Annotated in this window: 88 protein-coding genes and 1 pseudogene (1 of these 89 running past the window's edge); all 89 read left to right on the top strand. The window is 66.1% G+C overall.

What is annotated here, in order from left to right:
• Positions 1 to 84, top strand: the 3' end of a protein-coding gene (locus tag WC683_01295; GenBank protein ID MFA4971216.1) for an HD domain-containing protein. It extends 360 nt beyond the left edge of the window; only the last 84 of its 444 coding nucleotides appear in the window; the start codon falls outside the window, past its left edge; the stop codon is at positions 82 to 84.
• A complete protein-coding gene (locus WC683_01290; GenBank protein MFA4971215.1) occupies positions 81 to 320 on the top strand; it encodes an SEC-C metal-binding domain-containing protein in 240 nt (79 codons plus the stop codon). Before WC683_01295 ends, WC683_01290 begins: the two co-directional genes overlap by 4 nt.
• The gene (locus tag WC683_01285) at positions 320 to 535 is read left to right on the top strand and encodes a hypothetical protein (GenBank protein MFA4971214.1); all 216 of its coding nucleotides are present in this window, start codon (positions 320 to 322) and stop codon (positions 533 to 535) included. Before WC683_01290 ends, WC683_01285 begins: the two co-directional genes overlap by 1 nt.
• Before the next feature lie 43 nt (positions 536 to 578).
• Positions 579 to 896, top strand: coding sequence for a KTSC domain-containing protein (locus WC683_01280; protein ID MFA4971213.1), 318 nt, complete (start codon positions 579 to 581; stop codon positions 894 to 896).
• A gap of 59 nt (positions 897 to 955) precedes the next feature.
• A complete protein-coding gene (locus WC683_01275; protein MFA4971212.1) occupies positions 956 to 1,162 on the top strand; it encodes a hypothetical protein in 207 nt (68 codons plus the stop codon).
• Between the two features lie 2 nt (positions 1,163 to 1,164).
• Entirely contained in the window at positions 1,165 to 1,377 is a 213-nt protein-coding gene (locus WC683_01270; GenBank protein MFA4971211.1) for a hypothetical protein, read from the top strand.
• Positions 1,370 to 1,693 (top strand): co-chaperone GroES, encoded by a 324-nt coding sequence (locus WC683_01265; protein ID MFA4971210.1) that lies wholly within the window; start codon positions 1,370 to 1,372, stop codon positions 1,691 to 1,693. The genes WC683_01270 and WC683_01265 overlap by 8 nt, the downstream gene beginning before the upstream one ends.
• A gap of 68 nt (positions 1,694 to 1,761) precedes the next feature.
• Positions 1,762 to 2,016: a hypothetical protein gene (locus WC683_01260; GenBank protein ID MFA4971209.1), complete on the top strand. Its 255-nt coding sequence runs from the start codon at positions 1,762 to 1,764 to the stop codon at positions 2,014 to 2,016.
• Positions 2,016 to 2,204 (top strand): hypothetical protein, encoded by a 189-nt coding sequence (locus tag WC683_01255; GenBank protein ID MFA4971208.1) that lies wholly within the window; start codon positions 2,016 to 2,018, stop codon positions 2,202 to 2,204. The genes WC683_01260 and WC683_01255 overlap by 1 nt, the downstream gene beginning before the upstream one ends.
• On the top strand, positions 2,201 to 3,010 hold the full coding sequence (locus tag WC683_01250; GenBank protein MFA4971207.1) for a hypothetical protein: 810 nt from the start codon (positions 2,201 to 2,203) through the stop codon (positions 3,008 to 3,010). Before WC683_01255 ends, WC683_01250 begins: the two co-directional genes overlap by 4 nt.
• Before the next feature lie 77 nt (positions 3,011 to 3,087).
• Positions 3,088 to 3,477, top strand: coding sequence for a hypothetical protein (locus tag WC683_01245; GenBank protein ID MFA4971206.1), 390 nt, complete (start codon positions 3,088 to 3,090; stop codon positions 3,475 to 3,477).
• On the top strand, positions 3,410 to 3,913 hold the full coding sequence (locus WC683_01240; GenBank protein MFA4971205.1) for a hypothetical protein: 504 nt from the start codon (positions 3,410 to 3,412) through the stop codon (positions 3,911 to 3,913). The genes WC683_01245 and WC683_01240 overlap by 68 nt, the downstream gene beginning before the upstream one ends.
• A 54-nt stretch (positions 3,914 to 3,967) precedes the next feature.
• A complete protein-coding gene (locus tag WC683_01235) occupies positions 3,968 to 5,008 on the top strand; it encodes a hypothetical protein (protein MFA4971204.1) in 1,041 nt (346 codons plus the stop codon).
• 240 nt (positions 5,009 to 5,248) lie between these two features.
• Complete coding sequence (locus WC683_01230) at positions 5,249 to 5,809, top strand: hypothetical protein (protein MFA4971203.1); 561 nt, start codon at positions 5,249 to 5,251, stop codon at positions 5,807 to 5,809.
• A 12-nt stretch (positions 5,810 to 5,821) separates the two neighbouring features.
• Positions 5,822 to 6,499: a hypothetical protein gene (locus tag WC683_01225; GenBank protein ID MFA4971202.1), complete on the top strand. Its 678-nt coding sequence runs from the start codon at positions 5,822 to 5,824 to the stop codon at positions 6,497 to 6,499.
• 11 nt (positions 6,500 to 6,510) lie between these two features.
• The gene (locus WC683_01220; protein MFA4971201.1) at positions 6,511 to 6,816 is read left to right on the top strand and encodes a hypothetical protein; all 306 of its coding nucleotides are present in this window, start codon (positions 6,511 to 6,513) and stop codon (positions 6,814 to 6,816) included.
• A 5-nt stretch (positions 6,817 to 6,821) separates the two neighbouring features.
• Positions 6,822 to 7,874: a hypothetical protein gene (locus WC683_01215; GenBank protein MFA4971200.1), complete on the top strand. Its 1,053-nt coding sequence runs from the start codon at positions 6,822 to 6,824 to the stop codon at positions 7,872 to 7,874.
• A 6-nt stretch (positions 7,875 to 7,880) separates the two neighbouring features.
• Positions 7,881 to 8,480 carry a hypothetical protein gene (locus WC683_01210; protein ID MFA4971199.1) on the top strand — a complete coding sequence of 200 codons (600 nt, stop codon included), beginning with the start codon at positions 7,881 to 7,883 and terminating at the stop codon, positions 8,478 to 8,480.
• Positions 8,481 to 8,576: 96 nt separating this feature from the next.
• Positions 8,577 to 9,695, top strand: a complete 1,119-nt coding sequence (locus tag WC683_01205) for a hypothetical protein (GenBank protein ID MFA4971198.1) — start codon at positions 8,577 to 8,579, stop codon at positions 9,693 to 9,695.
• A 126-nt stretch (positions 9,696 to 9,821) separates the two neighbouring features.
• Entirely contained in the window at positions 9,822 to 10,112 is a 291-nt protein-coding gene (locus WC683_01200; GenBank protein ID MFA4971197.1) for a hypothetical protein, read from the top strand.
• A gap of 10 nt (positions 10,113 to 10,122) precedes the next feature.
• Positions 10,123 to 10,458, top strand: coding sequence for a KH domain-containing protein (locus WC683_01195; protein ID MFA4971196.1), 336 nt, complete (start codon positions 10,123 to 10,125; stop codon positions 10,456 to 10,458).
• 32 nt (positions 10,459 to 10,490) lie between these two features.
• Positions 10,491 to 10,907 carry a hypothetical protein gene (locus WC683_01190; protein MFA4971195.1) on the top strand — a complete coding sequence of 139 codons (417 nt, stop codon included), beginning with the start codon at positions 10,491 to 10,493 and terminating at the stop codon, positions 10,905 to 10,907.
• A gap of 1 nt (position 10,908) precedes the next feature.
• A complete protein-coding gene (locus tag WC683_01185; GenBank protein ID MFA4971194.1) occupies positions 10,909 to 11,139 on the top strand; it encodes a hypothetical protein in 231 nt (76 codons plus the stop codon).
• 196 nt (positions 11,140 to 11,335) lie between these two features.
• On the top strand, positions 11,336 to 11,707 hold the full coding sequence (locus tag WC683_01180; GenBank protein ID MFA4971193.1) for a hypothetical protein: 372 nt from the start codon (positions 11,336 to 11,338) through the stop codon (positions 11,705 to 11,707).
• A 4-nt stretch (positions 11,708 to 11,711) separates the two neighbouring features.
• Complete coding sequence (locus tag WC683_01175; protein ID MFA4971192.1) at positions 11,712 to 12,356, top strand: ATP-binding protein; 645 nt, start codon at positions 11,712 to 11,714, stop codon at positions 12,354 to 12,356.
• Positions 12,357 to 12,376: 20 nt separating this feature from the next.
• A complete protein-coding gene (locus WC683_01170; protein MFA4971191.1) occupies positions 12,377 to 13,711 on the top strand; it encodes a replicative DNA helicase in 1,335 nt (444 codons plus the stop codon).
• Positions 13,712 to 13,792: 81 nt separating this feature from the next.
• Positions 13,793 to 14,752, top strand: coding sequence for a hypothetical protein (locus tag WC683_01165; protein ID MFA4971190.1), 960 nt, complete (start codon positions 13,793 to 13,795; stop codon positions 14,750 to 14,752).
• A gap of 3 nt (positions 14,753 to 14,755) precedes the next feature.
• Positions 14,756 to 16,294 carry a DEAD/DEAH box helicase family protein gene (locus WC683_01160; GenBank protein MFA4971189.1) on the top strand — a complete coding sequence of 513 codons (1,539 nt, stop codon included), beginning with the start codon at positions 14,756 to 14,758 and terminating at the stop codon, positions 16,292 to 16,294.
• A gap of 62 nt (positions 16,295 to 16,356) precedes the next feature.
• Positions 16,357 to 16,899, top strand: coding sequence for a MerR family transcriptional regulator (locus WC683_01155; protein MFA4971188.1), 543 nt, complete (start codon positions 16,357 to 16,359; stop codon positions 16,897 to 16,899).
• A 99-nt stretch (positions 16,900 to 16,998) separates the two neighbouring features.
• Entirely contained in the window at positions 16,999 to 17,562 is a 564-nt protein-coding gene (locus tag WC683_01150) for a hypothetical protein (GenBank protein ID MFA4971187.1), read from the top strand.
• Positions 17,559 to 18,551, top strand: a pseudogene (locus WC683_01145) (hypothetical protein). Before WC683_01150 ends, WC683_01145 begins: the two are co-directional and overlap by 4 nt.
• A 131-nt stretch (positions 18,552 to 18,682) precedes the next feature.
• Positions 18,683 to 20,143, top strand: coding sequence for a DNA modification methylase (locus tag WC683_01140; GenBank protein ID MFA4971186.1), 1,461 nt, complete (start codon positions 18,683 to 18,685; stop codon positions 20,141 to 20,143).
• Positions 20,136 to 20,405 (top strand): hypothetical protein, encoded by a 270-nt coding sequence (locus tag WC683_01135; GenBank protein MFA4971185.1) that lies wholly within the window; start codon positions 20,136 to 20,138, stop codon positions 20,403 to 20,405. Before WC683_01140 ends, WC683_01135 begins: the two co-directional genes overlap by 8 nt.
• 75 nt (positions 20,406 to 20,480) lie before the next feature.
• Entirely contained in the window at positions 20,481 to 20,684 is a 204-nt protein-coding gene (locus WC683_01130) for a hypothetical protein (GenBank protein ID MFA4971184.1), read from the top strand.
• Positions 20,681 to 20,908 carry a hypothetical protein gene (locus WC683_01125; GenBank protein MFA4971183.1) on the top strand — a complete coding sequence of 76 codons (228 nt, stop codon included), beginning with the start codon at positions 20,681 to 20,683 and terminating at the stop codon, positions 20,906 to 20,908. The genes WC683_01130 and WC683_01125 overlap by 4 nt, the downstream gene beginning before the upstream one ends.
• The gene (locus WC683_01120) at positions 20,905 to 21,255 is read left to right on the top strand and encodes a hypothetical protein (GenBank protein ID MFA4971182.1); all 351 of its coding nucleotides are present in this window, start codon (positions 20,905 to 20,907) and stop codon (positions 21,253 to 21,255) included. Before WC683_01125 ends, WC683_01120 begins: the two co-directional genes overlap by 4 nt.
• Positions 21,252 to 21,518 (top strand): hypothetical protein, encoded by a 267-nt coding sequence (locus WC683_01115; GenBank protein ID MFA4971181.1) that lies wholly within the window; start codon positions 21,252 to 21,254, stop codon positions 21,516 to 21,518. The genes WC683_01120 and WC683_01115 overlap by 4 nt, the downstream gene beginning before the upstream one ends.
• Before the next feature lie 212 nt (positions 21,519 to 21,730).
• Positions 21,731 to 22,948: an RNA-guided endonuclease TnpB family protein gene (locus tag WC683_01110; protein MFA4971180.1), complete on the top strand. Its 1,218-nt coding sequence runs from the start codon at positions 21,731 to 21,733 to the stop codon at positions 22,946 to 22,948.
• Between the two features lie 106 nt (positions 22,949 to 23,054).
• Positions 23,055 to 23,552 (top strand): hypothetical protein, encoded by a 498-nt coding sequence (locus WC683_01105; GenBank protein MFA4971179.1) that lies wholly within the window; start codon positions 23,055 to 23,057, stop codon positions 23,550 to 23,552.
• A complete protein-coding gene (locus WC683_01100) occupies positions 23,552 to 23,830 on the top strand; it encodes a hypothetical protein (protein MFA4971178.1) in 279 nt (92 codons plus the stop codon). Before WC683_01105 ends, WC683_01100 begins: the two co-directional genes overlap by 1 nt.
• A complete protein-coding gene (locus WC683_01095; GenBank protein ID MFA4971177.1) occupies positions 23,827 to 24,105 on the top strand; it encodes a hypothetical protein in 279 nt (92 codons plus the stop codon). The genes WC683_01100 and WC683_01095 overlap by 4 nt, the downstream gene beginning before the upstream one ends.
• Positions 24,102 to 24,326: a hypothetical protein gene (locus WC683_01090; protein ID MFA4971176.1), complete on the top strand. Its 225-nt coding sequence runs from the start codon at positions 24,102 to 24,104 to the stop codon at positions 24,324 to 24,326. Before WC683_01095 ends, WC683_01090 begins: the two co-directional genes overlap by 4 nt.
• A 49-nt stretch (positions 24,327 to 24,375) precedes the next feature.
• On the top strand, positions 24,376 to 24,651 hold the full coding sequence (locus WC683_01085) for a hypothetical protein (GenBank protein ID MFA4971175.1): 276 nt from the start codon (positions 24,376 to 24,378) through the stop codon (positions 24,649 to 24,651).
• Positions 24,648 to 24,974: a hypothetical protein gene (locus tag WC683_01080; GenBank protein MFA4971174.1), complete on the top strand. Its 327-nt coding sequence runs from the start codon at positions 24,648 to 24,650 to the stop codon at positions 24,972 to 24,974. The genes WC683_01085 and WC683_01080 overlap by 4 nt, the downstream gene beginning before the upstream one ends.
• Positions 24,971 to 25,342: a hypothetical protein gene (locus WC683_01075; protein MFA4971173.1), complete on the top strand. Its 372-nt coding sequence runs from the start codon at positions 24,971 to 24,973 to the stop codon at positions 25,340 to 25,342. The genes WC683_01080 and WC683_01075 overlap by 4 nt, the downstream gene beginning before the upstream one ends.
• Positions 25,342 to 26,097: a hypothetical protein gene (locus WC683_01070; protein MFA4971172.1), complete on the top strand. Its 756-nt coding sequence runs from the start codon at positions 25,342 to 25,344 to the stop codon at positions 26,095 to 26,097. The genes WC683_01075 and WC683_01070 overlap by 1 nt, the downstream gene beginning before the upstream one ends.
• A gap of 10 nt (positions 26,098 to 26,107) precedes the next feature.
• Entirely contained in the window at positions 26,108 to 26,599 is a 492-nt protein-coding gene (locus WC683_01065) for a hypothetical protein (protein ID MFA4971171.1), read from the top strand.
• Entirely contained in the window at positions 26,592 to 26,888 is a 297-nt protein-coding gene (locus tag WC683_01060) for a hypothetical protein (protein ID MFA4971170.1), read from the top strand. Before WC683_01065 ends, WC683_01060 begins: the two co-directional genes overlap by 8 nt.
• Complete coding sequence (locus WC683_01055; GenBank protein ID MFA4971169.1) at positions 26,885 to 27,103, top strand: hypothetical protein; 219 nt, start codon at positions 26,885 to 26,887, stop codon at positions 27,101 to 27,103. The genes WC683_01060 and WC683_01055 overlap by 4 nt, the downstream gene beginning before the upstream one ends.
• A 9-nt stretch (positions 27,104 to 27,112) precedes the next feature.
• Positions 27,113 to 27,655, top strand: a complete 543-nt coding sequence (locus WC683_01050; GenBank protein MFA4971168.1) for a hypothetical protein — start codon at positions 27,113 to 27,115, stop codon at positions 27,653 to 27,655.
• On the top strand, positions 27,648 to 28,403 hold the full coding sequence (locus WC683_01045; GenBank protein MFA4971167.1) for a hypothetical protein: 756 nt from the start codon (positions 27,648 to 27,650) through the stop codon (positions 28,401 to 28,403). The genes WC683_01050 and WC683_01045 overlap by 8 nt, the downstream gene beginning before the upstream one ends.
• A complete protein-coding gene (locus WC683_01040) occupies positions 28,400 to 28,603 on the top strand; it encodes a hypothetical protein (protein MFA4971166.1) in 204 nt (67 codons plus the stop codon). The genes WC683_01045 and WC683_01040 overlap by 4 nt, the downstream gene beginning before the upstream one ends.
• Positions 28,604 to 28,636: 33 nt before the next feature.
• Complete coding sequence (locus tag WC683_01035; GenBank protein ID MFA4971165.1) at positions 28,637 to 28,876, top strand: hypothetical protein; 240 nt, start codon at positions 28,637 to 28,639, stop codon at positions 28,874 to 28,876.
• A gap of 13 nt (positions 28,877 to 28,889) precedes the next feature.
• Positions 28,890 to 29,435, top strand: a complete 546-nt coding sequence (locus WC683_01030; GenBank protein ID MFA4971164.1) for a hypothetical protein — start codon at positions 28,890 to 28,892, stop codon at positions 29,433 to 29,435.
• A gap of 76 nt (positions 29,436 to 29,511) precedes the next feature.
• Positions 29,512 to 29,784 (top strand): hypothetical protein, encoded by a 273-nt coding sequence (locus WC683_01025; GenBank protein MFA4971163.1) that lies wholly within the window; start codon positions 29,512 to 29,514, stop codon positions 29,782 to 29,784.
• Positions 29,781 to 30,014, top strand: coding sequence for a hypothetical protein (locus WC683_01020; GenBank protein MFA4971162.1), 234 nt, complete (start codon positions 29,781 to 29,783; stop codon positions 30,012 to 30,014). Before WC683_01025 ends, WC683_01020 begins: the two co-directional genes overlap by 4 nt.
• The gene (locus WC683_01015) at positions 30,011 to 30,229 is read left to right on the top strand and encodes a hypothetical protein (protein ID MFA4971161.1); all 219 of its coding nucleotides are present in this window, start codon (positions 30,011 to 30,013) and stop codon (positions 30,227 to 30,229) included. The genes WC683_01020 and WC683_01015 overlap by 4 nt, the downstream gene beginning before the upstream one ends.
• Before the next feature lie 9 nt (positions 30,230 to 30,238).
• A complete protein-coding gene (locus tag WC683_01010) occupies positions 30,239 to 30,478 on the top strand; it encodes a hypothetical protein (protein MFA4971160.1) in 240 nt (79 codons plus the stop codon).
• A 36-nt stretch (positions 30,479 to 30,514) separates the two neighbouring features.
• On the top strand, positions 30,515 to 30,808 hold the full coding sequence (locus WC683_01005; protein ID MFA4971159.1) for a hypothetical protein: 294 nt from the start codon (positions 30,515 to 30,517) through the stop codon (positions 30,806 to 30,808).
• Between the two features lies 1 nt (position 30,809).
• Complete coding sequence (locus WC683_01000) at positions 30,810 to 31,781, top strand: nucleotidyltransferase domain-containing protein (GenBank protein ID MFA4971158.1); 972 nt, start codon at positions 30,810 to 30,812, stop codon at positions 31,779 to 31,781.
• Positions 31,778 to 32,026: a hypothetical protein gene (locus tag WC683_00995; protein ID MFA4971157.1), complete on the top strand. Its 249-nt coding sequence runs from the start codon at positions 31,778 to 31,780 to the stop codon at positions 32,024 to 32,026. The genes WC683_01000 and WC683_00995 overlap by 4 nt, the downstream gene beginning before the upstream one ends.
• Entirely contained in the window at positions 32,023 to 32,532 is a 510-nt protein-coding gene (locus tag WC683_00990; GenBank protein ID MFA4971156.1) for a hypothetical protein, read from the top strand. The genes WC683_00995 and WC683_00990 overlap by 4 nt, the downstream gene beginning before the upstream one ends.
• A complete protein-coding gene (locus WC683_00985; protein ID MFA4971155.1) occupies positions 32,516 to 33,187 on the top strand; it encodes a hypothetical protein in 672 nt (223 codons plus the stop codon). The genes WC683_00990 and WC683_00985 overlap by 17 nt, the downstream gene beginning before the upstream one ends.
• Positions 33,184 to 33,681: a hypothetical protein gene (locus WC683_00980; GenBank protein MFA4971154.1), complete on the top strand. Its 498-nt coding sequence runs from the start codon at positions 33,184 to 33,186 to the stop codon at positions 33,679 to 33,681. Before WC683_00985 ends, WC683_00980 begins: the two co-directional genes overlap by 4 nt.
• A 4-nt stretch (positions 33,682 to 33,685) precedes the next feature.
• Positions 33,686 to 34,156: a hypothetical protein gene (locus WC683_00975; GenBank protein MFA4971153.1), complete on the top strand. Its 471-nt coding sequence runs from the start codon at positions 33,686 to 33,688 to the stop codon at positions 34,154 to 34,156.
• 47 nt (positions 34,157 to 34,203) lie between these two features.
• Positions 34,204 to 34,341, top strand: a complete 138-nt coding sequence (locus WC683_00970; GenBank protein ID MFA4971152.1) for a hypothetical protein — start codon at positions 34,204 to 34,206, stop codon at positions 34,339 to 34,341.
• Entirely contained in the window at positions 34,338 to 35,543 is a 1,206-nt protein-coding gene (locus WC683_00965; protein MFA4971151.1) for an RNA-guided endonuclease TnpB family protein, read from the top strand. Before WC683_00970 ends, WC683_00965 begins: the two co-directional genes overlap by 4 nt.
• 131 nt (positions 35,544 to 35,674) lie before the next feature.
• The gene (locus WC683_00960) at positions 35,675 to 36,316 is read left to right on the top strand and encodes a DUF5662 family protein (GenBank protein MFA4971150.1); all 642 of its coding nucleotides are present in this window, start codon (positions 35,675 to 35,677) and stop codon (positions 36,314 to 36,316) included.
• 43 nt (positions 36,317 to 36,359) lie between these two features.
• The gene (locus tag WC683_00955) at positions 36,360 to 36,815 is read left to right on the top strand and encodes a hypothetical protein (protein MFA4971149.1); all 456 of its coding nucleotides are present in this window, start codon (positions 36,360 to 36,362) and stop codon (positions 36,813 to 36,815) included.
• A gap of 8 nt (positions 36,816 to 36,823) precedes the next feature.
• Positions 36,824 to 37,339, top strand: a complete 516-nt coding sequence (locus tag WC683_00950; GenBank protein MFA4971148.1) for a hypothetical protein — start codon at positions 36,824 to 36,826, stop codon at positions 37,337 to 37,339.
• A 250-nt stretch (positions 37,340 to 37,589) separates the two neighbouring features.
• Positions 37,590 to 38,267, top strand: a complete 678-nt coding sequence (locus WC683_00945; protein MFA4971147.1) for a hypothetical protein — start codon at positions 37,590 to 37,592, stop codon at positions 38,265 to 38,267.
• A gap of 74 nt (positions 38,268 to 38,341) precedes the next feature.
• A complete protein-coding gene (locus tag WC683_00940; protein ID MFA4971146.1) occupies positions 38,342 to 38,875 on the top strand; it encodes a hypothetical protein in 534 nt (177 codons plus the stop codon).
• A complete protein-coding gene (locus WC683_00935; protein MFA4971145.1) occupies positions 38,760 to 39,668 on the top strand; it encodes a hypothetical protein in 909 nt (302 codons plus the stop codon). Before WC683_00940 ends, WC683_00935 begins: the two co-directional genes overlap by 116 nt.
• 112 nt (positions 39,669 to 39,780) lie before the next feature.
• Positions 39,781 to 40,068: a hypothetical protein gene (locus tag WC683_00930; GenBank protein ID MFA4971144.1), complete on the top strand. Its 288-nt coding sequence runs from the start codon at positions 39,781 to 39,783 to the stop codon at positions 40,066 to 40,068.
• Between the two features lie 81 nt (positions 40,069 to 40,149).
• Positions 40,150 to 40,557, top strand: coding sequence for a hypothetical protein (locus tag WC683_00925; protein MFA4971143.1), 408 nt, complete (start codon positions 40,150 to 40,152; stop codon positions 40,555 to 40,557).
• Between the two features lie 5 nt (positions 40,558 to 40,562).
• The gene (locus WC683_00920) at positions 40,563 to 41,036 is read left to right on the top strand and encodes a hypothetical protein (protein ID MFA4971142.1); all 474 of its coding nucleotides are present in this window, start codon (positions 40,563 to 40,565) and stop codon (positions 41,034 to 41,036) included.
• Positions 41,033 to 41,221, top strand: coding sequence for a hypothetical protein (locus tag WC683_00915; GenBank protein MFA4971141.1), 189 nt, complete (start codon positions 41,033 to 41,035; stop codon positions 41,219 to 41,221). The genes WC683_00920 and WC683_00915 overlap by 4 nt, the downstream gene beginning before the upstream one ends.
• Before the next feature lie 60 nt (positions 41,222 to 41,281).
• Positions 41,282 to 41,986 (top strand): hypothetical protein, encoded by a 705-nt coding sequence (locus WC683_00910; protein MFA4971140.1) that lies wholly within the window; start codon positions 41,282 to 41,284, stop codon positions 41,984 to 41,986.
• Complete coding sequence (locus WC683_00905; protein MFA4971139.1) at positions 41,943 to 42,275, top strand: hypothetical protein; 333 nt, start codon at positions 41,943 to 41,945, stop codon at positions 42,273 to 42,275. Before WC683_00910 ends, WC683_00905 begins: the two co-directional genes overlap by 44 nt.
• Before the next feature lie 44 nt (positions 42,276 to 42,319).
• Positions 42,320 to 43,489 (top strand): hypothetical protein, encoded by a 1,170-nt coding sequence (locus tag WC683_00900; GenBank protein MFA4971138.1) that lies wholly within the window; start codon positions 42,320 to 42,322, stop codon positions 43,487 to 43,489.
• A 39-nt stretch (positions 43,490 to 43,528) separates the two neighbouring features.
• The gene (locus WC683_00895) at positions 43,529 to 43,927 is read left to right on the top strand and encodes a hypothetical protein (GenBank protein ID MFA4971137.1); all 399 of its coding nucleotides are present in this window, start codon (positions 43,529 to 43,531) and stop codon (positions 43,925 to 43,927) included.
• A gap of 12 nt (positions 43,928 to 43,939) precedes the next feature.
• Complete coding sequence (locus tag WC683_00890; GenBank protein ID MFA4971136.1) at positions 43,940 to 44,479, top strand: hypothetical protein; 540 nt, start codon at positions 43,940 to 43,942, stop codon at positions 44,477 to 44,479.
• Entirely contained in the window at positions 44,476 to 44,712 is a 237-nt protein-coding gene (locus WC683_00885) for a hypothetical protein (GenBank protein MFA4971135.1), read from the top strand. Before WC683_00890 ends, WC683_00885 begins: the two co-directional genes overlap by 4 nt.
• Before the next feature lie 21 nt (positions 44,713 to 44,733).
• Positions 44,734 to 45,087: a hypothetical protein gene (locus tag WC683_00880; protein MFA4971134.1), complete on the top strand. Its 354-nt coding sequence runs from the start codon at positions 44,734 to 44,736 to the stop codon at positions 45,085 to 45,087.
• A 182-nt stretch (positions 45,088 to 45,269) separates the two neighbouring features.
• Positions 45,270 to 45,530 (top strand): hypothetical protein, encoded by a 261-nt coding sequence (locus tag WC683_00875; protein ID MFA4971133.1) that lies wholly within the window; start codon positions 45,270 to 45,272, stop codon positions 45,528 to 45,530.
• Positions 45,485 to 46,258 carry a zinc ribbon domain-containing protein gene (locus WC683_00870; GenBank protein MFA4971132.1) on the top strand — a complete coding sequence of 258 codons (774 nt, stop codon included), beginning with the start codon at positions 45,485 to 45,487 and terminating at the stop codon, positions 46,256 to 46,258. The genes WC683_00875 and WC683_00870 overlap by 46 nt, the downstream gene beginning before the upstream one ends.
• Positions 46,259 to 47,430: 1,172 nt before the next feature.
• Positions 47,431 to 47,883, top strand: coding sequence for a hypothetical protein (locus WC683_00865; protein ID MFA4971131.1), 453 nt, complete (start codon positions 47,431 to 47,433; stop codon positions 47,881 to 47,883).
• Positions 47,884 to 47,930: 47 nt separating this feature from the next.
• Positions 47,931 to 48,794, top strand: a complete 864-nt coding sequence (locus WC683_00860) for a sigma factor-like helix-turn-helix DNA-binding protein (GenBank protein ID MFA4971130.1) — start codon at positions 47,931 to 47,933, stop codon at positions 48,792 to 48,794.
• 112 nt (positions 48,795 to 48,906) lie between these two features.
• Positions 48,907 to 49,134 carry a hypothetical protein gene (locus WC683_00855; GenBank protein MFA4971129.1) on the top strand — a complete coding sequence of 76 codons (228 nt, stop codon included), beginning with the start codon at positions 48,907 to 48,909 and terminating at the stop codon, positions 49,132 to 49,134.
• Positions 49,135 to 49,229: the final 95 nt, after the last annotated feature.

The following is a 49,229-nucleotide window of genomic DNA, read 5'->3' as shown; positions in this document are numbered from 1 at the left end:
CGGACGCATGAGCTGCCTCCTGAACAGCGTGGTATCTCGAAGCGTTACCATCAAGGGATGCGGATCCTGGATGGGCGCGAATGAAGATCGGTCGCAACGACCAATGTCCATGCGGATCCGGCAGGAAGTACAAGGTGTGCTGCCTGCGCCGCTGGTACCATTTCGATCCGGTCATGACGTGCCACGTCTGCGGCGAGCCCAGGCCGCTGGCGGAGCTGCAGTTCTTCCACGGCCTGGAGATCCGTGGCGCGCTCTCCCGCGCGTGTGTGGCGTGCGTGGAGGAGGCCGCCAGGGACGAGGCCGCGGGGAGGGACCCTTGATGGACGCGATGCTGGGCCTGCTCCGCGCGCTGCCGCTGCGCGGCGTGCCCCCCACAGGGACGCGGTCGCTGCCCGACGATCGGCTCGTGCGCGACGAGGATGGCGTGTTCCGCGCGGCCTCGGCTGTCCACGCGATCCTGCTGGTGGACCACGAGGACCGCGAGGTCCCCTGGAATGATCCCCGTGACACGTCCGAGGAGGATGCGCTAAGGTAAGATCGTGTTCCGTCCACCCCCAGACCCCGATGGGATGCCAGCGATGGTTCGAGTTGAGAGCAGCACGATCCATGAGATCGGGTACGCGGACGAGGCGCGGATGCTGTTCGTGCGGTTCCGCGCGCGCGGGCCCGGGCGCAAGGCGCACCCGGGGTGGCTCTACCGCTACGTCAAGGTGCCCCGCACGGTGTGGACGCGCATGCAGCGCGCGTCCAGCCACGGGCAGTACCTGGCCGACCACGTGAAGGGGAAGTACGGGTACGCCATGTGGACGGGTCACGCGTGGCGCCCCGAGGCCGTCCTGAAGGTCATGGCGGCGCAGGCCAAGCGCAAGCGCGCCAAGGAGCGCCAATCTCGTTGACAAACCGATGTGCGATGGGCTAAGGTGCGAACACGTGTTCGCGAAAGGATAGAGATCACATGCTGATCTACATCGTGACAACGCAGGCGCGGGAGGAGCAACCCACCGGGCCGGCCATCGGATTCCGGGTTCGTTGTTGGGGATCCTATACAGATGTGGCGCGGGCGCAGCAGATGGCGACCAAGTACGGTGGGCACGTGTCCACCGTGGTGGTCGATCAGGAGCAGGAGGTCACGCTGGAGACCTGGCTGCTCGGGGAAGCGTAGCAGTGGCGCGCGCGGTGGGGCTGCTGGAGGCGTTCCAGCTTGCCGAGGAGGTGGGCGCGCGGGCACTGACCTTCGATGAGGTGCTCTGGATGGCCGATGCCAAGAAGCGGAAGGGGTGCGCGCTGCAACCGCGGCAGCTGACGCGCCCCGAGATCGAACGAGCGATGCAACTGGGCCGCAAGTGCCTGGACTACAAGGAGCGAAAAAATGGATGACAACGTTGCCAAGGCGGTGATGATGCAAGGGGACTACATCCTGATCCAGCGCGACAAGCCGGCGGAGCGCCGGACCCCCGGGGGGGTCGTGCTGCCCGCCAAGGCGCAACAGCCGCTGTCGTGGGCGCAGGTGCTGGCGGTCGGGCCCCAGGCCGGCGCGGTGCAGGTCCAGGATCGCGTACTTCTGGGCCAGTTCGCTGGGAGCGACGTGGATATCGGCGATCATCGGTACACCGTGATCCGCACCGAGGACGTCTTCGCAATTGCCCCCCGCGATGGATCCTCCGTTTCCCCCGCTGGTCCGATTTGCGGTTGACAAACGCATAACAACGGGTTAAGCTATCCTCACGATGGCAGGGCGATGATGCCCGCGCGGAGGATGGGATGGGCCCGTACCGTACGATCGTAGAGCATGAGTTGCGGCAGGTGCGCCAGCGCGCGCTCCAACTGGAGGATGCTCGGCCCCTGGATGCTGTGGACCGGGGGCGGATGCTGGCGGCGGAGGCGCAGGGGCAGGTTCTGGAGCGGATCCTGCGCGCGTTCGACGATGCTGAGGCCGCGGCGCTCGATGAGATGTACGCGGATCACCTTCATCGCGCCAAAGAGCGCCTTAGAATGGCGCGCTTGGGAGGATCGTGATGGCATTGCGGTTGCCCTTCGACGACCAGCTGGATCGGGCCCGGGCGCGCCTGTGCCGTCTAAGCGTCGCCTTTGTGGTCGCCCTGGTGGTGGTCGGCGTCGTTATGCGCTGCGCTGAGGGGAACGCGGTGATACAATGCGGGGAACCGGACGTGCAGTCCGTCCAAGTGCAAGGAGGCAAACGATGAAACGCTCATGGATATTTCTGGTGCTGCTGGCCGCCTGTGGCGATCCCGGTGGATACGATCCGTTCGATGAGGACACATCTTCTGGAGATGCGGACACAGATGCAGACGGGGACGCGGACACCGACTCCGACACCGACGCGGACACCGACGCGGACTCGGACGCAGACGCCGACGGCGATGCGGATGCGGATGCCGACAGCGACACGGACTATGCTGGCCCGTGCGAGCCGACCTACGGCTGCGTGACGGCGGCCAAGTGCGCCTGGTGGGAGGGATGGGAGCTGCCGAGTGCGACCGGCTGCGCTTCAGGCTACATCTGCTGCGCGGGCATGCCGCACCCCATGTGCTCGCACACCTGCCTGCCCTACGACGACTGCGAGGCGGGCACGATGGTCGCAGGGATCTGCCCGGACGATGACGGTTCGGTCTGTTGCGATCCCGCCAGCACCGATGCGGACACCGATGCCGACGCGGACAGCGATGCGGATACCGACGCGGACACGGACGCGGATACCGATCCCTGCCAGGAGTTGTGCTACTCTGAGTGGCTCTGTGGGATAGTGGACGGCACGGTCGTGGCGGGTTTCTGCCAGTACGATTTCGTCTGCTGCGACCTCCCCGACGACACGGACCCGCCGGACCCGGAGCCCTGCCCGGTGGCAGACCCGCATTACGGGTGCATGTTCCCCAATGTTTGCACTGGTGGAACCTTTCCCATCGGGCAGATAGACACCGATTATCACTGTGACAACTACCAGGATGGGTTGGTGTGTTGCCATTGCTATGATTCGAGCGGTACCTGCTAATTTTGTTGACAAACCGCAAGGTTAATGGTAGTATTGCATCACGATCTCCAACTGGTTACGAGGTGTAAGGTGCGAAGGTGCCACCGAAGTTGATCGAGGTGCAGGCGTGTCCTGCGGTACGTCGCCGGTTGTCCTTTCAGGTTCCGTCGGTGTCCGCTCCAGGGACGGAGTACGAGGTGGAGGCGCTCATCGTGCAAGGGCAGGTACGCTGCTCGTGCCCGGGCTTCCGGTTCCGCGGCACCTGCTCACATACCAAGCTGTCCGAGGAGCGCTGCGGGTGGCAGGCGGGGGTGCCGGGGGCAGAAGATCAGACCCCGGAGCAGCGGCAAGCGGGCGTGTGCCCGCGCTGTGGATCGCAGACGATCCTGGTGGTGGTGCGCGATCATCCGGAGGAGGACGATGACAGCGAGGCCGCGCTGCTGGCGCGGGGGGTGTTCGTGCCACCGCCGCCGCCAGATGGGCGCTAACTGCTCGCGCGATGCGGGCAAGGAGAGAAAGATGCGGAAGCCGTCGGTGACTGGGTACGGGGGAAAGTACGACAAGTTCTATGAGGACGAACACGGCGTCACCCTGGTGGAGTGGCAGCCCGGGGATGGCACGCGCTACGTGCTGGTCGCGACGCCCATCCGATCGCAGATCGCCGCGGAGGCGCTGGGGTGCGCGGTCGGGGACCTGCTGGTGTCAGTGTCCGCGCACGAGGGCCTGATCGCGCTGACGCTGAGCGATGGCGCGCTCCACCACTACTCCTACCTGGCGGGGAAGCTCGCTGCGTTTGGCGTGGAGAGCGAGGGGCGCGTGGGGCCGCTGGTGGCGCTCCTGAACCTCGTGCTGGGCGACGAGGAGTACGGCCGGGAGGTTTGGCAGCAGTTGCAAGATCGGCGGGGGGCGCTTCGCGCGGTCTGAGCGGTTGCTGCGCGGCAGGTTGTGGTATAGTCGGCCGCGAAGGAGGTGTACGAGATGCGAGTACCGATCTTACTCTTGGCGCTGACGCTGGCTGCCATGCTAGCGGGCGCCGTGACGGTTCACGGAGAGGTGGTCAACACGGAGCAGGAGCTGACGGTCCCGGATCCGGACGCGCACCTGAAGGACCAGATCGCGCGCTTGACGGTTCCGGTGCCCGAGGTGGCGGTGGACATGGATCACCTGTGGGCTGCGAGCACCGCGGAGCGCCCGCTGGTGGAGCGGCTGACGATCGGCGTGCTGCGGTCCCGGGTGCACCCCGAGAGCAAGCAGGTGCGCTGGGAGCGCTGTGGCGAGGAGGTGGCCGAGGACGATCTGGTGTTCGAGGCGGCGCTCTGGGCGGCGCACTTCCTGGCTGCGCTGGAGGAGGTGGAGCGGCAGACCGGCGTGGCGCTGAACCCGTGGGGAGCCTTCGCCACGATGGCCAACGAGTCCGGCATGAACGAGTGCGCCCTCTGCTTCGCGGCGCGGAAGTGGGCGGCGACCCACGTCGGCAAGGTCCTGATCACGGAGACGTGGCGCGGCCGCACGGCGACCCGCAAGGTCGAGAAGAAGGTCGTGGACAAGTTCCGGCTCACCTACGACCGCGACACGGTTTGGGGTATCGTCACCCACCCGGACTTCGCCAAGGGCAAGGTCCAGGTGAAGATGAAGAGCGGCAAGGTTGTGACGATGCACATGGGGAACAAGTTCGACGGTGGTCCCTGGCAGATGCGCTACTCCATGAAGCACCTGACGCGGGAGCAGTTCGACCAGCTGACGTCGATCGTGCCGGGATTGTACATCGGGGCCGAGGAGATGGCCCGGCGTGCGCTGTTCTACTCGTCCCGCTACCGCGTGCGGGATCCGCACCCGCGCCCATGGATGCTGTGGCCCGGGGCGGACCCATTCGCCGAGCGGAACCTCTGGTACAACAGCAAGATCACGACGGTGGCGCGCTGGCTCGGGGCGACGCGCGAGGAGATGCCGCTGTGGATCCCGGTGGTCACGGAGGGCCGCAAGCGGACGTACCGCATGGAGGGGGTGCGCGTGCGGTGAAATAGGTTTATGGGGGCCCTTCGGTCGAGGTGAGCGTCCCCCCCGCCCGCCTCCCGAGGGGCCCCCGCTTTTTCCCTGGCGGAGGAGGGCTGCATGGGAGCGACAGCACAGGTACAGGCGCTGTTGACCTGGGCGGATCGGCACTGGAACGACCGGCTGCTTCCCTGGCGCAGCCCCGAGGAGCCACTGGATCGGCGCGCCCTGGTGGAGGGCCTGCTCGCGCAGACCCGAGCGGACGCGGTGGCCCGGGCCTACTTCGACGTGTTCGCGGGCGTCACGAGCTACCTGGACTGGCTGTCGCTGTCCGAGCCGGATCGGTTGGCGCGCGTGGCCCCACTGGGCCTGGGGGCCATGAAGCTGCGTACGGTGAACGGCCTCGCGGAGGTGCTCCACTACGTGGCGCTGGGGGAGTTGTCGCGGGCGCAGCTCCCGGCCTACCTGGCGAATCAGAACGGCGTTGGCCCCTACACGGCGGCCATGGTGGCCGCGTTGCACGGCTTCGCTGCGGTGCCGGTGGATACCAATGTGGACCGGGTGGGGCGCCGTGTTGCGCCCGAGGTGACGCCCGCTATCTGGATCGGCGAGGTGCTGGAGGCCGCGGCGCAGGCTGGGGACGGGGATGGCCCCCCAGATGGTAACGGGCCGATCTTCACGGCGCCCTACATGGCCATCAGCATGGTCCTGGACGTGGGCGCGGGGCCGTGCGCAGCGGGGCAGTACCCCGAGTGCGAGCGGTGCCCGCTGATGGGAGAGTGCTGGTACGCCCAGCACGGGAAGGTGCAGCGGCTGCTGCCGCTGTGAGGAAGGATCAGGATGCGCGATCAGCGAAGCGCGATCGATGCGGCCCTGGTATTGGATGGTCTCCCGGGCTTCAATGTGAAGCTGGAGATTGGCGTCCAGGACGTGTACGCCAAGGTGGCCTTCTACGGGGAGCGGCTGGTTCACCTGGATGTGACGGTGTCGGCCCAGGGGGGGCAGGACGAGATCATGACGACGGCGCGTGATGCTACCAACGCCGCAACGAAGACGGACGATGCCAGGGCCATGGTCGAGATGCTCTGCCGACAGGCCAACACGTTGCTCCAGAGCGGGGCCTGGGACGAGGAGGCGCTGATCGAGGCATGGCTCGGCACGCGGTTCGAGCCGGACGGCTGGTGCACGTTCCCCGCCTACGGACAGGAGCGTCGAACCCTCCATGTCTCGTCGCCACTGGATGCCGTGGCCAAGCTCATCCAGGTGCGCCTGGCGGGGTGGCGCCGGATCGTGCAGATGCGCACACGTGTGCGCGGGAAGGTGACCAATGACGTGGTGGATGCTGGCGGGGACCGCGGTGGCGGCGCTGATGATCGGCGTCCTGATCGGGCGCTTGTGGCGGACGCTGACGATCCGCCGGTGGCAGCGGAACGCGGCGGAGATGGCGTGGATGAACGACCAGTTGATGGATCGGCTGGAGGCGCTGGAGCAGGAGCGCCAGAAGGAGCAGTGAGATGAACGTGGACAAGGTGACTGGGGACACGGTGCTGCAACTGCCGGTGCGGCTGGTGCGGGAGATCGCCAACATCCCGGAGCGGACGCCCGAGGTGCGCGACGCGATGGAGTTCACGGACCCGCTGTTGCAGGCGGCCATGCCGTGGGCCGTGCTGTACCGCCACGAGGCGATGGAGCAGCTCCAGGTGGCGGGGTTCGAGACCAAGGATGCGCTGGGAGAGAAGGTGGCCGAGCTGTATCGCCACGCCGAGATCGTGGCTGTCCTGCGCGAGGGGCGCCCCCGCAAGTTCGACATGCGCGTGAAGGCGCGGATCGGGTGAGCGATATGGCCAGCAAGCAGCACAACGGGAAGAACGTCGTCCGCTTCGATCGCAACCGCGCGGCCAGCACGCAGTGGGTGCCGCTGCAGCGCATGCCAGTCGATCCGGAGGGGGCGGCCCAGGGAGTGGTGGCCGCGTTCGCAAACCACAAGTACGCCGTCTACGTGAAGCAGACGACCAGCTCGGGCTTCGTGATGATGGGGCCGGATGGGCGCCCGTCAGCTGCGCCTGTGATGCACATGATCATCGTGCGTCGAGATGGGAGGCCGCCCGAGTGGAAGCATCTCCAGCGGATCAAGAACGAGATCGCTGGGCCGACCGCGGAGGCGTGCGAGATCTTCCCATCAGAGGATCGGCGCGTGGACGCCCCCCAGACGCACCTCTGGTGCTTGCCGCCCGGCATGCGGATCCCGCTGGGGCTGGAGCCCAAGGGCGCCGAGCCGCACCCGGACGACGAGATCGTGCCCGGCGTGGTGCGCCGATCCGACCTCCAGTTCTACGTGGTGGAGACGCCGCAGGGAGAGGGCGCGGCGCCCATCGTGGAGGTCTTCGCGGACGAGCGCGATGCCCAGGCGAGCTACGAGGCGGCCGGCACGGAGTTCCCCACCACGGGGGGGCTGCGTATGTTCGGCGAGGTGCCCGTCGAGGAGGAGGGGGCGGCCTGGAGCGTCAACGCCATCGCCCGTCGCGACGAGGTGCGTGAGCGCCTCAACGTGGCGGCCCAGGCGGACCTGGAGCGCCGCCAGGCCATGGTCGAGGCGATCCAGCTCCCGGATGGGCCGTCCGGACTGGAGGAGGAGCTGGAGGCCGCTGGCATGTGGGACGGCCCGTTGGACGAGGGGCCCCCGAGCGTCCTGGAGGGGGAGATGCTGGCGGAGGCGATGGAGGCTGGGATGCAGCGCATGGAGGCCGATCGGGCGGCTGCGGCCGCCGAGGCTGCTGTCTCGCCCACGCCCGAGGAGGCCGAGGCGGAGGAGGCGGCGACCGCGGACCTGCGTGCGATGCGCGATCAGCTTGTGCGCACCGGGCGCCTCGACGGCGGATCGAAGCCGAACTGAACTTCCGTGTACGATCGGCGGCACATCCAGCCGGAGATCTACTACGCGCGGAGCGCGGATGGTCTCTGGGTGCGTGCGGTCCGCACGTCGGAGGCTGTCCGGTTGGAGTGGCAGCAGCGCACCGAGCAGGCCCCCGGCGGCATGATTCGCACCTTGGACGTCAACGGGGCCGTGGTCGCGGAGGGACCCCTCCACCGGCATCGGTGGGCGCCCACGTGGGCGCTCGCTGGCAGCATCCCGCTGGGGGATACTCTGGTGGCCTGGTGTGGCGTGCGCAACTACGATGCCTGCGCGTACGGCATCCAGCGGCATGCGGCTGGGCTGCTGGCCTACGGCTACGGGGATACCCCCGAGGATGTCGCGGATTGGTTTGCTGATCCTGCAGATCTGGATTGGGCGATCGATGGGGTGCGATACCGCATCGATCGGAGCTTCCCGCCGCTGGATGGACTAGTCGGATCGATCGGTGTTCTCGACGCATCGGGGCAGCACCCCGTGTTGAACCTCCGTGTGATAGACCGCATCTATCCGATTTCCCTGGAGGATTCATCTTCCCAGTGTGCCCTGCTGTGCGCTGCACTTTTATCGCCAACCGCTGTCGATTAGCAGTTGACAAACGCAGTCGAAGGTGTTAATCTATCCCTGTACGCTGGCGCTGGGTCAGGATTACCCTGGGCGGTTTGCTGGCGAAAGGAGGATCCCATGTACGAGTTTCAGGCTCCCGAGGAGAAGGTGGCCCAGGTCCGGGCCAAGTACGAGGCGCTCATCAACCGGGGCCGCGAGGAGGCGGTGAACACCCTCACGCGGATCGAGGCGGAGCGGCCGCAGGACTTCCTGGTGCCGACCGACGCCTTCCGGTTTCGGGCGAACGCCCACAACAAGCTGGAGGTGGCCCTCGGCCGCAACGGCGACACCCGGGTGCTGGCGGTGCACCCTCACGCCCTGGACCAGGGGGTGAGCAAGACCAACATCATGGGGCAGACCACGGCGCGGCGTCTGCTCGATCAGGAGCAGCCCTGGTCGACCGATCTGCTGGCGGATGCCCTCAACCGCATCTACACGAACATCGACCGCGAGCGCCTGCTCTTCCGCGCGGTGGGTGACCAGGTGCGCGGCATCCTCTCGGACCGCTACCGCTGCCTGGACAGCGGCCCCATCTTCGAGCACTTCGTCCGGGCGATGCAGGGCTTCGGCGCGGTGCCCACCGACGGGCACGTGTACGACACGAAGGTCACGCTGACCATGACGCTCCCCACGATCTTCGACCCGGTTCCGACCGATCCCCGCGGCCTCTGCGTGGTGGGCGCCACCCTCAAGAACAGTGACTTCGGTGCTGGCGCCCTCGACCTGCGCCTCTTCGTCCTGCGCGTCTGGTGCCTCAACGGGGCCATGCGGCAGGACGCCTTCCGGCAGGTGCACCTCGGTCGGCGTCTCGACGAGGACTTCGCTTTCTCGGATGAGACCCGCCGACTGGACACGCAGGCCAGCATCTCGGCCATGGGCGACGTCATCGGCGCGCTGATGCGGCCCGAGCGGATCAACGAGGAGATGGCCCTCCTGCGGCGCGCGTCGGAGACCGAGATCGACGTCGCCGCCCTCTTCCAGCAGCTGCGCAAGGTTGGCAGCGTGTCCAAGTCGGAGGAGAAGGCGCTGGTGGGCGTCTTCAACACCCCGGACGTCGAGATGCTGCCCCCCGGCAACACCCTCTGGCGCGCCTCCAACGCGATCAGCCTCTTCGCGCAGGACCAGGAGGTCAGCGCGGACCGCGCCCTGGAGCTGCAGATCCTCGCCGGCTCGGTGCTCGACCGCGCGGCCGCCTAGGCTCCCCTCCCCTTCCTCGCGCACACGTGTTCGCTCCTTTTACCTAGCAACTCCGTTTGACAACACCTCTCGAACGATGCTAGAACAGCGGTTGAACGGTGAGGTGTTGCGGTGGCCATCGACGAGATGCTGCGGGACTTGCGGAGCGTGAAGTTGCGGCCGGCTGATCGGGCGCGCGTCGATGCGGTGCGATCCCAGTTCCAGAGCGCAGGCACTCTGGCGACCTCCGATTACCGGTGGCTGCACGCGCTGTGTCGCCGCTATAGCGCCCAGCTGGGCGAGCTGCGCGCCTCCCGGGAGCGGGCGACCCGGAGCAACGCGCTGCGGCGCATGGGCATCACGAGGGCGGAGGCGGATCGGCGAATGGCTGCGCGGGACGCGGCGGAGCAGGCGGCGTTGAACGATCTTGGATTCTGAGGAGGCCGAGGTGGACGAGAACCCAAGGGAGCCAGAGGTTGAGGTGGCCATGCGGGAGATCCTGCTGGTCGTGCGGACATTCGTAAACAAACCGGATGAGGTGCGCGTGGTGATTCGATCCGGAGAGACGAGCGTGATTGCGGAGCTGTTCACGCACCCCGCGGATATCCCGCTGGTGATCGGCCGCAACGGACACGTCGTGGGCTCGATCCGCTCGCTGCTGTCTGCGGTTGCTGGCAAATACCACGTTGACTTCCACTTCACGTATGTCACCGAGATGATGAACCGTCGCCGCGAGCGTGAAAAGCGCAGGGCTATTGCGCACCCCGTCGAATCTGTGTCTTGACAAACGGCTACTTTCTGGTAAAATAAGCGCCGATGCTTGATCGGCCACCAGAGGGCAGGACGACGTTGTACGTGGCTGGCCCCCCTGTGGGCGTCCTGGTCTGGGAGCCGGGGAACGGCGCGCGCTACGTGCTCCAGGCAACGCGTCTCGGCACTGTGGCTGAGCACCTGGGCGGCGACGTGCTGGCGTCCTTCTCCTCGATGGAGGATCACACGTTCGTCGGCGCGGTCGTCAGCCCGTTCATGACGGGCCACTGGAATGTTTCGTACGTCCGCAAGACGTGGCAGCGTTGCTACGCGATCGGCGATCACCAGGAGCACATGGCGATGTTGCTCAACTGGGGGCTCGGGGGCGAGTTCGCGTGGCGGTACGCGGCTGAGCTGTGGCGCCGGGTGTACGGCGAGGGAGGGGGGCAGGTGATCGACCTTGCTGTTGTGCGTCGGGGATAGGGTGCGCACCCCCGATGGCGAGGGGTACGTGGAGGAGGTCACGCGATGGCGCGATCGGATCCTGGAGATGGGCGATGTCGAGGCGCGGGAGTTCTCAGACCAGTGCCGCATGACCCACGGGATCGACTTCAAGACCGCCTGGGGGTTTGTCGTCGTGCGCGTGGGCGCGCGAGTTCGACGTTACCCGCTGGGGCAGGTCACGGTTGTGGAGAGCCGCGATGACGTCCGGTAGGGAGAGCTTGTTGGCCCTTCGCGCGCGAGTTCAGTCGGCCAAGGCGCGCACCGAACGATCGCGGGATGAAGTCGCAAAAAAGCGGAGCAAGCGGCCTCCGCGGCAACCTGTTTCCGAAGAGCAACCGGACCGTGCTGAGACTCCCTCGTTTGTAAAACAGTTGACAAACCAAGCGCCTCCTGTGACAATAGGGAAGGTGCGGGACTGGTTCCGCCGTGAACTGCGCCTGCTATACGGCGATGAGCTGGTCCTCCCGCCCGAGGAGGAGTGGTGGACGGTTTGGCAAAAGAGGCTGGTGCGGAAGTTGCTGAACGCCTATGGGCCGACGCTGGTGGAGAAGGCCATCGTGCACTACTGCGCGACGTGGCCGCAGCGCGTGGCAGCCTCTGGCGGCCGCCTGGGAGGGATCCCAGGGATCGGGTTGCTGTGGAAGATCCGCACGGACGTCTTCGCGGAGGTGCAGGGGATGGCTGACGTTCCCAAGCCACCGCGCAAGCGCGCCCGGCGCGGGAAGGACACGGACGAGTATCGGCCCCCGTCTAAGCCGATGGACGTGGGCTGGGAGTAGTTGTATGGAAGGGGCTACTGTCACCTACTGGCGTAAGTTGACCGAGGAGGACCTGCGGCGCATGCGGGTCCCGCGTAGGTATTGGTCTGTCCGTGGCGATGAGATTTCTGACGAGGCGGGCCGGGCTGGTGGCATCAGCGCGCGCGCTGCCGTGCGCAGCTACATGGGGCAGTTGCCGGAGATGCGCCGGCGTGGCGTGGGCCTCGTGCTCTGGGGGACGAACGGCACGGGCAAGACCAGCATCGCCGTGTTTATCGCGATGGAGTTTCGGCGCCGCGGGAACCCGGTGCTCTACGCCGAGGCCGCGGACCTGAAGCGGCTGATCGTCGAGCGCGAGATGTTCGACGAGGACCAGACCTTCTGGGATCGCGCCCTCAACGTGGACGTGCTCGTGCTTGACGATCTCGGCAAGGGGACGCAGGACTCGACCGGGTTTGGCGCGCGGATCATCGACGAGCTGATCCGGCATCGGAACGCGAACAGGCTCGTGACGATCATCACGACCAACATGAGCCCCGATCAGATGGCTGAGGAGCTGAAGGTCTCGTCGATGGCATCGCTCAAGGAGCACGCGATGCCGGTGCACGTGTGTGGGATCGATCGCCGGGATGCGGTCGCGCGCGAATTGCAAGCTACCCTGCGCGAATAGCAGGAAGGTGAGGGGTGCCCATGGCAGGATCTGCGGAGAGGGTTCCGCCTTTTGACGCTGCTGCGGAGCGCGCCGTGATCGGATCCATCCTGCTGAACGGAGCGTTGCTGCCATCGGTGATGGCCATCCTCAGTGCTGGGGATTTCTACTCCGAGACGAACAGGATCGTGTTTCAGGCCATCTGCACACTGCACGCGCGCGGGATGGGCATCGACCACGTGACCCTTGGCACAGAGCTGGAAACCTTGGGGAGCCTTGATCACATTGGTGGTGCGGTTGCTCTGGATGGATACACCGATGGTGTCGCTGCGCCATCCAACGTGGAGCACTACGCCGCGATCGTGCGCGAGAAGGCGGCCGTGCGGAGAATCATCTACGCGGCCCAGAAGCTGGTGGCGGAGGGGTTTGCGGACACCCACGCGGAGCTGCTGTCTGGGACCTTCACGGGGCTCCAGGACGCCGTCCTGGAGTTGACGCGCACGCGCATGCCCGCGAGCTTGCTGGCGATGGGCGATCGCGTGCTGGAGACCTACGACCGGGTGGCGCACGGCTACCGGGGGGTGCCGCTGCCGTGGCCTACGCTGAGCGCCATGACGTCTGGGTTGTGGCCGAAGACCATGACCATGTTCGTGGCCCGCCCCGGAGTTGGCAAGACGCTACTTGCCGTGCTGGCTGCGCGGCATGCGTGGATGGAGGGATATCGCGTCCTGATCGTGTCGCCCGAGATGGGCAAGGAAGAGATCGCGGAGCGGTTTTTCGCGGTGCACTCTCCTGTCAGCTATATGCACCTCGTGCGCGGGACGATCGGCGAGTACGAGATGCCGCGCCTCCAGCAGGCGGTGGACGCGTGCAGGGTGCAGGAGGGGCTATGGATCATGGACTCCGACGACGATCTTACCCCGCGGGGGATCGAGGCCGCGATCCGAGCCTGCCAGCCGACGCTGATTGCCATCGACTCTCTGTACGACTTGCGCATCAAGGGCGAGCGCCGGGACAAGCTGCTGGTGGCCCTGGAGTGGTTCAAGGGAGCGGTGAAGCGGTTCGACATGGCCGGCATCGGGTTCGTGCAGCTCAACCGCGCGGCGGAGCTGTCCGAGAAGAAGGGGGGGGGCGTGCGGCTGGGGACGATCGCGCTTGCCGACGAGATCGGACAGGACTCGCACGCGGTGTTCGCGTTGGAGCAGGACAAGGACATGCGGGATGACCGCTGGCTGCGCATCAAGCCGCTCAAGCTACGGCGTGGCCAGGGCGTGGGCAATGGAGTGAGGGTGCACTGGGATTTCGATCAGATGTTGTTCGATGAGATCCCGGAGGATCCTGATGGAGGATTCAACGACGAAGGAGTTCCGTTCTGAGATTGGTTGACGTGAGTCAACCGTTGGTATGCGACCTCGGTGAGAGGTCTTAACCGTGCTCGGAGAGCACAGGAGGAAGCCATGCCAGGAGTTGGAGATCACACGAAGAGCAGCTATGGTCACGATGGATGGGATCCACCTGCGGACTACGGGAAGTACCGCGATGGCGAGGATGGTGGCGGCGGAGGAGGATCTAATCGAGACGCCATCTACCGCTTCAAGGTGCCCCCGCCGAAAAAGAACCCCATCAAGGTTGGCGAGGCGGCGCGCAAGCGCGTCCTGATCATCGGTGTGCCGTTCTACCTGTGGGAGCACGACACGTACGGCATGCCGCGCGTGCCGCGCGGTGTGTTCCAGGCTATCTGCCTGCGGGAGAACCGCATCGCGGATATCTGCCCGCCGTGCCAGGCGAAGTTCGGGGCCAGCTACGCCGCATACTTCACGGTCATCGAACTTGGATACGTGGTGTACCAGGATGGCACTCCAATGCTCTACCCGGAGCCATGGGTGGACCGGAAGGGTGAGCAGCGCGAGTCTCAGTTCCAGAAGCGCCTCATGGTGGCCAAGCGCGGTGGCAAGGACAACCCCGGAAAACTGGCATACTTCGAGGATCAGCGCAGCCGTCGTGGCGACCTCACAGGATGCGTTTACGACACCCTACGTGGTGGTGGCAAGGAGCCAGCGATCGGAAACACCTGGGAGTTTGTGGAGCGCGCTGGCAGCGGCACGATCCCAGAGATGCGGGAATATCTCCTGCGGCTTGGAGCTGACCCGAAGTACGTGGAGCGTGAGGACCTGTTCCAGCGCTACACGATCCGGGACCTGGAGAAGACCTGCTTGTTCGATGCCGACGAGATGGCGCGCTGGGTCGACGTCGGTGCTATGGCGCAGGATTCCGGGCGCAGTGGCCGCCAGGTGAGCGGCAGTGGCGCGCCCGATGTCGGTCGTCCTGCTGGTGGGCGCGTGGAGGGTGCTGGGTACAGCGATGACGGTGCTCCGCCGGACGACAAGGACTTCCGCGGCGGCCCCGGCACCTGGTAGCGGATGCAGGTCGAGATCGGCGGATACGCCTGGCTGGACCGGGCGGCGCTCCTACCTCGGCAGGTGGCCAACCTCGTGGACCGCCTGACGATCCAACCGCGCCTTGTGACGGATATCCCCGGGGCCGAGCCGCCGGCCCCCATCGCGCTCTACGCGCTGGACGAGGCGCGCAACCTGCTGGGCGTGCCCCGGGGCTTCTACCGCACGATGCGCACGGGGGCTCATGAGGAGGTGCTCCGGGTGGGCTACGGGGCGCCGATGCGGCCCCTGGAGACCACCGCGCGGTTCGAGGGGCCCTACGCGGAGCAGGCGCAGGCCGTGGAGGTGCTCCTGCGGGCGCTCTGCGGGGAGGATGGCCAGCAGCCCTGGGGAGGCGCGCTGCTGCAAGCCCAGCCGGCGTTCGGGAAGACGGCCACCGCCATCGAGGTTGCGCGGATCATAGGTCGGCGCGCGCTCATCCTAGTGCACCAGGAGTTCCTGCTGCACCAGTGGGTGGACCGGATCGGGAAGTTCCTGCCCGATGCGGTGGTCGGCATCATCCAGCAGGACCGCTGCGAGCATCAGGTGACCCGGGATGGGCGCGCGCCAGACTTTGTGATCGCGCTGCTCCAGTCGCTGGCGCGGGACACGGGCGGCCGCTACCCGCAGGATCTGTACGGACCTGATACGTTCGGTCTAGTAGCCAGTGACGAAACGCATCGCATCGGCGCTGCATCGTGGTGCAGCATCATCCCAAAGTTTGCCGCGGCCTACCGGATCGGGTTGACGGCGACGCCAAGGCGCAAGGACGGCGCGGATGATGTCTTCTTCTACCACATCGCGCCTGTGACGTACGCGGCGCGCACACAGACGGTCCGACCTCGGGTGCGCCGCATCTATACTGGGACTACCCTGACGGACATCAAGCGTGGCAGCTACGAGGTCAAGGTGGACAAGCTCAACAGCGCCCAGATCGTCAACCAGCTGTGCCAGGATCGCGATCGTACGCGGTCCATCGTGGACGACCTTGTGCAGGCGGTGCGGGCCGAGCGGAAGATCCTGGTGGTGAGCGCACGTCTGGAGCACCTGCAGGAGATGGCGGAGGATCTCGTGCGCATCATGAAAAACGTGTCGCTTCCGTTCCCTGTGGTCACCGGCTTCTACACCGGGCAGTGGTTCACGGGAGAGCGGTGGGAGACCACCACGCGCGCGCACCGACGAGGGGACCCCAAGCTGGCGCCACGGACGCTGGCCGACCTGGAGCAGGCAGAGCGTGCAAACGTGATCTTTGCCACGCAGCAGCTCGTGATGGAGGGCCTCGATATTCCGGCATTAGATGTACTAGTGATGGCTACTCCGATCAGCGACGTGGAGCAAGTGGTTGGGAGACTGCGGCGCGTGTGCGTGCCATCGGATCGGTGCGAGCACTGGTGCCCCTGGCGCGCTGGGAGGTGCCAGGGCAAGCCGACGCCGCTGGTTGTGGACGTTGTGGACGAGCGCATCCCGCGCATGCGGGGCATGGCAGCGCGCCGAGATCGCTACTACGGGACCCTGGGATGCTGATCGATGTTTACAAACCGATTCAGATCGTATATTGGTAGTGGTGGGAGGCGTTTGTAAGCGACATGATCACATCTAGGAAAAAGAAGCGGAAGCGCATGAGCAAGGAGGAGCGAGACCGCAGCCAGTATCAGCGAGACTACTATGAGAGCCACCGCGATGCTCTTTCGGAGCGTCGCCAGGAGCGCTATCGTGGTGATCCTGCCTACCGTGATGAGGCCATCCGGCGCGCGCGCGACTACCGCGCTCGCAAGCGCCAGGAGCGCGAACGGTTGCGGGAGCAGGGTCTGCTGCCCCCCCCCAGGACATCTGGTCCTCGGACGCCACTGCGCGTGCTCGTGAACGGAGAGCAGACCGTGGCGTACACGGTGGGCCGTGTGGCCCAAGACCTGGGGCGCAGCAAGAACACGCTCAACTACTGGACGCGCATTGGCCTTCTCCCTCCAACACCGTACAGATCTCCCCGTGGAGATCGCCTCTACACCGAGGCGATGGTCTTGGTCCTGCGCTTTGCGCTTGGTCGCCGACCTCGCGTTTCGGCGCGCGATCGCGAGTTTACCGAGGAAGTGCGGCGAGGGTGGGAGGGGCTGGGCATCGCAGGCTGTTGACAAACCGATCTGAATATGGTAGTATCGTGGCTCCAAGGTTGGCGGTGATAGACCGCTGATGCGACAAGCGAACACGTGTTCGCGGGAGGGAAACGAGCCATGTCGGAAGACGCCTCACGCAGCACCGTCGGGACAGAGCGGTGCACGGAGACCTACCAAGTGAAGGGATCGCCAGATCGACCTGTCCGAGATGCGGACCGCCCATTCGGCCCGATCGCGGTGCAGCAGGGTGGGGACCTTGTGGAGACGATGTTCGCCCTGGGGCGAACGATCTCGCTGGGCAACTACGAGTTCGTCCGCATCCAGATCGGGGCGCGGGTTGGCTTCGATCCGACCGCCTCGCTCATGCCCGACGAGGCCCTCGATGCCGTGCGCGCGTTCGTCGGGGAGGTGCTGGACCGGGAGGAAGCGCTGGTGCGGAACAGCCCCCGCGAGGAGGCGCCACTACCGCCCCTCCCTGGCAAGCGTCGGTTCCTCTGGGTCGAGTACGGCATGACGCTGAACGCGGCGGTGCGGTTCGAGATGCACAAGCTGGACCTGGGCCTGTCGCGCCCCATCGGGGATGATGAGGACGCGGAGGAGGCCGTGGCAGCGCTCCAGGAGTACCTGTCGCAGCGCATCGCGGCGGAGCGTGAACGGCTGCGTGGAGGAGGAACCGAGTGAGTACCCGAAAATCCAAGCTGGCTGCGCTGTGCACCGCGGCCAACAAGAAGTACGGGGATCGCATGATCGGGTTGGCCGGTCGCATGCAGCCGCGCCCAGGCCCGCGCCTTACCACTGGCAGCCTGTCGTTTGATTTCGCCCTTGGTGGTGGTGTGCCAGTGGGACACGTGTCCATCTTCCGAGGGGCAGAGTCGAGCGGCAAGACCACTGCTGCGCTGCGCGTTGCTGGTCTGGCGCAGGAGTTGTGCGCCAATTGTTACCGGCGGCCACCTGGCGGGGTGACGGTGGAGGAGCGATTCGACCCCGATACTGGGGAGCTGAGCGCTGTTGCTGTTGCATCCTGCGATTGCGTTCGCGCGGGCATTTACACCCCCGTGAAGATCAAGGATGAGTCGGCCGCTGACTTCAAGCAGCGTTGCAAGGAGTACGCAGAGAACTCCTTCGAGGAGTTCCGCGTGGGCATGCTTGACGTGGAGGGTACCTTCGACGCCGCGTGGGCGCGGGCGCTCGGGTGTGATCCCGATCGCATGATCCTGGCCAAACCATCCGTGGCAGAGGAGGCGATCGATCTGCGCAACGAGCTGGCGTACACCGGGTCGGTGGATCTCCTCATCCTGGACTCGATCGCTGCGCTCACCCCATCTGCTGAGGTCGAAAAATCTACGTCGGAGTGGCAGCAGGGTCTGGCTGCCCGGCTCGTCAACAAGATGGCTCGGCAGACGACTTCTAGCAGGGCTGCGCTGCATTCCTTCACTGGTCGCCCGATCACGGAGATCTGGATCAACCAAGAACGCTTAAAGATTGGAGTTTCGTTCGGCGATCCGACGGTTATTCCATGCGGGGAGGGCCAGAAGTTCACGGCGTCCGTCATTGCCAAGCTGTGGTCGTCCACGGGCGAGAAGGAGACGATGGACGAGGAGATGAAGAAGGATTGGCAGCTCAAGCGCCTCACCGATATCTGGATGAACTTCCGCGTTGTCAAGAACAAGACAGCGTCTCCCAACGTGCAGGGCGGCTACCGCATGGGGCTGCTCGGGGGAGATGCTGGGAAGGTGTTGGACATCGACTACATGGTGGCCCAGGCTGAGAAGTTTGGCCTGCTGGCGAAGGACGGTGCGCAGTGGCGACTCGGAGACGAAAAGTACAAGACCAAGGCGGACGTGGTGGCGCGCATCGAGGAGCCAGCGGTGCGGCGGGTGCTCCGGGCGACGCTGGTACAGCGGATGCTTGCGCCGTAGCGGAGCCGATCCCGGACTTCGACGCGCCGCCGCCGCCGGTCTCCGCGGATCAGCGGGACGGCACGTATTACCTCCCAGGGACCAACATCCCCGTGCTGGACGGTCTGGCGGCGATGCTCGTCCCGATCAACTTCCTGCGCCCCGATCCTGGCAACCCGCGCACCCAGGTCAACCTGGAGGCGCTCCTGACTTCCATCAGAGCCTTCGGCGTGCGTTGGCCGATCGTGGTGAATCGGCGCACTGGCGTCATAGAGGCGGGGCACCAGCGGGCCGATGCCCTGCGGCGTTTGGGTGCGCAGCACGTGCCCGTGCTGTGGGCGGACGATGACGGTGCCACGGCGCGGGCCTTCATGGTGGCCGACAACCGGGTGGGCGAAGTGGTGGCCGACTGGGACGACGAGGGGTTGCGGCTTGTGCTGGAAGATCTCGGGCGGCAAAGCGAGGAGTTGCTGGGCGCCCTGGGCTTCGACGACGGAGACCTGGCGCGGTTGCTGGCGGGCGAGGATGATCCGCCTGGGGGCGACGATGGTACGGAAGCCTTGCAATCCAAGGCGGACGTGTTGCAGGGCCGGTGGGGAACGGCGCCTGGCCAACTGTGGCGGCTGGGGGATCACCGCTTGCTGTGTGGGGACGCAACCAAGGCTAAGGACGTAGCGAGACTCATGGGGGGCGACTTGGCGGAACTGGTCGTGACCGATCCGCCCTACGGGGTGGCCTACGCCGACAAAAACACGTTCCTGAATGCGATTTCCCCGGGCAATCGCATTCAGGTGCCGATTGACGGCGACCATGCGGACAAGGAGCAGACGCAGGAGTTTTGGCGGGCGGCGTTCGCGGAGATGAGCGCGGTCATGGCGCCCGGGGCGGTGGTCTACTGCTTCATGCCGCAGGGCGGCGACCAGATGATGATGATGATGATGATGATGATGATGGGAGCAGGCATAGAACCTCGTCACGAGCTGATCTGGGTCAAGAACAACCACGTGCTCGGGCGCACCGATTACGCCTACAAGCACGAGCCGATCCTCTATGCATGGAAGGAAGGTGGCCACAAGTTTTACGGGGACTTTCAGACCAGCATCTTGGAGTTCGCTCGCCCGCAGAAATCAGACTTACATCCGACTACTAAGCCTGTCGAATTGATCGAGCGCTTGGTGGCGAACAGTAGCATCACCGAGGGGATCGTCTACGATCCATTCGTCGGGTCGGGGACGACGCTCATCGCGTGTGAGCACCTGGGGCGCCGTTGCCGCGCCATGGAGGTGAGCCCGGCCTACGCGGCTGTCGTGCTGGAGCGCTGGAGCTTGGCGACCAGTTCGGTACCGGAGCAGATCGATGACTGATCGGCCGCGTGATCTACCTGCGCACGTGATCGTGGCGCTGACGGCGGAGCAGATCCGGTTGCTGGCGGTGTACCAGCGGGTGCTGTGGCGGGACGGGGAGCCGGACTTGCGCCAGTGGGCGCGGATGGCGGCGATGCCGCTGGCGCGCGTGCGCGAGCTGGCGCGCGGGATGATCGAACTGGGGGCGGTGGAACCCAACGGTGCGATGCCCAAGATTATCCGGGACTACCTGGCCAAGCTGGGCCGAGATCGGCTACTCTGAAAAGCGAACACGTGTGCGCCAAAATAGTTGACAAACGCGCAGTAATGCGCTATAATCGGGAGAATGGAGGCGAGGATGGCGCGAAGGAACGTGGCGCAGTATCAGGTGGGGCAGGAGGTGAGCGTGGCCAACCGTCCCGGCCGATGGCGCATTGAGGGGTTTCCGAGTCGACGGCTGGCTATCGTGTGCCAGGCGATGGAGCCCGGGGCGTCCAGGACCGTGACGACCGTGTCCTTGCAGGATCTGACGATCCTGCAACCAGAGGGGAAGCCCAAGTGAGCACCTGCGAGAAGTGCTGGGCGGACGCGCATCGCGATGCGCCGGAAGATGTCTCCGCTCGGTACGCGCGCCTGATCGAGGAGCGCCGGGGGCGCCAGTGCACGCCGGAGGAGCAGGCGGGGCCAGACGCGACAGTCTGCCCACAGTGCGGGCGCAGGACGTGTCACCAGTGGACGGGTGAGTGCATGGTCTGCGGGGTGGTCGATGGAGGGGGTGCGCGATGACGCGGCCGAGGGTGCTGGAGCAGGGTGGGCGCAACCCCACGGAGCAGGAACACCGCGTGGCCCGGGTGATGCGGGGACACCGCAACCGTGGCAGTGGCGCCTCCATGTACGCGAAGGGCGACGTGCGCGCGGAGGACTTCCTCACCGAGTGCAAAAGAACCGAGCACGCCAGTCTTTACGTGAAGAAGGCGTGGCTGGACAAGATCGCCCGCGAGGCGGCGGCGGCGGGGAAGGAGCCGGCGCTGGCCATCGAGATCGCTGGCGGCCCGAACGACGCGCACGGGGAGCGAGACTGGATCATGATCCCGCTGCGATGCTGGCGGCAGCTCACGGGAGAGTCAGAATGAAGTTCCGCACCGATGCTGCCCAAGAGGCGTATCAGGAGCACCTCCGGGTGGCGGGGGAGCAGGTGGCGGCCATGCGTCGCTCCATGGAGGAGGATGCGGTGCGCTACCCACAGGAAGCTGCCTCGATCCGCCTGACCGCGGCGCAGACTGCGACGGCCATGCTCCTTGAGGCGCAGGACAGGGCGGTGCGGCTGGGGACGCACGTGGACGTGAAGTGGGCGGAGCTGCAGGGCCACCTCACGATCTGTGCGCAGGATCGGTAGCGGCGCGGCATACAGGCCGTGGTGTTCTTTGAAAAGGGGCTGAAACGGTTTCGACATCAGGGAAACGAGAATCGTTGCGTGCCGCGGGTGGTCCCGTCCCCGCGTTAAAAAGGCGAGGCACCTACAACTGGATGTCAAGCGCTGTCAACTTTAGGTAACAGGTGAATGCATCAGGGGTTGTATTTTGCTAGAAATGTGTTATTCTGTAAAACATGTTAAGCGCAACGCGCATTCGCTTGTATCCGAACGCGACGCAGCAGTTGGCGTTGGCGCGGCAGTTTGGATGTGCACGGTGGGCGTGGAACGATGCATTGTCAGAGACGCAGCGGCTGTATCAGGAGACGGGCAAGGGGCTCGGGTACGAGGCGATGACGCGGCGCTTGCCTCTGCACAAGCAGGAACACGAGTGGTTACGGGAGGCGAATGCTCAGGTGTTGCAGCAGTCGTTGCGGAACCTGTCGCGGGCGTTCATAAACTTCTTCGAGCGGCGGGGACGGTATCCTCGCTTCAAACGCAGGAACGGCCCGCAATCGATCCAGTTTCCACAGGGCGTGAAGGTCACGGACAAGCGGGTCTTCCTCCCCAAAGTGGGATGGTTCAAAGCGGTGGTGCACCGGTCCATCGAGGGAGAGATCAAGACGGTGACAGTGCGGCGCGAGCCATGCGGGCATTACTACGCGTCGGTACTGGTGGACGACAGGGAACCGATGCCGGTGGTGTCGTTGGATGGCCCAGTGGTCGGAGTGGATGTGGGATTGAAGGATTTCGCGGTGACGAGCGACGGGGAGCACGTCGCGAATCCGCGCCACTTGCAGCGGGCCGAGCGCAATCTAGTGCGCAAGCAGCGGAAAATGGAGAGGAAGGTCAAGGGATCGAACGGGAGGGACAAGGCGCGAAAGCTGGTGGCGCGGGCGCACGAACGGGTGAAGAACGCGCGCAGGGACTTCGTGAACAAGGTGTCGAGGCGGTTGGTCGACGAGAACCAAGTGATCGCCGTCGAGGACTTGGGTGTGAAGGGCATGATGCGCAACCCAAATTTGGCCAAGGCCATTGGCGACGTCGGGTGGGGCATGTTCGGGCGGATGGCGGAGTACAAGGCGGCGTGGGCGGGGAAGGGGTTCGTTCGGGTGAACCGCTTCTATCCGTCGTCCAAGGCGTGCAACGCGTGCGGAGCGATCAACGATCGGTTGACGCTGGCGGTGCGGGCGTGGACGTGCTCGGCGTGCGGGTCGAGCCACGATCGGGACGAGAACGCGGCGCGCAACATCCGCGACGAAGCGAAACGAATGATTTGGGCCGGTGTGATTCCGGCCTCTGCCTCGGGGACCGGGGCGGCTGCCGTTGGAGGGATTGCAAGACGGGTCCGGGGGCGCAGGTCCTCGGTCGCGCAGATCCCGGAGAAGGCGGAAGCTGGCGCGTTCACGCGTTAGTAGTTCACAACTGCCGAAAACGAGCGGTTGGCGGCCTAGCGCCGCTCTCCCCAGCTCCAAGCGGTTTTAGATGATAGCCCGCGCGATGCGAGTCACGGAGGAGCAGATGACGCAGGATCCACAGCATGGTGGAGGGATCCCGTTGGCGCCGCGGCTGTGCGCGCAGCGGGAGGCGGCGCAGCGGGATGGCCGACAGGTGCTGGCGGTGGTCCGGCCGGCGCAGGCGCCCTTCGTGCTGCGCCCGATCCCCGCTGGGACGCGGGCCCACATTGAGGATGTGCTGGAGCGCATCGTGGGCCGCGTGCCGCCGGGGATCGAGTGGGACGTGGCGACCCACCTGCTGGTATGCGAGGAGGTGGCCCGGGATCGGACGCGGTGGTGGGGCATCCCGGTGCTGGGGGCGCCCGCGATCCGCAGCGAGGAGCACGCCGTGCTGGCGGCCTACATGGGCATCGCGCAGGGCCCCCTGGCGGGGCCTGGAGTGGAGGAGGCTCAGGTGCGCTGCCGCCCCCTGCTGCGGCTCCTGGTGCGCTGGGGCGCGCCTGGCGGCGGCGTTATCCACGGCGCGGAGCTGCCGGTGCGGGCGCCCGGGTGGTGGCGCTGATGCGGTGCCTGCGCTGCGGACACTGTTGCCAGCGATATCTCGTAGCGATCGTGGTCGATCCCGCGCTAGGCGTCGTCCCGGAGAACATCGTGGCCATCGATCCTCCCCGGGACGGTCCGTGCCCGCACTTGCGCGGCGATCGGCCAGGGGCGTACGCCTGCGCGGTGCACGACGAGCCGTGGTACCCAGAGACGCCGTGCTTTGCGCACGGGCAGATCGAGCGATCAGCGGACGAGCCATGCCGGATCGGCTCGGCCCTGCTGGGAGGTGCACCTTGAAGGACGAAAAGCGCAGGAAGACCATTGGGCGGTTCGCCTACCCCGAGGTGAAGATGACGAACTTCTCGCTGGCGCAGGATCACGTCGTGCTCCATCTGTTCCAGGACGATGGCCGTGTGCTGACCGTGGAGGCGTCGCCCTATTGGATCGCGCGGACCTTCACCCGGATCCTCGAAGCGATGTCCGAGCAGGGGCAGGCCGAGATCGACAGGATGAAGCAGAAGCGGGCTGACGTGAACGTCGTCGTGAAGCTGGCGGCGGGGAGGATGCCATGATCGTCCACCGCCGGACCAACGCGGACGAGCGGCGTGCCCACGCGGTCCGCGTGCAGGTCCTGCGCGAGCTGGGCGTGGACGCGCTTTCCGCGGCGCTGGAGCCCGACTGGGGTGCGCTGGTGGCTGCCATCGAGCGGGAGGGGATGGCGCCCCTGGCCGCGACCGTGGCGAGCTTGCGGGCGGCGCTGGAGAAAGCGAACACGTGTGCGCAGGACAGTTGACAAACGCAATCAAAGGTGGTAGTGTATTGGCGTCCTGGGAGGACCAATGATGGACAACGAGAACCCCCGTGACCTATTGCTCGCATCGGTTGGTCTTCCACCTGGGATGTCTGATGACGAGGTCGTAGCCTCCATCGGTGGCCGCGCGTGCACACGCGCCGACCTGCGGTGTGCTCTCGACTACTTCCGGCAGACGCATGTGCCGATGCACGTCGAGCTTCGTGCCTTCGTGCGCGGTCCGCATCCTCGCGGGTTCTGGGTGCCGCTCGTGGAGTGGCTGTGGCGCTGGGCTGCGCGGCACCTTCAATACGAGGAGATCCAATGAACAGCCTGTTGCTCGCTGTGCTCGCGGTCGTCGTGCTGCTCATGGCCATCGGCTTCGGCCTGGGCTGGTACGTGCGCGGGGCCTACGTCCGGCGCTACATGAAGAAACATCTAGCCAGGAAGGCGCGTCGCCAGCGCGAGGTGGAGGCCCACGAGGCCGCGAAGCACAACTTGTCCAAAATTCTCGAAGAGCGCGCCAGAGATCCTGATCGACTCATCATGGATCATGTTGTCCAAGATCCAGGTTTCATGGAGTTGTCCGAGATGGACGCTGAGATCCGGCAGCAGTCTATTTGCTGCCAGTCGTTGAAGAAGGATCCATGAGCGAAGTGTACCCGTACCCCACGTGGGCGGAGGTCGAGGCGTGGGCCTCGAAGGATCCGATCGTGGATCACGTGCTTCGCGGCTTCCGCGGCACGCTTGTTGCTGAGAAGCTGCTCATCCTGATGGTGGTGGAGCTAGCCAGGGATCGGGAGCGGTTGGTCCGCGAGCTGACCATGGAGCGCATGCGGGCGCCGGTTCCGACGAAGGAGAAGGTCGAGGAAACGGACGGGGCGTCGGAGTGCTACAACGGCAGCGGGAAGATCCAGAGGGAGGACTTCTCGAACTGGAAGGCAGCGGACAACATCGTTCCGGACTGCGCTGGGTGCGTGGCGATGTTCTGCGATGACTGCCTGCGGAGGAGGTCCTAATGATAGCGAAGGAAGTGGGAGGCACGACCTACTACACCGTGAACGGCGTGTGCGACCTCGAATGGTTGAAGCGCCACGGAGCTGATGTCCTCCTGGTGGAGCGCTGGAAGCCTGGCACCGTGCGAATCCACGTGCGGTTCTCGTTTCCCCACCGCGCTGAAATGCGCCTCTACTACTGCGCGGATGACCTCCTGCGGCAGTTCCAGGAGGCGGAGCGCGTGCGGGTCGCGGCCGAGATCGCGTCGTGGGATCTGCCAAAGGATGAAGTAGAGCGCGATGGGCGTCCCAACCTCGGCCTCGGCGAACACGTGTGCGCTGCGGAGGCGCCTGCGGAGGACGAGGCGTCGAAGTGGCGCTCGCTGCGCCGGATCCTACAGGCGCCCCCAGGTACGTCGGTGCTGGACCGTGCTGCGGAGGTGATGCGCGAGATGGGGCGTGAGCGGATGGAGGCTGCGCATGCCAAGGCAGCCTTCGACGCGGAGCTGGATGGGATGGCGTCCCTGCGTGCCGAGTTTGGGGCGCGTCCCGATGAGACGGCCAGCGCGTGGATCGAGCGGCTCTACCGATCGCATGAGGATCTGATGCGGTTGCTGCGGAAGCAGCAAGTGCGAGTCGAGGAGGCGGTCCGGGACACGGGCCAGCCCGTGTTGCGCTGCCGCATCTGCGGGCGCACGGTGGACCGAACCCGCGAACCGGTGCACTTCGTCGAGGGCGGCACGTGCGACTGCGACGAGTGCAACTGCCGCGAGAAATAGGAGCGGGAACATGGGCAAGGTTTCGTTCGAGGTCCCCGAGATGTCGCCCGCGGCGCAGGCGGCCTTCGACCGAGTCGTCGCGTCGATCAACGAGGCGTGCAAGCAGTTCATCGGCGCTCCCGTTGACTGCGTTGCGACCCAGGAGACGGTGCGGGCCGCGTGCGTTCGACTACTCGACCGTGAGAAGGTCGAGGTACTCGGTGGAGGCATTACACACGTCTTCGCGCATCCGTCCGTCGCGGAGCGCGTCCCAACGCTGTGGGGGCTTCCCGTGCTTGGCACGAAGGAGGCTATGCTCAACCAGATCATCCTGGACAGCTACGTTGGCGTTGATGTGGACCGGGATCAATGCGATGCGACCAAGCTCGTAATGATCGCCCGATTCAAGCAGCACGCGATCCTCCACGTCGAGTGGCAGGAGGATCTGAGCGCCCTGGTCGTCGATGGGTTGATGAGGGATGGAAGCGTGCTGTCCGATGGAAAGGAGGATGATCATGGGTAGCTGCCAGCAGTCGTGGCTGGATCCCCAGGACTTCACGACGAAGGTCTGCGGGGCCGAGACGGATCGGAAGGAGGGGGACCGCTTCGTGTGCATGGCGTGCTTCAAGCGGCTCCTCGACTTCAAAATCAAGATGGCGGAGCAGATGGTCTGCCCGCGGTGCGGCTCGCCGTTGCAGATGGTCCCGGCGCGGGAAATGCACCCGGCCCACAAGGAGCACGATCTCGCCCGCAAGTGCACGAAGGATGGCTGCGCGTACATCTGCTACATGGGCGACGAGGTGAATCCATGACGAGGCGCGTGTACCGTGACGGGGCGTGGATCGAGGCGGCGAAGGGCGACTACCGGGTGGGGGACCGGCTACCGTTTCTCGAAGGATTCGAGTACGAGGTGACGCACGTCGGGCCTTCGGCCGATGGCGTGCCCGAGGTCAATATGAAGGTCGTGCACGCGCGGGAGCGCGGCATCGGCGGTTACCAGCGGGTCGGCCTGTTCGACCGTGACTGAGAGGTGCGTATGATTAACTCCGAGGCAGTGATCAACGTGGCCGAATGCGGCACGCTGATGTGCTTGGAAGACCTGCCAGCTCCGCAGGAGCCGTATCGGTGGACGCAGGAGGAGTTCAAATCCATGGTGGGCCGGGATCCTCTTGGAGATGACCTGGAGCGGCTGAACTGCCCGGATGCCGGGCTACGGGGGCATCTCCAGTGCGGCTACTGCCCCATCCATCAGAAGCCACGTTGGACGTGCGGGTGTATCGCCCCTCTCGGTATGAATACGGCTGAGATCCCAGCGGTCGTGGTGGTTTCAGATCCAGAGACGGATCCATACCGGCTGGCAGTTGACATGGAGCGCATCGCAGGCTGGCCAGGGTTGGCTGCGTTCAAGCCGATCTCGGACGAGGCGCAGCGCTGCATCGGGTTGCCCATGACGTCAGATGTCGTTGAGCGGATGAGGCGCGCCGTTCAACACCTGCTGCTGGGCTTGGTGCAGTTGGGTGCGCTGCGGCGTGGCTTCGAAGATCGTTCTTGGGAATACAGGGAGGATCCCAATGAGTAATGAGCAGGAGCATGGACCGCTGTTCGTGCCGTGCAAGCCGCACTGGTTCGACCTGATACGCCTCGTTCAGATGACGGTGTACGTGGCGCGGGCGTGGTGGGCGACCATGCGGGAGGAGGACGAACACGTGTTCGTCGGATCGGATGCAGCAGCCAAACGCCAGCAGTTCCTCAGCCGTATCTGGCAGGGGCTTCATTGGATCCTCCGCGATTTGGATATCCCCAAGGAGCAGGCGCTGTCGCTCACCTTCGATTCGACCCTGTGGCCGACCGACAAGCCCGATCGGCAAGGGCGCATTCTGGGCGCGAAGTTCGCGATCCGCATCGGGCCGGACTACCTGCCGATCGAGGTGGACTGCGGGGCGCCGCTCGACCGCTGCACGTTTATGTGGTCGAGCAATTACCATACGTGGGACCCCGTCAACGTCTTCCACGTGCGCTACGTCGATCAGGATCGTGAAACTTGTTCGTCTGACACCAGAACAGTCAGAGAAGCGGAGGATCCACAAGGAGGTGTGATCATGCCGAAGGGGAACGAGGTGATGTTCCGTGGGGTGTTCGTTGAACCCCCAGAGGGGTTGTTCGATGCCTTGCGGGAACTGGAGCGGTCGGAGTGGCTGACCACGACCGAGATCGCGGCTCGCGCGGATGTCGTGCTGACGCGCAGCCCCGGTGGCGGGATCATCGTGCTCAAGGATCGCACGGGGCGCCTGGTGCCGGATGCGATCCAGGGAGGTGTCACCCAATGAGTGGATTCGAGATCGAGGGCTGCCGCTGCGTTAGGGACAGCGGCAAGGCGATCCTGGTGGAGTCCGCGGAGGATCCGATCAACGGATCTGTCTGGGTGCCGCAGTCGCAGGTGCACGAGGACAGCGAGGTGTACCAGGAGGGCGACGAGGGCACGCTGGTCGTGTCCGAGTGGTGGGCCGAGCAGCAAGGGTGGATGTAGGCCACGATGTTAACACAGAAAGGTAGGTAAGAGATGCGACTGATCCATGTGTGGGTATCCGACGAGTTCTACGGCTGGCTGGAGCCGATGCTCGGCCACGATCTCGCGCTGGACGGGATGGGCTTTCAGGTGGGTGAGGTGGACCGCGATGATCGCGGGGAGCTGTCCTGCAAGGCGATCTTCCAGGCTGCGCAGCAGCGGGAGGGTGGCCCGGAGATCGAGAGGACGATCAAGCAGCAGGATGCGGCGTTCGCGGAGCGTAGCCGTACCTGAACTAGGAGGAGCCATGAGCGGATGTTGCAGCGGGACGATGCGGGCCTGGCTGGTCGTGATGCCGGACCCGAACTACGAAGGCGATATTGTCGAGCTGATCGAGGTGGAGGCTGGTCGCATCCCGGCAAGCAAGTTCCACCGATCTGAGCACGACTGGTTCATGGAAGACCACTGGGACGGGACGGGGGCGTGCTTCTGGGACGAGGACGATCTGCCGGTCCCCGGCGAGTACGTGGTCAGCTTCCACATCGAGGGTGAGTGGATGCACGGCAGCAACGGCGACGATTACGACGAGCAGCTGATCGTCGAGAAGGTCGAGGCGGCGGATCTCGGTGCGTTCTCGTTGGCGCGGGAGTTCAAGGGGACGATGGGAAGCGAGGAGCAGAGCGACGAGAAGAAGGATCGCTTGGTTGGCGCAAGCGAAGCGGATGAGGCCGATTTCCTGCCGGACTACTCGCGCAAGTGTGTCGTGTGCGGGGCAACGCCGGTGCTGCCGTGCACGGACATGTGCGGGCCGTGCACGTTCGGAGAGGCGGAGACGCTGGATGGGAACTGGTGATGGATCACACTGACTTCGTCGCGATCGTCATGGCGCGGCGGCTGGCCGCGCAGGGCAAGGACGGGAGGAAGCGGCGATGACGGTACACGTCAAGCGCGGGGGCGAGTGGATCGAGGCCCCGTACTTCGAGGTCGGGGACGAGATCCTGGTGGGCGGGCACACGCCTGCAGTCGTGAAGGCGGTGGGCGCGGGCGAGGACGGCGTGCCGCAGATCGATATGCAGGTCGTGGCGCAGCGCCCGGTGGACTTCGTGCGGGTCCACTTCACGCCGTGCGATGCGCCCGATCCGGCCCCCGGCAGGGAGTGTCCCGCGTGCGGTGGATTTCATGCGTCCAAGGAGGAGTCATGATCCTGACCCAAGAAGCGATTGACCTCGTGGAAGAGAAGCTGCGTCCGCTAGCCGAGGAGGGGCGCAAGGCGACGTTCGCGTTCGTGCCCGTGGGGCGGTTGTCGCCCGAGGCGGTCCTGGGCCTGGTGGGCTGGCTCGGGCGCGAGCAGGTCAAGCAGCAGCAGCGCATGGCGCAGCAGTTGGAGATGTCGGCGGACCTGCTGAGGGTCGCCACGAGGAGGGGAGCATGATCTACTTGGTTTGCGGCCCCGAGGGAGGGCACATCTGCGGATACGCCCTTGCGAAAGATGAGGCGCTCGCGATCGCGCGGGAGTTGAATGGCATGCTGGACGATCTGGACGACGGGAGCGAGGAGGACGCAAAGCGGGGGCACTACTACGTGTCCGAGGTGCGTTTTGCTGTTGAGCACTTGGCGGACTGCAAGGCGAGTGGATTTCCGTTTTAGGAGGAAGCTATGATCCTGACCGGTGGCGGGAAGGTATGCAATCAGTGTGGGGTGAGCTTTATCCCGTGGGTGCCCACGAAGGATGACGGTCAGACGGCACATGTTGCTGCTGCTATCGGAAGCATTTGCCGATCCTGCTTTGACATTGCCCAGGAAGGGTTTGTGGAATTGAAGAAGGAGGCGCGGGAGTTGCGAGATGGCGGAGTCGATCCGCGCATGGTTGAGAGAATCATGAAGGAACGCGTGTGAAATCAGTTGCGCATCTGGCGCATAGAGGAGGGGAGCATGATCCTGACCCACGGCGAGAAGATGGTGTGGGCGGCGGCGTTCATTGCGAAGCTACAACTGCGGCAGCCGATCCCGGTTGGGTTCGGGAAGGAAGGAACGGATAGCAAGGCAAGCCGTCCTGTCGTCGCTGGGATGGCGTATGCTACCGTAAAGGACAAGATCGCGGAAGGTGCGTCTGATGCTGCGGCGTATGCGTGCGCGGTGGTGCGCGTGCTGCGAACGGCGCACCTCGAAGGCACGGACGATTCCGACTTCCAGATGCTCCGCGCGATGCTGGGGGACGAGGGCTGACATGGACTACAAGGAGATCGCCATCAGGAACATGATCCTGAAGATCCGGGCGGGGTCGCACCTGTTCGGGACCAACACGCCTGAGAGCGACCTGGACTACATCGGCGTGTTCATGCCGACGCGGCAGATGGTGTACGGGTTCGGCCACTGCGAGGTGGTCGAGATGCACGTCAAGGCCAAGGACGAGAGCGGTCGGAACACGGCTGACGCCGTGGACTTCTCGGCATACGAGTTCCGCAAGTTCGTGGCGCTGGCGATGCAGAACAACCCCAACATCCTGCACCTGCTGTTCGCCAACGAGGAGAACGTTCTGGAGGCCGACAAGGCGTTCGGGCGGGCGCTGCTCGACGCCGCGCCGCTGTTCCCGCACAAGGGCGCGCACCACAGGTTTGTCGCCTACGCCCACGCGCAGCTCCACAAGATGCGGATCAAGCCCGAGAACTACGAGGCCCTGCAACGCGCACTGGAGTTCCTGAACGGCCAGGACGACAACGCGGTTCTGGGCGAGTTCAGGACGTCCAACATCTTCAGGAACACGGACGACACCGGCAAGCACCTGAAGGTGGGCGACCTGTCGTTCGAGGCGGGCGTGTTCGTGAAGAAGGCGCGGCGGATGGTCGCGGAGCGCATCTCGAAGGCGACGAGCCGGGCCAGCCTGTTCACGAAGTACGGGTACGACACGAAGTTCGCGTCCAACGTGATCCATCTCCTGAAGGAGGGCATTGATCTTATGAAGTACGGCAGGTTGGTCTATCCGCTGCCGTATGCGGATCTGATCCTCGACATCAAGCGTGGCGTCTACGAGAATGAACAGATCGAGGAGATGGCGGAGGCGCTCACCGAGGAGGCGCGGCGGGCTTTCGATGGGACGACACTCCCGGCGCATCCCAGGACCAAGGAAATCGAGTTATTCCTGATGGACAGGATGGAACGGTGGCTGGTGAGCAGCGAGACGAGCAGGAGGGAAGAGTGACGACGCTGTGGCACGTCCTGCTGGAGCGGCGCAGCGGCCCATCGTGGAACGCGGAGGTCGGGGCGGAGACGTTCACCGAGGCCATCGAGTGGTTCCAGTGTTGGCTGATCGAGCACGTTCCGGACTTCCGCGAGGAAGAGATCGCGGTGGAGAACGGGGACCACATCGGGACATGCGCCGAGGAGGGCGTACAGCTGGTGCGGTTCCCAAGCGCTGCGCTGGCAGCAGGAGTGGACGTCCGATGAGCAGCGCTGAGCATGCCGAGTTGGTCGAGATCGCGGCGGTGTGGCTGCGGAACACGCGGAAGTGCCGGGTGGTGGCCACCGAGATCGTCACGGCGACCTCCGAGACGCCGGACGCCATCGGGTGGACATCGCGCGAGTCCATCGTTGTCGAGTGCAAGGTATCGCGTGAGGACTTCTTCCGCAACGAGAAGAAGGCACACGAGCGTGCCGGAAGTTCCGTGGGCGACGAGAAGTGGTTCCTGACGCCCGAAGGACTGGTTCGGCCGGGCGAGGTTCCCGAGGGATGGGGACTACTAGAGGTACATCGCACCGGATACGGAGCGCGAGGGTACTGGGTCAAGAAGACGGTACACGCGCCATCGCGCGAGCGCACGGTTTGGAGCGTCCTTGCCGAGCGCAAGATTCTGGTCAGCGTTGCCCAACGGTCGCTGACAGCTTTAGATCAGGTTCGGCCCCTATCATTGGGAGACGTGGAAACGGAGGAACACGATGAACGAGATGCGTGACACGATGAGCGGGGACGAGATCCGGGAAATGGTGGATCAGGCAGTAGTGGCCTACTGCGCGGCGCGGGGCACGACTCCGGACGCGGAGGAGCGACGTCTCCTGCGCGATCTTCAGTCGCGGGTTACCGTCGCTGAGCGGTTCCGGATCAGGCAGGGGGCGCGCGATCTGCTGGAGCTGGCGGCGCTCCACAACGTCGAGGATCCCGTGGGCGAGCTGCTGGCGGCATATCGTTATCTGGAATCCCCGCCCGTTCGGCGGGGGGAGGGGGCGCCCGCGGAGTGGCTGGCGGCGGGCATCCGGCGCGCCCTGGGGCTGCCGGAGCCGCTGGACGCCCTGGTGGAGCAGGAGATCGCGCACGCGCAGGAGCAGCTGCGGGAGCGCCTGGCAGCCTACGCCCACGACGCGTGGAGCCGGTGGGCGCGAGCGGTGTTGCCCGACATCGAGGGAGCAGTGCGACGACACCACCCGTGCTGCGACTGTGCCGCGTGCAAGCGCGTGCTCCGATGGCGGGGGCTGCTGGTCCCCTACGCGGATCTGCCCGAGGAGGAGAAGGCGTCGGACAGGAAAGAAGCAGATCTCATCCTGGCGATCCTGCGCGGATCCAACACGGAGTTTTTCGTGTGTCCGGACGAGGATGAAGGAGGTGACGCATGAAGTTTCGCAAAAGGCCGGTGGTGATCGAGGCGGTGCAGTGGGATGGGTTCAACCTGGTCGAGGTGCAGGCGTTCTGCCCCACGGCGCGGGTGGTGGGGCCGTACAATGACGGGAAACTGCTCATCCCCACCCTGGAGGGGGACCACTACGCCGGTCCCATGGACTTCATCATCCGGGGCGTGGCGGGTGAATTTTATCCATGCAAAGAAGATATCTTTGCGCAGACCTACGAGCCGGTGGACGGCATCGAGGAGGCCATCGCCAGCGACCGGCGCATCCCGCCCATCCTCCGGCGGGACGTGATCACGGTGCGCGACCTGAAGCAGTGGGTCCAGGGGCTGGCCGAGGTCAACGCCGTGGGCGACGACACGGAGGTCTGGATCGCCACGGAGGATGGCCGCCATTCGAACCCGTGCCGAGAACTGAGTCCGCTGAACGTGCGGGATCGGGACACGGCCGAGGCGTCGTGCGATATCCTCTTGATCTGGAGGTGAGCGGATGGGCGACGTGAAGCTGCGGTGGAAGAAGAAGGGCGGCGTGCTGCGGGCGACCGCGGATCGGTTCCAGGCCAAGATCGAGGTCGTGGATGATCAAACTCGTCTATCGTGGAAGTGGGACAACGGCGAGTGGCGGCACGAGGATCTTGCCTCGCTGGAGGAGGCTCAAGCGCATGCGGACATCGCAGCCCGGGTGGGTAGCGAGGTGCTCACTGAGACTGTTGCGCGCCTCGCGCAGCGGAGGGAAGAGGCAGCGCGCTGGGAGGCGCTGTCCCCCACGACGAAGGCGCTGATCCAGGGATACAATATCTGGCGACGGGCATCGGAATCTGAGCGGGATTACTTGCGGGCGCGGCGTCCCGATGTCGCCGAGGTCTTCGAGCGGATCGATAAAGAGAGAGCCGATGCTAGCACTGAGAAATGTAGACAGGCAGTGGCAGAAGGTAGTCACGCGCTCACAAATTCGCAATGAAGAAGATCCGTATTGACACTTGCGCAGAATTGATGTAGGGTTGTGACATGAAGAAAGATCAACGATTTGTGATGCAGTTCGATGTCGAGATGCTGGCGTGGCTCAAATCGGAGGCTGATCGTCGTCGATGCAGCGTGGCTCAGGTGGTCCGTGATCTCGTGCTCGCGGCGATGGAGCAGAAGTGATCCTGGCCCACAAAATTCGACTGCGCCCGACACCGAAGCAAGAGGCGTACTTTCGTCGTGCATGTGGAACGACGCGGTTCACGTGGAACTGGGCCTTGGCGGAGTGGCAGCGGCAGTACGCGGCAGGAGAGAAGCCGAGCGGTCTGTCGTTGAAGAAGCGGTTCAACGCGATTCGCCGAGAACAATTCCCATGGACCTACGAGGTGCACCGCGACTGTACGGCGCGTCCGTTCGATCATGTGCAGCGTGCGTTCCAGCATTTCTTCCGGCGGGTGAAGGCGGGGCAGAAGCCAGGATATCCGAGGTTCAAGAAGAAGGGGAAGTCTCGGGATTCCTTCTATATCGCCAACGACAAGTTCGCGATGCAGGAGCGGTGCGCGAAGTTGCCATTTGTCGGGGCGGTGCGTACGAGGGAACCACTGCGTTGGTCGGGCAAGATCACGGGAGGCACGGTACGGCGGGATGCCGATGCCTGGTTTCTGGTCGTACAGGTGGACGTGGGAGAGCTGCGGCGCCCCCGTACAGCGGAGGGCGTGGTGGGGGTGGATCTGGGGATCGCGATGTCCATGACGCTGTCGACTGGTGAGAAGATCGAGGGTCCACGTGCGATCCGGGTTGCCATGCAGATGTTGCAGCGGCTGTCCAGGCAACATGCACGGAAGAAGAAAGGAAGTCAGAATCGAAGGAAGGCGGCGGAACGGTTGGCGCGGTTGCACAGGCGCATCGCCAATATCCGGCAGGACTTCTTGCACAAGGTCACGACGAGGCTGGTCCGCGAGAACCAAGCGGTCGGCATCGAGGATCTAAATGTGCAAGGTATGGTTCGGAATCGGAAGTTGGCGCGGTCCATTCAGGATGAGGCGTTCGGGGAGTTTCGGCGGCAACTCACGTACAAGGGACCGATCTGGGATTCCAAGATCGTGGTGTACCCACGGTTTGAACCGTCGTCCAAGAAGTGCAGCGATTGCGGTGAGGTGATCAAACAGTTGCCGCTCAACGTGAGAGAGTGGGTCTGCCCGGCCTGCGGGGTAGTCCATGACCGCGATGTGAACGCGGCGATGAATTTGAAACAACTAGGGGCGGCTAGCCCCGAAGTAACGCCTGTGGAGAGGGTGGCCCTGGCGCGCACACGTGTGCGCGTGCAACCGCCCTCGAAGAAGCAGGAACTGGCCGGTGCGCACCTTCGCGCACCAGAAAGATAGCAGAACCCCACGACGCAGGACGTGATCAACGTGCTACAGGGACAGGGCGGCATCGCGAGCGTGATCCGTGACTGGAACCTGCCGTGCGCCATCCTGGTCGATGGCGAGGAAGCCATGGAAGAGGTGTAATCGTGGACAAGCTATCGCTGGAGGAGGCGATGCAAATGGATGAGAGCCAGTCGATTCCCGCGCCGACGGCGGAGATGGAGGCGCACTTCGTGGCCCGCACGGAGCGGCACATCCTGCTGGTCCAGCGGTACGCGGCCCGGTTGGCGGCGTACTTGCGCGGCTACGATCCGACGTTGGCCGATCTGCTGCTGCGCCGGGTAGCGCGCCACGACGCGTCCAAGTTCGCCCATCCCGAGCGTACGCCCTACGTCTGGCTGACGTGGCGCTACCGGTGCCAGGAGCGCGGGGTGCCCTTCGCGGCCCCGGCGGGGCTGGACGCGGCGATACAGGCGGCCACGGAGCGCCACATCTTGACGAACGACCACCACCCGGAGTACTGGCAGCTGCGTCGGACCGCGCTGCTGAACCCGACGGATCGGGATGCGCCGCCAGCCCAGATCGTGGACGCGACCCGCATGCCTCCCTCCCGGCTCGCCGAGATGGTGGCGGACTGGTGCGCGGTTGCCGAGGAGCGCGGCAACACGCCGCGGGCCTGGGCCGACCGGAACGTGGGCGTGCGCTGGCGGTTCACCCCGCAGCAGGTGGACCGGATCTACGAGTGGAGTGGGCGCGCATGGGGGCCGCCCCCGGGAGCGGAGCTATAGCAGCGAACACGTGTTCGCCACGGGAGGACGCATGCGCGCATTGATGATCGGGATCGTAGCAGGGCTGCTGGTGGCGTGCGGTGGGGTGGCCCGGGTGTTGCCGACGGCGCCGCAGGGGGACACGTTCGCCACGAGCTGGACGGCGGACCGCTGCCAGCGGCTACTGGACCAGCGGGACGCGGCGACCTGGGGGGCCGCGCTGGGGGGCGCGCTGAGCGGCGCGGGCGGCCTCGCCACGGCCTTCCCGGACGACGAGGACTGGCAGCTGGGCCTGGGCATCTCGACGGCCGTGGTGGCTGCCGTGGCCACGTCCCTGACCGTGCTGGCCAAGATGAAGAGCGATGAGTTCGAGCAGTACTGCTCCGTGGCGCCAGTGGCCGCGCCTGCAGCGCCGGTCGGGGAGGCATCAACAGCGGATCCTGCCCCCGCCTTGGCCGCGGGGCGCCCGGTGCTGGCGGAGGAGCCCTACGGGGATGGCGGCGCGGATGCTGGCCCATAAGTGCCTTCATGGCGTTTGTCGCGCCTTGCTTTTCGGGGCGCGGTGAGGTAGGATGGGAACCTGTTGACGCGAACACGTGTTCGCATTTCAGAGGAGGCAGGATGTTCAGGCTCACACGCAACGAGACCAAGCTGATTCAGGAGGGTGGCGCGCGCAGCGTGACCCGTCGGTACCCCAGCGGGTGCCCGCATCAGGTCGGCGCGCAGATCATCTTGTCGTCGGAGTACGCCGATCCCCCAGCCACCGATGAGGTGCCGTTCGCCGTCGCCACGATCGTGTCGGTGCGGCCGATCACAGTCGGCGCCATGCGGCGCACGCCGGAACTGTGCCAGATGGACGGCTTCGGATCCCCAGCGGAGTGGCATGGCCACTTGCTGCGGCTCTACCCCGGCCTCTCCGACGATGCGCAGCTGTACCGGCTGCAGCTGCGGGTGGACGAGATGGACAAGCACATCGCGGAGCGGCTCCAGGACCTGAACGTGCCCGCTCCGCAGCCGGAGCCCGAGCGCGTCTACGTTGATTGATCGCTAGGAGGGGAAAAGCATGCTCGGAAACGTGATGCGGGCGGCTATCGATCCGCCCCGTGGTGAGGTGTCAACGCGGATGGCCGATGCCCTGCGTGCTCTCCAGCGGCCCGACAAGGCCATCGTGGTCCCGGAGGGGGCGCGCACTGCGGCGGACATCGACTTCTGGCTGTCGGCCAGCAATGTGACGCACTGGTGTCCGCGCCTGTGCGCCTTGGCGGTGCGGGCGCGGCGGGAGCTGCGCGACCCGGTGGATGGGCAGCTTTTGTGGACCTTCGCGCAGGGCACGGGTTACCACCGGGCCTTCCAGGATGAGCTGCTGCCCGGCCTGGGGCCCGTGCTCCAGGGGGCGTGGGAGCGCACCCAGGGCGACACCGTGGAGCGGGCGCCCACGCCCGGCACCGGGCCGTGGGTGGAGCGCGGGTGGGGGCCCCGCCCGGAGGGGATGGGCTGGCGCTTTGTGGAGCCCAAGGGGCGCATCCCGGCGTGCCGGGTCGTGGGCAAGTGGGACGCCGTGCTGGGGTGGGGGGATGTGCCGCCGGAGGTGTGGGAGTTGAAGAGCATCCGGGCCGACCTGTTCCGTCAGGTGGACCCCAGGGCGGGAGGGCACCCCCGGGAGGATCACCTGCCCCAGGTGCAGATCTACCTGTGGATGAGCGGGCTCTCCTGGGCGCGCCTGACCTACGTGGCCAAGGGCGAGGACGACCTCGTGAAGGCCATCGCGGAGCACGTGATCCCGCGCGATGAGCCGACCATCCGCTGGCTGGAGGATCGGGCGCTGGCGTGCGTGGCCGCGGTGGAGGGCGAGCTGGCGGGCGCGCCCCTGCCAGCCCCGTTGCCCGAGGGCTGCCGCATCCGCAGCGACAAGCGGGCGCGGAAGTGCCCAGGGAAGGCACTCTGTTTCGACGCGCGAAAGGCGGCCGCTTGATCCCCGCGCGCTACCTGGGCCTGGACCTGTCCCTGACCGGCACGGGCCTGTGCGTGCTGGATGCGGAGGGTGCCGTGGTGGCAATGGCGCGGGTGGGCAGCGATCTGACCCGGGGCGTGCACGAGCGCGAGCGCATCGAGCGCCTCATCGTCATCGCGGAGGCGGTGCTGCGAGTGGCCCGGGCGGCGCAGGCGGAGGGCTCGCTGGCGGTGGGGGTGGAGGACTACGCATTCAGCCGTCGCAATGGCGCCCTGGTGGATCTGGGCGAGCTGGGCGGCGTGGTGAAGACCCAGTTGTGGCTGGCGCTTGGCGTGGAGCCCGTGCGCATCCCGGTGAGCACGGCACGGAAATCCGTGCTGGGGCGCGGCAACCTGCCCAAGGTGGCGGTGATTCCGGCCCTGGCGCAGCGTGGGTACGAGTTCGAGGACCACAACATTGCCGACGCCTACGTGATTGCGGAGGCGCTCCGGCTTCACACGAGGAGATGCGAACATGGCGAAGGAGCAAGTGAAGGATCGGACGGAACAGGATCAGGGCGAGGCCGCAGAAGTGCAGCCCGGCGGCCAGCTGGTCGTGCTCGGCAAGGTGGACGGCAGCGCCGAGGGTGAGGCGCAGCATGGCGAGCTGCGGCGGCATGTGCAGGTGCTGCGGGACCAGGGCGACAAGAACAGCTGGGAGATGGCCGCGGCGCTCCTCCAGATCAACCGGGAGGGGCTCTACCATGGGTGGAATTACAGCAGCTGGCGCGACTACGTGGAGAAGGAGCTGGACTTCCATATCCGCAAGGCGCAGCAGCTGGTCAAGACCGAGGAGTGGCTCTGCACGCTGCCCAAGAACGCCCAGGCGTGGTACCGAACCCTCACCTACACGAAGGCCCGCATGCTCGTCGGCTACGTGACCGCGGAGAACGCGGCGGAGTGGCGCGTCAAGCTGGAGGGGCGCACCGTCATGGAGATCGACACGATGCTGCATCAACAGGCCAAGGATGCTGCGGCCGACCCTGACGGTGTGGGGGCCGACGCGGGCAGCGAGCGGCAGGCCAACTACATCATCGGGCGCCCGACGCCAGCCATGGCGGCGAACTACGACCGCGCGCTGGCGGTGGCCGCCAAGGCGGCCGGGTGCGACTCGTCGAAGGATCGCCGGGCGTATCTGTTCGACCTGATCTGCACGGAGTACCTGGCGGGAAACAACGGCATCGAGACCGTGCAGGATTACCTCTCTGGCGTCGAGAGCGTCATCGGGCTGCGCCTGGTGGCCTACGACACGGAGGAGCGCGAGATCGTGTACGGCCAGGAGCTGCTCGATTCCATCAACGCCGAGGAGGAAGCGGAGGAGGGCGATCCAGACGAGATCGATCCCGAGGAGGCCGAGGAGGCCGCGTCGGGCGCCGCCCACTGACTCCGCCGCCGCTTCTTGAAGTTGTCCGTTGACAAACGCGCGATAATCAGGTAGGATGGGGGGTGCGAATCGAGGGCCCGCATGGAGCTGGCTTCGGTTGGGAGGCGAACACGTGTGCGCGGAGTGCCAAGGTAGTTGTGCGGAGCGGCCCCCGCCGATGACGCGGGCAGCCTGGGAGGTCCAGCGCGTTCGCTGCCTGTGCCTGGCTGCGAGCATGCCCGAGCTGGTGGCGGAGTTCGACCGGCTGAACGGGACCAACCTGGGACGCCGCGGATCCGGCATGGAGCTGGCGATCGACGACGCGACGGGCCGGGCTGACGAAGACCTGCGCCGCTTCGTGGCGTTCGTCGAGGAGTGCGTCGTGGAGCGCCTGTGCGGCCCTCGGCCAGATGTCGGTTGACAAACGAGCGCCAGTGTGGTATTTTAGGGGTGCTTGGGATGGCCTCGCGCGATGCAAGGCGCGGAAGAAGCGAGGACGAAGATGAGCAACGAGAACCTGACCGCCCGCTTGGACCGGTTTCAGGAAGACCTCGACGAGATGCACCCGGCGGCTGGCGCCCTGCTGCGGGAGTTCCGCGAGGAGCACGGGCGGGTGCTGCTGGCGCTGGACGAGGCGAAGGATGTGGCGGCGCGGGTCGTGGTCTTCGCCGACGAGGAGTTCGGGCCGTTCCCGGTGCAGACGGCGGCGGAGGCCATGACGGCGATCGAGCACGGGACGTTCGAGCGACGGAAGAGACGTGACGGACTGGAGGCCGAGGTGGAGCGGCTGCGGCGGGAGAGCGCAGAGGCGTTCGCGGAATACCTCGATCAGTTTGAGGAGGCCGGAGTCTGCTACGAAGCGAAAGAGCAACTGGAGATGTTCCGCGCCGCCCTCGCGGGGAAGGAGTAGCGGAGATGCTGGCACTGACGCTGTGGCGCCCCTGGGATCAGGCCATGGTCCACGGTGGTAAGCGGGTGGAGAACCGGCGGTGGGCGCTCCCGGCGCGGCACTGGGGCAGGCCGATCGCGCTGCATGCCGGCCGCAGGTACGATCGGGAGGGGGCCCTGTGGATGGCCCGGGAGTGCGGGTACACGCCTCCGGCGGACGCCGACAGCCCGGGCGGCGTCGTGGCGGTGGTCACGTTCGACCGGGTGGTCCACGCGGTTCTCGACCGGGACGATCCGATGCGGGCGGACCCGTGGTTCATCGGGCCGTACGGCTGGGTGGTGGGCACGCTGATGCCGCTGGCGGGCCCGATCCCGTGCCGCGGTGGCCAGGGCCTGTGGAAGCTGCCACCGGACGTGGTGTGCGCGGTGCAATGCGTGCTCGCGGCGCAGCGGGAGGCGCATCTCGCGGCGTCCCATGCCGATGGAAGGCCGCATCGATGACGCCGATCTGCTACTGGAGGACCACCTGGGCGCGGCGCCTCCTGGTCGTGCTGCTGACGCCGGCTGTGCTGCTCGTGCTGCTGCTGGCATTCGTGACCGTAGCGGTGCGAGATGCCGTCTGCGAGGCGGCCTCACAGTTGGGTGATGCGTGGCGCGGGAGGGCAGATCCGAGGACGGGGCGCTGATTGTAACGAGTCAGTACGCGGTGCGCTGCGTGCCGATGAGGATGCAGGAGGAGTAGGGACATGTTGGATGGGAAGTGCGAGCTGTGCGGTGAGCCGTCGTTCCAGACGCCGTGCACGCGGTGCCGGTTGGGGCTGCGGATCGAGCGCCTGGAGCGGGAGCAGGCAGCGGGGGCAGAGCGCGAGCGCGTGCTCCAGGCAGAGGTTGACCGGATGCGGGAGGGATTGGCCCACATCGCAGCGACCTGCGTGTCAGACCCGGACACGGTGCAGTTCGCGCTGCGGTGCGCGGACGGCGAAGCGTGGGTGCAGCAGGATCGGGAGCGCGCGCTCCGGGCCCTCGGCTGGTGCATCGAGGCACTGGAGGATACCCAGGATCTGTTCTGGCGCAGCCCATTGGGGCGCCGGCTGCTGGACGAGGAGGGGCTAGTGGAGGCGGCGTGCGGGCGCGCAGCTCAATCCCCAGCAGAGAATGCCCCGGGCCCCGGGGCCGACGTGGTCACGGTGTGGACCGAGCCGGATCCGGACGGTGGCGACGCGGTGTACCTGCGCAGTGTGGGTCGCGATGGCCAGGAGATGGGACGCGGGGAGGCTGCGGCTGTTATGGCAGCTGGGATGTTGTCCGCGCTGGTGCCCCCGGAGGGCGGCGTTGACGTGGGAGTAGCGATCTCCATCCTGCGGTGTTGCGCGGAGCACGTGCGCGAGGTGCGGGGCCAGGCGTGCCGTGGCCACCTCTGCCTGTGCGGCGCCCGCGACGGGGAGATGTGAAATGCACGGGATCGAGATCCGGGACGGCGTCAACGACTGCTGGTGGAACGTGGACGGCCGGTGCACCTGCGCGCGGCTCACGCGTCCTCGCATTACCTACCTGAACGGTCGCGACTACACCTCCCGGGTCCGCTGCACGCTGACGCAGCTGGGCGTGCACGTGTGCACCGGGTACCGGCCCGAGGGGCAGCACGACCGCCCCGCGCCCGAGGCGCCCGCGGTGTGCCCCATGTGCCGCTCGGCAGACATGGTCAAGCATCGCTGCGAGGCATGCGGGATAGAGTTCTGACGGGGCGCGATAGTGCGAACACGTGTTCGCGCAAGGGAGCGATCATGCGCGATGACGACCGGGTGCTGGTGACGATCACGGTGGATGTGACGGCGCTGGTGCAGCGCCTGGAGCGCATGCTGGGGCGCCTGCCCAAGCCGACCGCGGAGGATCCGGCCGTGCTGCCTCCCCCCCCAGTGGTTCCTCCCACGGAGAAGCGCTGCGGGCTGTGCGGCGCTCCGTGCGAGGCTGACCCCGCGACGGGTGCGTTCACCTGCTCCTCGCCGACCTGCGGGACGCGCCAAGGGGGGCCCGTCGATGATCCCGTCCCCTACGTGGTCTCGAAACCATCACCGACACCGGAAAAGGCTAAAGATCCTGCGGTGCACGGGCGGTCTCGACCCGCGATCCCGGCTTCCATACCGACACCGCTCGGCACGCCGAAGAAGAAGGGACGCGAGCGCGTGCGGGGGGATCGCGTGCTGGCCGTGATGTGCGCCCACCCCGAGCGACGCTGGTGGACCCGGGGGCAGCTGGACGAGGTGGATCCATCCCTGATCGGCAGCCGCGGGAGCGATGATCTGGCGGCGCTGACCAAGGCGGGCGTGGTCCTGCGCGATCCCGATATGGCGCCCCGCAACCCCCGCATGCGCTATCGCTTGGCCGACGATCGCGTGGATCGGCGGCGGAGCGCGGTGGCGGCGGAGGGTGCGGCGCAGGACCCCCAGGGCGGCCCCCGGTGCCCCGTGTGCGGGTTTCCCGCCACGCGGGGGCGCGCTGGCCGCATCGTGTGCCTGGATGAAGCGTGCGCGGCGCACAGGGAGCCCCAGCACCAGGCGCTCCCAGCTGCATCCGCGCCGCGCCCGCGGCGCCCCGTGGAGCTGGCGCCGGACCCGGTGGATGCGGGGCCGATCGAGGACATCGGCGCGGGCCAGGGCGATCCCGATGACGGCTCCCACCTGGCGGTGTGCGCGGCCGTGCTGCGGAAGCGGGCGTCCCACTGGATGACCGCGGCGGGCATCCTGGAGGTGATCCGCCGGGACCTGCGGCGCCCCGACCTGCCCGAGTCCACGGCGGCTGTGATCACTGCCACGCTGCGGCGCCAGCGCACGATGCCGCCAGAGGGCCGCCGCAGCGTGCCCGGGTTGCAGGCGCGCCTGGTCGACGGGCGCCGCTGGGAGTACCGCGTGCTGGAGGCGAGCAGCATGGTTGACAAAACGCACAAGAGCCGGTAAGATATCGGAGGTGGATCGATGATCATCACGCTGCCCACGTTGAGCTTGCAGGTCAAGGTGCGCCGCCCCGTGGCCTCCGAGGTGCCGATCCCGGAGACGACGGCCGCAACATGGAGGTTCGGTTCCCCGCTGTCTCCCATGCCGCCTGCGTTGGACCCGCGCGTGTACCCGGTTGGCTTCAACGGGCATGGGGCCGTGTTCGCGATGCTGGAGGACGGCACGATGTTTGGCCTGAAGCCGGGCGAGTTCGACTTCCTCTGCCCGTTCTGCGCCTTTACCGAGGGTAGCACGGTGCTGCCCTGCCCGGAGGATCAGCTGGGGCACTTCGAGTGGATCATCCTGCCGCGGGCCCCCGTGTGCGTGGAGGTGGACGGCGTGGAGCGCACGCTGCTGCTGGTGCGGGTGGGCATCGGGGGTTGGCGGCTGGAACTGACATAGGAAGGGTGGGCAATGAACATCGAATCGCAGCGGAGTACCTGTTTCAAGTGCGGCACCGTGTTTGATGCCGAGATCGTGATCAATGCGCCGTTGGACGTGGCGATCGCCTCGTTGCGCGCGGTGGCGTGCCCGTCGTGCGGCGCGCGCGAGATTGGGCTGGGCGGGGAGTACCCGGATCGCCCCCCCCTCTCGGAGCCCGTCTCTCGCCGCGCGAACTGGTGGCGCTACCGAGGGGATACGGGGACGAGCAGCCTGACGATCTACGCGGCCATAACGGGTGGGGGCGGCAGCAGATTCGACTACCCGCACGACCCGGACGATTACCGGCGGTGCCGGGCATTGCTGGATCTGCTCCCGGAGTGGCGCGGACAACTATCGTGGGTGACGGACCGCTTCCCGTGGTTTGCCCCGTTTGAGGTCGGCTGGGACGAGTTCGACCGATTATGGGACGAGGAGTCGCCCAGCGGGCAGTGCCCTAAGCTCTACGAGGCCCTGCAAGCGGCGCGGAAGAAGGCTGATCAAATTGAGATCGAGAAAGGATCGCGATCATGAAGTGGATTCGCCCAGAGGATGAGCCGGTGCCGACCGACGTGCTGCTCTTCGCGCAGGTGGAGGTGTCCGGCAGCGAGATCGAGGACCCGTTCCTCGTGTGCAGCGTCTCCGAGGACGGCCGGATCGAGCAGCCGTTCGGTCCGGCGGAGGCCGTGACCCGCTGGAACGGCGAGGTCCTGCGCTACCTCTTGTTGGAGGATGTGGTCAGCGCCATCGAGGACGAGGACGACTGAGGCGCGCCAGAAGGAGGCGTCATGTGCGATTGCTATGATCATCGCTGCTCGTCGCCGGGGTGCACGGCCACGGTGCCGGTGCACATTGGAGACTTCAAGTTCCCGCGGTCCCGCTTCCGAGTCTGGTGCCCAGCGCATGTGGACGACGCGTGGCGCACCGCCGTGATCTTCACGGTGCTGGAGACGATCAAGGAGGAGGGGTACCGGCGTGGGGATCGCGTGGCCATCTGGGGGCCCGAGGTGGGAATAAGCCGGAGACTTTGCAACCACCCCAACCTCTTCTCCGAGATGCTGGTGAACGGCCGGATGCCGAGCCGTCGCAGCAAGTTTTACCGCGGGTGCAAGGTGCCCACGGATGGGAGCTGGTGGGAGTGATTGAGGATCGCCAGCACGATGTGAGCGGAGATGGATCAAACGCGCACAAGTGTGCGCGAGTCTTGGCGCGGCGATCGCGGGGCCTGCGCGGACGCGGGGCTGGAAAATAGCTTGACAAACGGTCGCGAACCGTGTAACAATGGGGCTTGATCGTGGCGCGGCATCGACAAGGAGGTCCATCGATGAAAACGAAGGTGTACGTGTACGGGCTGCGGCCTCCCACGCGCGAAGCTGACCTGGTGGACGCGGTGATGCGCAAGACGCACGACTACAAGAACGCGCACAAGGAGATTGAGATCGACCGGCGCATGGCCCAGCGGGCGGTGGCGGCGGCGTTGGACGAGCGCGCGAGCGCATCCCGCCTGGCGTGTCCGCGGTGGTGTCGGGCCTGCGCAAGGTGGAGGACCTGGCGTCGATCCGGGACAAGCGGCAGAACGCGATGATCGCCGAGATGCGGGCCTGGATGGAGCGGACGGGGCTCCCGGAGTGGTTCCGGGAGGAGACGGTGGGGCTGGCCCAGTGGCGCAGCCCCCGGCGGTTCTCCGCGTTGCTGCGCGCGTGGCGCGACGAGCGGTGGGACGGCGATGAGCAGGGCTTCTCGCTGCTGGAGGCGTGGGGATCCCAGGACCGCCACCTCTGGCAATGGGAGGAGCACCAGCGCGCGAAGAGCATGCGGCGGCGCCTGGATCAGTACCGCCGACTGGCCTGCGATCTGGCCACGCGCTACGACACGCTGGTCCTGGAGGCGTTCGACAAGCGGGCGACCCAGAAGCACAAGCCGCTGGCCGCGGAGGAGGCCGAGATCAAGGAGGCGCGCTGGCAGCAGCGGGCGGCGGCCACCTCCGAGCTGTGCCTGGCACTGACCCAGGCGTTCCACGCGCGGGGGGGGCGCGTGGTCAAGATCGACCCGGCCATGACCACCCAGCGCTGCCACGTCTGCGGGCACGAGGGGCGCTGGGATGCGGCACCCCAGGTCGACCACACCTGCGAGAACTGCGGGAGCACCTGGGATCAGGACGCCAACGCGGTGCGCAACATGCTGGCCCTGCACGCGAAGGCGGCCGGCAAGGAGGTGTCGCGCCAGCCGCGCCAGGCGAAGTGGGCGAAGCGCGGGCGGCACAAGAAGCGGCTCCCGGAGGCGGGCAGCCCCGCGCAGCCCCCGACGGAGTGATCGCGGCAGCTACGAGATCGTAGCTCTTTGACAATAGAAGTTGGATTCTTTTCCAATCCAAACGCACGATCCCGCTCCCCCCGTGCAGACAAGAGAAGTGGGATTCCTTCTGATTCCCAAGAAGCAGTAATGGAACGCGAGCGGTCCCGTGCTCCGCGCGGCGGATCACGGAAGTGGGATTCCTTGAAAATCCCAACGCCGCCTCCCCGCATGCTCGCGCACACGGCCAAGTAATAGAAGTGGGACTCTTTGAAGTCCAAACGAAGTCCCAACAGGGAGCACGACGAGCGCTGTATCCTCCACTTTCTCCAAGCAATGGAAGTGGGATTCCTCTGAAGTCCCAACGCTTCGGCAGGAGCGTCCACTTCGCCGCTACGCTCGCCCAGCAAGAGAAGTTGGATTCTTTTTCGATCCAAACATAGACTCGGAAAACTCGGACCACGCGGCAACCGTGGGGACCAGCAAGAGAAGTTGGATTCTTTTTCGATCCAAACATTGGCGCGGGTGGCGTGGGCAAGACAATGATGGTGCTGCGGCCAGCAATAGAAGTGGGATATCTTTGAAATCCCAACCAGGTAGGGCTCGACTGTGGTGGGCTGATGACAGGAGGCGACAAGAGAAGTGGGATCTCTCCGCAGTCCCAACGAACGTAGGCGCATCAAACGGAAGTCACCCGTGAACCAAACAACGGAAGTGGGATTCCTTTTCAATCCCAACAAAGCGGGATGAGCGGGCTATCCGCGAGAGGATACCGACAAGAGAAGTGGGATTCTTCAGAAATCCCAACTGGCGAGGGATCCTCGGTACCGTCCTGAGCCGCGGTGGAGCTGACAAGAGAAGTGGGATCTCTTTGAAATCCCAACCGGCCTCGCCGGTCAGAATGCCGCGCGAGACGTGCCACAGCAAGAGAAGTGGGATTTCTATTAAAATCCCAACGTGGGGCCATCGAAGCTGTGCTGGATCGTGATGAGGTTCCCCAATAAAGGAAGTGGGATTCCTTTGAAAGTCCCAACCCCGGGGTCTGGGCACCAGATGGGCACCGGGATCGAGCGGTCCGTCGGGTGGCGTTCGCTGGCCGCGAGGCCCAGCAGCGAACACGTGTGCGCGAGGTGCGTGGCATGCCACCGAGCCTAATTGACAAACGATCGCAACCCAACGAAGGAGGGATTGCCATGGCACAGCAGAAGGAGACGAAGGCGGCGCTGGCGGCGGAGGTCGCGCGCCTGACCCGGCGCGTGGAGGAGCTGGAGGCGGGGCTCCTGCCCGCTCCACGGTCGGAACAGGTGCGGCAGGCCGCGGAGCTGCTGGCCGCGGAGTTCACCGACTCCGTGGATCGCGCGCGGGATCGGCTGGGGAATGGAAAGCTGTCGTCTACCGAGCGCGCCGACATGCAGGGGAGCATGGGCAGGATGCTGCAGGACCTGGTGAGGGGGTACCTCGTGGGCCTCATCCTCCAGCGCGAGGAGGGCGTCCAGAGCGGCATGCTCGGTCTCCACGGCGACCCCCACTTTTTCCCCTTCCTGAAGGGGCTGGAGGACGTGGGCGCCGGCTACGTGGCCCGGTTCGTCGCCTGCCATGGCACCTCTCCCATCCACCGGCAGGCTCCTGGCTGCGCCGGCGACTGACCCCCACACCGCTTGACAAACGCGGCGCAACCGTGTAGAATGGGGGCATGATGACCAAGCGTATCAAGGATTTCCGGGTGACGGTGCGGCTGCGCAATAACCAGCTGATCGAGCGGCGGGAGCAGCTCGGGCTGTCTCCCCGGGCGTTCGCGGCCGCGGTAGGGATCGCCTACCAGCTGTACCTGGACTACGAGGGGCTGCGGCTGGCCCCATTCGCCAGGGGAACGGGCGAACTGCGGCCTTCGGCTCAAAAGATCGTGGACTATCACGGGGTGGGGGCGGACGAGCTGTGGCCCGCTGCGGTGTTGGCGGTGGAGCGCGCGGCGGGGGAAGGCTGCTTCGACGCGGCTGACTTGGGCCGGATGGGGGTGGGGGAGCGCACCTGCACTCTTCCGGGGCCGGACGAGGTGCTTGCCAGGCGTGAGCAGCGCGTTACCGTGGATCTCGCACTGGAAATGCTGCCCGAGCGTCAGCGTTCGGTGCTGCAACGGCTGTACGGCTTCACGCCGCCGCCGGATGCGTCGCCAGAAGCGGACTGGACCCTGGAGATGGTGGGGGCGGCGGAGGACATTGGGCGGGAACGAGTGCGCCAGATCGCGGAGAAGGGCCTGCGCCGCCTGAGCGAGGGCAAGCCGCTATCCCTGCTGGCCCGCCACGCGGCAGGGATCCCGCGCCGGGAGCACTGCTACACGTTTTTCTGCACGAACTGCGGGCAATCGCTCAGCGTCCACGCGGCGACCCCCCAGGGGGCGTGGGATGCCATACGGAACACGCACCGCTGGAGCCGGCTGGGGCCTCGCCCCTCGTTGTGGAGCGACCTCCCGCGCCGCGGGCTTTGTTGCGCATGCTCCGACCAGGGGCGGCTGCGGGCCTATAGTAGAGAGTTCGATCGCGTGGAGGAACAGGCGTGATGCCACCGCCTCTACAACGGGATGTACGCTCACTGATCTGCCCCTTGCCAGATGTGGCTTCCCTCGCGCGGCCACCTGCGTTATCCTTTGGCCTGCACAGGAGGGAACCCCCATGGCGCGCACGATCCGGCAGTGGTGGAGCTACGACGATCACTGGAACTCGATCCTGCACCGGGATGGCCGGGACGCGAAGCGCCGGCACTCCTACCTCACCCGCGGCGCGACCAAGCACCGCGCCCTCCGCGCCCGGGCCGCCCGCCAGCAGGTCCGCGCCCTCCTGCGCACGGAGTCCTTCGCCCACGTCCTGCTGACCAGGCGTCGAGCTGCCCTCTCCTATTGATCCCAGGGCGCCCCTCTCCTCCGATGCGGGCAGGTCGCGGCCCCCATCAGAAGCGCGCGCTCCCCCTGTCCCCACCCCATAGCGATCCCCCCATC

The organism is bacterium (assembly GCA_041648665.1).
Lineage (GTDB): Bacteria > UBA10199 > UBA10199 > 2-02-FULL-44-16 > JAAZCA01 > JAFGMW01.
This window is presented reverse-complemented; position numbering and strand designations above follow the sequence as displayed.

Excerpts from the sequence above, each read along its gene's own strand:
- WC683_01290 (MFA4971215.1), top strand. The coding sequence starts at position 81 with ATGAAGATCGGTCGCAACGACCAATGTCCATGCGGATCCGGCAGGAAG.
- WC683_01285 (MFA4971214.1), top strand. The coding sequence starts at position 320 with ATGGACGCGATGCTGGGCCTGCTCCGCGCGCTGCCGCTGCGCGGCGTG.
- WC683_01280 (MFA4971213.1), top strand. The coding sequence starts at position 579 with ATGGTTCGAGTTGAGAGCAGCACGATCCATGAGATCGGGTACGCGGAC.
- WC683_01275 (MFA4971212.1), top strand. The coding sequence starts at position 956 with ATGCTGATCTACATCGTGACAACGCAGGCGCGGGAGGAGCAACCCACC.
- WC683_01265 (MFA4971210.1), top strand. The coding sequence starts at position 1,370 with ATGGATGACAACGTTGCCAAGGCGGTGATGATGCAAGGGGACTACATC.
- WC683_01260 (MFA4971209.1), top strand. The coding sequence starts at position 1,762 with ATGGGCCCGTACCGTACGATCGTAGAGCATGAGTTGCGGCAGGTGCGC.
- WC683_01255 (MFA4971208.1), top strand. The coding sequence starts at position 2,016 with ATGGCATTGCGGTTGCCCTTCGACGACCAGCTGGATCGGGCCCGGGCG.
- WC683_01250 (MFA4971207.1), top strand. The coding sequence starts at position 2,201 with ATGAAACGCTCATGGATATTTCTGGTGCTGCTGGCCGCCTGTGGCGAT.
- WC683_01240 (MFA4971205.1), top strand. The coding sequence starts at position 3,410 with ATGACAGCGAGGCCGCGCTGCTGGCGCGGGGGGTGTTCGTGCCACCGC.
- WC683_01235 (MFA4971204.1), top strand. The coding sequence starts at position 3,968 with ATGCGAGTACCGATCTTACTCTTGGCGCTGACGCTGGCTGCCATGCTA.
- WC683_01225 (MFA4971202.1), top strand. The coding sequence starts at position 5,822 with ATGCGCGATCAGCGAAGCGCGATCGATGCGGCCCTGGTATTGGATGGT.
- WC683_01215 (MFA4971200.1), top strand. The coding sequence starts at position 6,822 with ATGGCCAGCAAGCAGCACAACGGGAAGAACGTCGTCCGCTTCGATCGC.
- WC683_01205 (MFA4971198.1), top strand. The coding sequence starts at position 8,577 with ATGTACGAGTTTCAGGCTCCCGAGGAGAAGGTGGCCCAGGTCCGGGCC.
- WC683_01200 (MFA4971197.1), top strand. The coding sequence starts at position 9,822 with ATGCTGCGGGACTTGCGGAGCGTGAAGTTGCGGCCGGCTGATCGGGCG.
- WC683_01190 (MFA4971195.1), top strand. The coding sequence starts at position 10,491 with ATGCTTGATCGGCCACCAGAGGGCAGGACGACGTTGTACGTGGCTGGC.
- WC683_01175 (MFA4971192.1), top strand. The coding sequence starts at position 11,712 with ATGGAAGGGGCTACTGTCACCTACTGGCGTAAGTTGACCGAGGAGGAC.
- WC683_01170 (MFA4971191.1), top strand. The coding sequence starts at position 12,377 with ATGGCAGGATCTGCGGAGAGGGTTCCGCCTTTTGACGCTGCTGCGGAG.
- WC683_01165 (MFA4971190.1), top strand. The coding sequence starts at position 13,793 with ATGCCAGGAGTTGGAGATCACACGAAGAGCAGCTATGGTCACGATGGA.
- WC683_01160 (MFA4971189.1), top strand. The coding sequence starts at position 14,756 with ATGCAGGTCGAGATCGGCGGATACGCCTGGCTGGACCGGGCGGCGCTC.
- WC683_01155 (MFA4971188.1), top strand. The coding sequence starts at position 16,357 with ATGATCACATCTAGGAAAAAGAAGCGGAAGCGCATGAGCAAGGAGGAG.
- WC683_01150 (MFA4971187.1), top strand. The coding sequence starts at position 16,999 with ATGTCGGAAGACGCCTCACGCAGCACCGTCGGGACAGAGCGGTGCACG.
- WC683_01135 (MFA4971185.1), top strand. The coding sequence starts at position 20,136 with ATGACTGATCGGCCGCGTGATCTACCTGCGCACGTGATCGTGGCGCTG.
- WC683_01130 (MFA4971184.1), top strand. The coding sequence starts at position 20,481 with ATGGCGCGAAGGAACGTGGCGCAGTATCAGGTGGGGCAGGAGGTGAGC.
- WC683_01120 (MFA4971182.1), top strand. The coding sequence starts at position 20,905 with ATGACGCGGCCGAGGGTGCTGGAGCAGGGTGGGCGCAACCCCACGGAG.
- WC683_01115 (MFA4971181.1), top strand. The coding sequence starts at position 21,252 with ATGAAGTTCCGCACCGATGCTGCCCAAGAGGCGTATCAGGAGCACCTC.
- WC683_01110 (MFA4971180.1), top strand. The coding sequence starts at position 21,731 with ATGTTAAGCGCAACGCGCATTCGCTTGTATCCGAACGCGACGCAGCAG.
- WC683_01105 (MFA4971179.1), top strand. The coding sequence starts at position 23,055 with ATGACGCAGGATCCACAGCATGGTGGAGGGATCCCGTTGGCGCCGCGG.
- WC683_01100 (MFA4971178.1), top strand. The coding sequence starts at position 23,552 with ATGCGGTGCCTGCGCTGCGGACACTGTTGCCAGCGATATCTCGTAGCG.
- WC683_01090 (MFA4971176.1), top strand. The coding sequence starts at position 24,102 with ATGATCGTCCACCGCCGGACCAACGCGGACGAGCGGCGTGCCCACGCG.
- WC683_01085 (MFA4971175.1), top strand. The coding sequence starts at position 24,376 with ATGGACAACGAGAACCCCCGTGACCTATTGCTCGCATCGGTTGGTCTT.
- WC683_01080 (MFA4971174.1), top strand. The coding sequence starts at position 24,648 with ATGAACAGCCTGTTGCTCGCTGTGCTCGCGGTCGTCGTGCTGCTCATG.
- WC683_01075 (MFA4971173.1), top strand. The coding sequence starts at position 24,971 with ATGAGCGAAGTGTACCCGTACCCCACGTGGGCGGAGGTCGAGGCGTGG.
- WC683_01070 (MFA4971172.1), top strand. The coding sequence starts at position 25,342 with ATGATAGCGAAGGAAGTGGGAGGCACGACCTACTACACCGTGAACGGC.
- WC683_01065 (MFA4971171.1), top strand. The coding sequence starts at position 26,108 with ATGGGCAAGGTTTCGTTCGAGGTCCCCGAGATGTCGCCCGCGGCGCAG.
- WC683_01060 (MFA4971170.1), top strand. The coding sequence starts at position 26,592 with ATGGGTAGCTGCCAGCAGTCGTGGCTGGATCCCCAGGACTTCACGACG.
- WC683_01055 (MFA4971169.1), top strand. The coding sequence starts at position 26,885 with ATGACGAGGCGCGTGTACCGTGACGGGGCGTGGATCGAGGCGGCGAAG.
- WC683_01050 (MFA4971168.1), top strand. The coding sequence starts at position 27,113 with ATGATTAACTCCGAGGCAGTGATCAACGTGGCCGAATGCGGCACGCTG.
- WC683_01045 (MFA4971167.1), top strand. The coding sequence starts at position 27,648 with ATGAGTAATGAGCAGGAGCATGGACCGCTGTTCGTGCCGTGCAAGCCG.
- WC683_01040 (MFA4971166.1), top strand. The coding sequence starts at position 28,400 with ATGAGTGGATTCGAGATCGAGGGCTGCCGCTGCGTTAGGGACAGCGGC.
- WC683_01035 (MFA4971165.1), top strand. The coding sequence starts at position 28,637 with ATGCGACTGATCCATGTGTGGGTATCCGACGAGTTCTACGGCTGGCTG.
- WC683_01030 (MFA4971164.1), top strand. The coding sequence starts at position 28,890 with ATGAGCGGATGTTGCAGCGGGACGATGCGGGCCTGGCTGGTCGTGATG.
- WC683_01025 (MFA4971163.1), top strand. The coding sequence starts at position 29,512 with ATGACGGTACACGTCAAGCGCGGGGGCGAGTGGATCGAGGCCCCGTAC.
- WC683_01020 (MFA4971162.1), top strand. The coding sequence starts at position 29,781 with ATGATCCTGACCCAAGAAGCGATTGACCTCGTGGAAGAGAAGCTGCGT.
- WC683_01015 (MFA4971161.1), top strand. The coding sequence starts at position 30,011 with ATGATCTACTTGGTTTGCGGCCCCGAGGGAGGGCACATCTGCGGATAC.
- WC683_01010 (MFA4971160.1), top strand. The coding sequence starts at position 30,239 with ATGATCCTGACCGGTGGCGGGAAGGTATGCAATCAGTGTGGGGTGAGC.
- WC683_01005 (MFA4971159.1), top strand. The coding sequence starts at position 30,515 with ATGATCCTGACCCACGGCGAGAAGATGGTGTGGGCGGCGGCGTTCATT.
- WC683_01000 (MFA4971158.1), top strand. The coding sequence starts at position 30,810 with ATGGACTACAAGGAGATCGCCATCAGGAACATGATCCTGAAGATCCGG.
- WC683_00990 (MFA4971156.1), top strand. The coding sequence starts at position 32,023 with ATGAGCAGCGCTGAGCATGCCGAGTTGGTCGAGATCGCGGCGGTGTGG.
- WC683_00985 (MFA4971155.1), top strand. The coding sequence starts at position 32,516 with ATGAACGAGATGCGTGACACGATGAGCGGGGACGAGATCCGGGAAATG.
- WC683_00980 (MFA4971154.1), top strand. The coding sequence starts at position 33,184 with ATGAAGTTTCGCAAAAGGCCGGTGGTGATCGAGGCGGTGCAGTGGGAT.
- WC683_00975 (MFA4971153.1), top strand. The coding sequence starts at position 33,686 with ATGGGCGACGTGAAGCTGCGGTGGAAGAAGAAGGGCGGCGTGCTGCGG.
- WC683_00970 (MFA4971152.1), top strand. The coding sequence starts at position 34,204 with ATGAAGAAAGATCAACGATTTGTGATGCAGTTCGATGTCGAGATGCTG.
- WC683_00955 (MFA4971149.1), top strand. The coding sequence starts at position 36,360 with ATGATCGGGATCGTAGCAGGGCTGCTGGTGGCGTGCGGTGGGGTGGCC.
- WC683_00950 (MFA4971148.1), top strand. The coding sequence starts at position 36,824 with ATGGCGTTTGTCGCGCCTTGCTTTTCGGGGCGCGGTGAGGTAGGATGG.
- WC683_00935 (MFA4971145.1), top strand. The coding sequence starts at position 38,760 with ATGGCGAAGGAGCAAGTGAAGGATCGGACGGAACAGGATCAGGGCGAG.
- WC683_00925 (MFA4971143.1), top strand. The coding sequence starts at position 40,150 with ATGAGCAACGAGAACCTGACCGCCCGCTTGGACCGGTTTCAGGAAGAC.
- WC683_00920 (MFA4971142.1), top strand. The coding sequence starts at position 40,563 with ATGCTGGCACTGACGCTGTGGCGCCCCTGGGATCAGGCCATGGTCCAC.
- WC683_00915 (MFA4971141.1), top strand. The coding sequence starts at position 41,033 with ATGACGCCGATCTGCTACTGGAGGACCACCTGGGCGCGGCGCCTCCTG.
- WC683_00910 (MFA4971140.1), top strand. The coding sequence starts at position 41,282 with ATGTTGGATGGGAAGTGCGAGCTGTGCGGTGAGCCGTCGTTCCAGACG.
- WC683_00900 (MFA4971138.1), top strand. The coding sequence starts at position 42,320 with ATGCGCGATGACGACCGGGTGCTGGTGACGATCACGGTGGATGTGACG.
- WC683_00890 (MFA4971136.1), top strand. The coding sequence starts at position 43,940 with ATGAACATCGAATCGCAGCGGAGTACCTGTTTCAAGTGCGGCACCGTG.
- WC683_00885 (MFA4971135.1), top strand. The coding sequence starts at position 44,476 with ATGAAGTGGATTCGCCCAGAGGATGAGCCGGTGCCGACCGACGTGCTG.
- WC683_00880 (MFA4971134.1), top strand. The coding sequence starts at position 44,734 with ATGTGCGATTGCTATGATCATCGCTGCTCGTCGCCGGGGTGCACGGCC.
- WC683_00875 (MFA4971133.1), top strand. The coding sequence starts at position 45,270 with ATGAAAACGAAGGTGTACGTGTACGGGCTGCGGCCTCCCACGCGCGAA.
- WC683_00865 (MFA4971131.1), top strand. The coding sequence starts at position 47,431 with ATGGCACAGCAGAAGGAGACGAAGGCGGCGCTGGCGGCGGAGGTCGCG.
- WC683_00860 (MFA4971130.1), top strand. The coding sequence starts at position 47,931 with ATGATGACCAAGCGTATCAAGGATTTCCGGGTGACGGTGCGGCTGCGC.
- WC683_00855 (MFA4971129.1), top strand. The coding sequence starts at position 48,907 with ATGGCGCGCACGATCCGGCAGTGGTGGAGCTACGACGATCACTGGAAC.